This is a genomic window from Aeromonas sp. MaB10011B (genome assembly GCF_017939325.1).
Lineage (GTDB): Bacteria > Pseudomonadota > Gammaproteobacteria > Enterobacterales > Aeromonadaceae > Aeromonas > Aeromonas caviae.
Genome location: NZ_JAGKRK010000082.1, coordinates 1 through 55,548, shown reverse-complemented (window position 1 = coordinate 55,548; position 55,548 = coordinate 1). Strand labels below are relative to the sequence as shown.

Here is a 55,548-nt window from a genome sequence, read left to right as displayed (position 1 = left end):
CGGTGAACCAGCCTTCTACGTGACCGTCGATGGAGATACCGTTGTCATCCCAGAACGCGATCAGTTTGCCCAGTTGCAGGGTACCTGCCAGGGAGCACGCTTCGTGGGAGATACCTTCCATCAGGCAGCCGTCGCCCATAAAGGCATAGGTGTAGTGGTCAACGATGTCGTGGCCCGGCTGGTTGAACTGCTCAGCCATGGCTTTCTCGGCGATCGCCATACCCACGGCGTTGGTGATGCCCTGACCCAGCGGGCCGGTGGTGGTTTCAACGCCCGGCGCATAGCCGTACTCCGGGTGACCCGGGGTGCGAGAGTGCAGTTGGCGGAAGTTTTTCAGATCGTCGATGGAGAGGTCATAACCGGAGAGGTGCAGCAGGGAGTACAGCAGCATGGAGCCGTGGCCGTTGGAGAGGATGAAACGGTCGCGGTCGGCCCACTTGGGGTTGTTCGGGTTGTGTTTGAGGTGGCTGCGCCACAGCACTTCAGCGATATCCGCCATTCCCATGGGGGCGCCCGGGTGACCGGAGTTGGCTTTTTGAACGGCATCCATACTCAATGCACGAATGGCATTGGCAAGCTCTTTACGAGAAGGCATCTGTATCTCCTGCGATTGCTTCATTTGATGGCCAAGATTAAGGCGCGTTATTGTCCCAGCAGGGGGCGCGGCGTGCAAATATTATCTGGGCGAATAAAGTGGCTTTGGGAGCACAATCGCTTTTCTGGGCGGGGAAAACGATTCAATCCGCCCCCTGCCTTACCTCCATGGAGGTGGATCCCTTCCCCGTCCCGCCCCGGGCGGCTCCCCCCCAAATAGTGCTGGCAATCACCGGATGACCTATTTAAAATAGACGTCCAGATGTAGATACCTCTACAGTCATCCTGTCATTATCCGGTTATGGCCAAGGCGATAACCCTTACGAATCGAGAACCAAACATGGCAAAGCTGTTTACTTCCGAGTCGGTCTCCGAAGGCCATCCCGATAAAATCGCCGACCAGATCTCCGATGCGGTGCTGGACGCCATCCTGCAGCAGGACACCAAGGCGCGCGTCGCCTGCGAAACCCTGGTCAAGACCGGCATGGTGATGGTAGCCGGCGAAGTGACCACCTCTGCCTGGGTCGACATCGAACAGATCGTGCGCGACACCGTGCGCGAGATTGGTTACACCCACTCCGACATGGGCTTCGACGCCGACTCCTGCGCCGTGCTGAACGCCATCGGCAAACAGTCTCCGGACATCAACCAGGGCGTCGACCGTACCGACCCGCTGGAGCAAGGTGCCGGTGACCAGGGCCTGATGTTCGGCTACGCCACCAACGAAACCGACGTGCTGATGCCCGCGCCCATCACCTACTCCCACCTGCTGGTGAAGCGTCAGGCAGAAGTGCGCAAGAACGGCACCCTGCCGTGGCTGCGTCCGGACGCCAAGAGCCAGCTGACCTTCGCCTACGACGACGCAGGCAAGATCCTGGGTGTCGATGCCGTGGTGCTCTCCACCCAGCATTGCGACTCCATCAGCCACAGCGATCTGGTGGAAGCGGTGCGCGAAGAGATCATCAAGCCGGTGCTGCCGGCCGAGTGGATCAACAAGGACACCAAGTACTTCATCAACCCGACCGGTCGTTTCGTCATCGGCGGCCCCATGGGTGACTGCGGTCTGACCGGTCGCAAGATCATCGTCGACACCTACGGCGGCATGGCCCGTCACGGTGGTGGCGCCTTCTCCGGCAAGGATCCGTCCAAGGTGGACCGCTCCGCCGCCTACGCCGCCCGCTACGTGGCCAAGAACATCGTGGCCGCAGGCCTCGCGGATCGCTGTGAAGTGCAAGTCTCCTACGCCATCGGCGTGGCCGAGCCCACCTCCATCAGCGTCGAAACCTTCGGCACCGGCAAGGTGGCCGAAGCCCTGCTGGTCAAGCTGGTGCGCGAGTTCTTCGAGCTGCGCCCCTATGGTCTCATCGAGATGCTGGATCTGAAGCGCCCGATCTACCAGGCAACCGCCGCTTACGGCCACTTCGGCCGCGACGAGTTCCCCTGGGAGAAGACCGACAAGGCCGAGCTGCTGCGCGCTGCCGCTGGCCTGTAAGGCTCGAGGTTGTGATAAAAGGGGAGCCTGGCTCCCCTTTTGCTTTTGTGTCCGTCCCGAGGATCCCATGCCTGCCACTGCCACCCGGCTTGACCCCGCCCTCATCGAGACGCTGCTCGCGCGCGTCGAAGCCTGCTTTGTGCAGGCCGAAACGCACCTTGGCCGCACCTTTCCCCGCCCGCAAGTCCATTGCAACATGCGGGGCCGGGCGGCAGGGTCTGCTCGGCTGCAAACCTGGGAGCTGCGTTTCAATCCGGCGCTCTATCAGGCCAATCAGCAGGCGTTTCTCAGGGAAGTGGTGCCCCACGAGGTGGCGCACCTGCTGGTCTATGCGCTCTGGGGAGAGGGGCGCGGCAAGAGCCGGGTACTGCCCCACGGTCCCCAGTGGCAGTCGGTGATGCGGGAGCTGTTCGGTCTCGAACCCAGCACCACCCACAGCTTCGATCTGGGGGTGCTGGCCCAGCGCACCTTCGTGTATGCCTGCGCCTGCCAGCAGCATCCCCTCTCGGTGCGCCGCCACAACAAGGTGATGCGCGGCGAGGCCCGCTATCACTGCCGCCGCTGTCGCCAGCCCCTGGTGTGGCAGCGCGACACGACGGCGGATTGAGTCACCCCGTGTCGCGCTCCTGTGATAGGGTGCGCGCTTACTTCATTCAACTGTCTCATTGCCAAGGATATTCATGTTTCGCCCTCTGCTCTCCCTCTGCCTGGCCCTGCTGGTCAGCGCCCCGGCTCATGCCGACAACATCCAGACCTTTCGCGCCGCCAAGCAGGATCTGAACAAGCTCTACCAGAGCCACCCCGTCACCTTCTACTGCGGCTGCAACATCAAGTTCAGCGGCAAGAAGATGGCCCCCGACTGGGAGAGCTGCGGCTACCTGCCGCGCAAGCAGGCCGAGCGGGCCTCCCGCATCGAATGGGAGCACGTGGTGCCCGCCTGGGAGTTCGGCCACCAGCTCCAGTGCTGGCAGGACGGAGGTCGCAAGAATTGCGGCAAGAGCGACGAGTTCAACAGGATGGAGGGAGACATGCACAACCTCTTCCCCGCCATCGGCGAGGTGAACGGCGATCGGGCGAACTTCCGCTTCAGCGACTGGAACGGCAAACCGAACCAGTACGGCAAGTGCCAGATGCTGGTGGACTTCAAGGAGCGCCAGGTGCAGCCACCCAAGGGGCCGGTGCGTGGCCAGATCGCCCGCGCCTACCTCTACATGAGCCAGCAGTACGGACTGCGTCTGGCGGCCCAGCAGCGCAAGCTTTACGAAGCCTGGGACAGGCAGTATCCGGCTGATCGCTGGGAGTGCGAGCGCAACCGCCGTATCGGCAAGCTGCAGGGCAATACCAATCCCTTCATTGAAAAGCAGTGCCAATAACCCCATTTGACCAGGGAGGGGGAGCGTCCCCCTCATCCTGAATCCCTTCACTCTCTGTCTCGCGAGCCTTGCTCGCCGCCGTGCAGTAGGGTATTGAAGGGTTTCCAAGCAAGAGACTGACTATCAGCCATGCGCATTCCACGTATCTATGAACCGGCCAGCCTGCAGGTTGGCCAGACCCTCGTCCTGTCGGAAGACGGTGCCAATCACATCGGCCGCGTGCTGCGCATGCAGCCGGGCCAGCAGCTCGAGCTGTTCAACGGCGACGGCAACCAGTACCCCGCCACCATAGCCAACGTCGGCAAGAAGTCGGTGGAAGTGACCATCGACAGTTGCGAGACCCGCTCGGTGGAGTCCCCCCTTGCCATCCACCTGGGTCAGGTGATCAGCCGCGGCGACAAGATGGACTTCACCATCCAGAAATCCGTGGAGCTCGGCGTCACCTGCATCACGCCCCTCTTCTCCGAGCGCTGCGGCGTCAAGCTGCCCGCCGATCGGCTGGAGAAAAAGCGCGAGCAGTGGCAAAAAGTGGTGATCAGCGCCTGCGAGCAGTGCGGCCGCAATACCGTGCCCGAGGTGCGCATGCCGATGGAGCTGGACGCCTGGCTGGCGGAAGAGACTCAGGAGCTCAAGCTCAACCTGCACCCGCGCGCCCCTTACAGCATCAACACCCTGCCCATCCCCGAGCACGGCGTGCGCCTGCTGATCGGCCCGGAAGGGGGCTTGTCCAGCGACGAGATCGCCCGTACCGTGCAGGAAGATTTCAAGGAGATGCTGCTGGGGCCGCGGGTGCTGCGCACCGAAACCGCCGCCCTGACGGCGATTACTGCGCTTCAGTGCCGCTTTGGCGATCTGGCCTGACAGCCGACCCCACCCCGGCCCTCCCCTTCGCAGGGGAGGGAGCAACAGGCCCCTCCCCCTTGTGAAGGGGGAGGCAGGGAGGGGGTCATCACATCCAATCGAGCCATTAGGAAGGAAACTCGGATGACCATTAAACTCGGCATCGTGATGGACCCCATCTCGGCCATCAACATCAAGAAGGACTCCAGCTTCGCCATGCTCGAAGAGGCGCAAAAGCGCGGCTACGAGCTGTTCTATCTGGAGATGAAGGATCTCTACATGGAGGCCGGTCGCGCCTTCGGTACCATGCGCCCGCTCACCGTCAAATATGACTATGCCGACTGGTACACGCTGGGCGAGGTGGTGGATCAGCCGCTCTCCAGCCTGGACGTGATCCTGATGCGCAAGGATCCCCCCTTCGACACCGAGTTCATCTACGCCACCTACATGCTGGAGCGGGCCGAGGATGAGGGCTGCCTCATCGTCAACAAGCCCCAGAGCCTGCGCGACGCCAACGAGAAGCTCTACACCGCCTGGTTTGCCGAACACACCCCGACCACGCTCGTCACTCGCAGAGCCGACAAGCTGCGTGCCTTCCACGCCAAGCACAAGGACGTCATCCTCAAGCCGCTCGACGGCATGGGCGGCGCCTCCATCTTCCGCATGAAGGAGGATGACGCCAACGTCGGCGTCATCATCGAGACATTAACCTCTCACGGCAGCCAGTACTGCATGGCGCAGACCTATCTGCCCGCCATCAAGGATGGCGACAAGCGGGTGCTGGTGGTGGACGGTGAACCGGTTCCCTACTGCCTGGCCCGGATCCCGGCCCAAGGGGAGACCCGTGGCAACCTGGCGGCCGGCGGCCGTGGTGAGGCGCGCCCTTTGAGTGACGCGGACTGGGCCATCGCCCGCGCGGTAGGCCCGACCCTGAAAGAGAAGGGGCTCATCTTCGTCGGCCTCGACATCATCGGCGATCGCCTGACCGAGATTAACGTCACCAGCCCGACCTGCATCCGCGAGATTGAGGCGGCCTTCGACGTCTCCATTACCGGCATGCTGATGGACGCCATCGAGCGCCGACTGGGCCGCTGACCCCTTCCCCAGCGACCCGTTGCCGCGGCGAGAAAACACACACAAGGGGCCGTGAGGGCCCCTTTGACTGCCGCCCTCCTGCCGGCAAAAAGCGGTTTTGCCCGCCGCCATCAACTGCCATAATCACCCCAAATACCTTTGCACGCTTAGAGATACATACGCTCCATGCAAACACTGCAAAATCACTTTCTGCTCGCCATGCCGAGCCTCACGGACGCCTATTTCCAGCGCTCCCTGGTCTATCTGTGCGAACACAGCAGCGAAGGCGCCATGGGACTGGTGGTCAACATTCCGGTCGACATGTCCCTGGACGCCATGCTGACCAAGCTCAACCTCAATCCCCCCGCCACCGCCGAGATGAAACAGCCGGTGTTGCAGGGGGGCCCGGTGCACGGGGATCGCGGCTTCGTGCTGCACAGCTTCCGCCCGGGCTTCAACTCCACCCTGCAGGTGAGCGACGAGATGATGGTCACCACCTCCAAGGACATTCTGGAGACCCTGGGCACCGACGAGGCGCCGGACCACTGGCTGGTGGCGCTCGGTTACGCCGGCTGGAGTGCAGGTCAGCTCGAGCAGGAGCTGGTGGATGGCGCCTGGCTGGTGATCCCCCCCAATCCCAAGCTGGTCTTCGATACCCCCATCCACCTGCGCTGGCAGCAAGCCGCCGCGAGCATTGGGGTCAACCCCCTGCACCTCTCCAGCCAGGTGGGCCATAGCTGACACCCCGGACCTCCCCTCCGGGGGAGGCTGGGAGGGGTCTTCCCCCTTCATTTATCCATCCATTTCGAGGAGACCCCATGTCATCACGCAGCATCATGGGCTTTGACTACGGCACCAAGAGCATCGGTGTCGCCATCGGCCAGGAGCTCACGGGCAGCGCCCGCCCCCTTCGCTCCCTCAAGGCCAACGACGGCATCCCCAACTGGGACGAGATAGAGAAGCTGATCAAGGAGTGGCAACCGGATCTGCTGATCGTCGGTCTGCCCCTCAACATGGATGGCACGGACCAGGAGATCACGGTGCGGGCCCGCAAGTTCGGCAATCGCCTGCACGGTCGCTTCGGCAAGCCGGTGGAGTTCAAGGACGAGCGGCTCACCACCACGGATGCCCGCGCCCGCCTGTTTGAACGTGGCGGCTACAAGGCGCTGGACAAGGGGAGCGTGGACGGCGTCTCCGCCCAGCTCATCGTCGAAGCCTGGATGGAAGAGCAGTACGACTAAACCGGGGGGCCTCCTCCCCCTTGCTTCTCTTTCGCCGCCCCGCTCTCCATGGGCCCGCCCCAGGCAAAACGCGTCCTCCCCGCTGCGGCCAGGCCATAGAGCCGCCGGATCTCCCCCCGCAACCACATCACCTTGGCATCCTGATTGTGGCGCTTGTGCCACAGCAGGATGAAGGCGATCTCCAGCTGGGCATAGAGAGACTCTTCCAGCGGCAACGGCATGGGGATGAGGTCGGGGTGATGTCTGGCGGCATAGTCCGCGCAATATGAAGGCACCACGGCGATCAGCTCGTGGCTCTTTTGGGCGGCGATGTGCAGCGCCTGCTCGAAGCTCGCCACCATGATGGGCACCTGCCGCCTGTGGCCTTCGTCCTCCAGCAGATCATCCAGTGCCCAGCTGTCGCTGGCCTCCCACACCACGCTCACCTGGGGGCAGGCCAGAAAGCGGGTCAGCGACCACGTCTGCCCGAGCAAGGGGTGATCCTTGCGCAGGAACACCACGGGACGATCGCAGAACAGCACCTCATGATCGATGTAATAGGGCAGCCGGTTGACCCTGGCATGGGAGCGGCCGTGGGTCTCCCGGGCACAGAAGCCGAGATCCGCCTCCCCGTTGACGATGTCGTTGAGAGAGTGGTGATCCCAGCCCAGCATCCTGACCACGGAGTGGGGGTACTTCTGGTAGATGGTCGTGGGCAGCTCGCTCAGGAAGCTGATGCCGAAGGGGGACTTCATCACCAGACTGAAGCGGGCCCCCTCGGGGATCGCCTCGCTGTTGAGGGTGCTGATACTCTCGGTGAGCTGGAACCAGGTCTTGAGCTCCTCCGCCAGGGTCAGGGAGAGATTGGTCGGCTGCAAACCCTGGCGCACGCGCACGAAGAGGGGATCCCCGAACCAGTCCCGCAGCTTGCCAAGCGCCTTGCTCACCGCCGACGGGGTGACACACAGCTTCTTGGCCGCCCCCGCCACGCTGCGCTCCTGCATCAGGTGCCTGAAGACCACCAGCAGGTTCAAATCGAGTTCACCCAGATTGCGCATCGCGTCTCTCCTATCCCCGAGCCCGGACTCGCCGTACCGCACGCCATGGTAGCAGCACCTTGACCACCAGGTAACCGAGCAGCGCCAGCAGGAGTGCCAGGATCAGCATCCAGAGCGCAGGCATCCCCAGATGGCCCATCCCCCAGATGAAGAGCCCGGACAACCTTATCTGCATGATGCAGAGCAGGGCACTGGCCGATGCCACCTGATCCCCGCACACATCCAGCGCCTCCCCCATCGCCACCCCGAACCCGCAGGAAAACCCGATGCAGACCAGGGCACATCCCGCCATCAGCCAGGACAGGCCGCCTTCGGGCCCGCTGCTGCACAGCAGGGCGAGCAAAGCCAGCAGGTAGGCGAGATGGGAGAGCGCCAGCACCCTTGCCTTGCCGAACCAGCGCAGCAGCAAGGGGGTCAGGAAGGAAGCGGACATGCTCACCCCGGCCATCGCCATCATCAGCCGGGTGTACTGCTCGGGAGGCAGGCCGAACGTGGTCATCAGGACGAGGGGCGAGACGCTCACATAGACCAGGATGGCGGTCACGCTGGCGCTGGTCAGCAAGGCGCGCAGCATGAAGGGGGCCATGCCCAGCAGGGCCAGCGGCGATGCCCCCGCAGGCAGGCGGGCGGGGCGGGTCTCCTTGAGCAGTCGCAGGTTGACCAGGGCACTGATGGCGGCCACCAGCGCCATGCCCACGAAGATGCCGCGCCACTCGAAGTGCGACAGGATGAGATAACCGAGTACGGGAGCCAGCACCGGAATAACGCAGATCACGCCGTTGATGAGGGAGAGGGCCATCGCGAGGCGCGCCTGGCTCAGCACATCCCGCAGCACGGTGAAGGTCATGATGTAGAGCGCTCCAGCGCCCACCCCTTGCCAGAAACGCCCCAGATAAAACTGGGCGATGCCGGTCGCCTCCGCCGCCACCAGGGAGGCGACCACGAAGATGAGGGCGCCCCCCAGCACCACGGGGCGCCTGCCATGGCGATCCGCCAGCATGCCCCCCGGCAGCACGGTAGCCGCCATACCCAGCAGATAGATGGAAAAAGCGGTGTGGATCTGCGCCTCGCTCCCCTGCAAGGTTTGCGCAATGCGGGGGACGGCCACCAGATAGAGATCGATCCCGAGGGGATAGAGGATGATCATCAGAAAAGTACACAGCAGAAACATACCCATGAAGGCTCCATAGCAGCAGGTTTCACCATCACAGGTGCGCTGTCAGCGAGATTGACAACTCAATCCTGCAAAAGCAGAGGAAGATGCCGGGCACTATAGAGCGGGCGGCCAGCCGGGGCCTAGTGACGAGATGGCACTCGGTGGATGCCAATCCGGACATCTCCCGCAGGAGAGGTCCGGACTAGCATGCTCATCGACCCGCCCCCTGCCGGTCGCCCTTGAGGGGTCGGGTCCGAGGTAACGGGCACGCCGCGATGCGACGTGCCCTCAAGGCTCAGCGAAGGCGCACCATTACCTGGCCAGTTGCGTCAGGATGGCGTGGGCCGCCTTGATGCGCGCCTCGTTGGGGTAGTTGCGATTGGCCAGCATGACGACGCCGATCCCTTTGGCCGGCACGAAGGCCACATAGGCCCCGAAGCCATTGGTCGAGCCGGTCTTGTTGAAGAGCACAGGGTGCCCTGTTGCAGCGGGCGCGGGCGCCGCCGGGTTGGCATTGTAAATCATCGCCGGGGAGTTGCCCGCCAGCAGCGTCTGCTCGCTGACGGGATAGGCGTAACGCTCCCAGCCCAGTCCCTGGGTCATCTCCCCCACCGCATACTGGCCCTGGTGAGTCAGGTCGATGGCCTGCTGCATGGCCGCATTATCCACCCCGCTGATGTTCGCCTTCACAAAGCGCAGCAGATCCGCCGAGCTGGTCTTGATGCCGTAGGCCTCGTCCGCCAGCATGCCGGGAGTGACGCGGATGGGCTTGTCCTCCTTCGAGTAGCCGTAGGCGTAGTGCCCCATGGCCTGCTCGGGCACAGTGAGGTAGGTATGGTACAGGCCAAGCCCCGGCAGGATCGTCTGCTCCATCAGGCGATCGAACGGCTGCTTCATGCTGCTCGCCGCCAGATAGCCAAAGAGCCCGATGCTGGGGTTGGCGTACTGGCGATGGGAACCCGGCGAGTAGGCTGGGGTCCACTGGCGGTAGTAGGCCTGCATCTTCTCGAGCGAATCCACCTCCTCGGGGAATTGCAGCGGCAAGCCGCCCGCGCTGTAGGTAGCCAGCTCCCCCATGGTGATGTTGTCAAAGGCGGATCCCTTGAGCCAGGGGGCGAACAGACTCGCCTTGTCATCGAGCTCGAAGCCCCCCTGCACCACGGCGTAGGCCCCCAGCGTCGCGGTCAGGGTCTTGCTCACGGAGCCTATCTCGAACAGGGTCTGCTCGCTGACACCGACCGCGCGCTCCCGATCGGCCACACCGTAGTTGAAATAGTGGGCCTTGCCATCCTTGAGCACGGCCACCGCCATGCCCGGGATCCTGTGCTCCTTGAGCAGCGGCCGGATGCTGGCATCCACCACGGGGCGCAGGGGATCGGTCGCCGCCTTGTCACCGGCATGAGCCAGACCGGCCCACATCAGGGTGGCCAGAGCGCCCCACAGGATGGATTGTCGTTGTTGCATTGCATGTCTCCTGACTGTCATTAGCAAGGTATCGCCATGGCGGCGAGTGATGAGCCCAGCATAGTCCCGCGAGGTGTGCTGCCGATGAGGCTCTGTGAAGTCTGTGTGAAGCCACCCCCTCTTTTTACCCATGAAAAAGGGGAGCCATGGCTCCCCTTCAATCACCTTGCAACGCGGGCTTATTTCTTGCCCGGGTTGTCCCAGATCCCCTCTTCCAGCTGGCTGCGCAGCTCGGGGTATTTGTTGGCATCGAAGGTCGGCACGCGGCCCACCTTGAGCTGGTCGTTGTAGTCCTTGGCCAGCTTGATGGCGACGCCGGAGAGCAGCAGGATGGCCACCAGGTTGACGATGGCCATCAGCCCCATGGAGACATCCGCCAGGGCCCACACGGTCGGCAGTTCGCCCACGGATCCGAACATCACCATGCCCAGCACGAACATCCGGAACAGCATCAGGCCACCCTTGTGGTTGTGCTCGAGGAACACCAGGTTGGTCTCCGCATAGGAGTAGTTCGCCACGATGGAGGTGAAGGCGAAGAAGAAGATGGCCGCTGCGATGAAGATGTTGCCACCGCCGCCCACCTGGGAGGAGAGCGCGCGCTGGGTCAGCTCGACACCGGTCACGCCGGAACCCGGCTCGAACTGGCCGGACATCAGGATGATGGCAGCAGTACAGGTACAGATGACGATGGTATCGAGGAAGACACCCAGCATCTGCACATAACCCTGGGAGGCCGGGTGCGGCGGATAGGGGGTGGCAGTGGCGGCAGCGTTGGGGGCAGAGCCCATGCCCGCCTCGTTGGAGAAGAGGCCGCGCTTGATGCCGTTGATCATCGCCTGGGAGATGGCATAGCCCATGGCGCCGGAACCTGCCTGCTCGATGCCGAACGCAGACTTGATGATGAGGGCGAAGATACTCGGCAGCTCGCTGATGTTCATGAACACCACGAACAGCGCCATCAGGATATAGGCGATCGCCATAAAGGGCACCACCAGCTCGGCAAAGCGGGCGATCCCGCGAATGCCGCCGAAGATGATGAGACCGGAGAGCACCACCAGGGCCAGACCGCTCACCCAGTCAGGGATGCCGAAGGCGACGTTCATGGCCAAGCTGATGGAGTTGGCCTGCACCGCGTTGAACACCAGACCGAAGGCCAGCAGCAGGCAGAGGGAGAAGACCACCCCCATCCAGCGCATGCCGAGGCCGCGCTCCATGTAGTAGGCGGGGCCACCCCGGTAGTTGCCATCCTCATCCTTGACCTTGTAGAGCTGGGCCAGGGTGCTCTCCACGAAGGCGGTGGCCATGCCGATGAAGGCGATCAGCCACATCCAGAAGACGGCGCCAGGGCCACCCAGATAGATGGCGACGGCCACACCGGCCAGATTGCCCGTCCCGACACGGGCCGCCAGGCTGGTACACAGAGCCTGGAAGGAGGAGATGCCGGCGCTGTCGGATTTGCGACTGTTGCGCAGGACCGAGAACATGTGGCCGAAGTGGCGGATCTGGATAAAGCCCAGGCGGAAGGTAAAGAAGATACCGACCCCGATCAGCAGGTAAATGAGCACGGCTCCCCACATCAGGTCGTTAATCATTGCAATCAAGGTGTCCATAATTCTCTCGTTGTTATCACATCCATGGCCAGTCTGCGCTGACCGCTCTCTGTCAATTTCCGAACCAGCATTGCGCCGAAGGGGCGGAATCTAGCATAGCGAGGGAATTCAGAATAGTGACAGGGCTCACTGGGGAGACAAAAAACGAGCAATTTGATGCAAAAAAGCTTCATTTAGCACGCAATAAATCAACAAAAATTGATGTGCAACCCAGCCCCTCACAAATTAGAGCCAATAGAGAACCATTTTACAACTCATCCCATGGGGGTAAAAACCGCTGAGTGAAGCAAAACCAGGGAGACAAGCGTTTGCCTCTCATGCCTCATCGGCAAGGGGTTGTAACGCAAAACGTTTTACACGTAATTAAATTTCAAGTAGCTGACAGAACTATTTATGTGACCTCCCGCACAAATTCATGAATCCACCAAAATAATTGCGCTTTTCCATGTCGGAGCCAGCCGCCACACCATGAATAAAACTCGTTTATTATCAAACACTTTCACCCGACAGCCGGTACCGCTTTCACCACCTGGCTGATTCGCATACAAGCCCCCCTATTGCAGGATGCGCCACATCCGTATTAATTAGGCAGGCAATGACGATGGGGCCTGCCCATCGCCCCTTTCTGAGCCTGAGCCGCCGGGATCTTGTAATTTAATTTCAGAACTGCCGTCTCATGCCCGCCACCCTGGGATTGCTCCCTCATAAAGAGATGATATTTGCCATGGCCGATAAATTGACCCAGCTGAAAGCCCTGACCACAGTGGTTGCCGATACCGGCGACATCGAAGCCATCAAGCGCTACCAGCCCATCGATGCCACCACCAACCCCTCTCTGGTACTCAAGGCCTCCGAGATCCCCGAGTACGCAGCCCTGATCCAGGACGCCATTGCCTGGGCCAAATCCCAGAGCCAGGACAAGGCACAGCAAATCATCGACGCAGGCGACAAGCTGGCGGTCAACATCGGCCTCGAAGTGCTGAAAATCGTCCCGGGCCGCATCTCCACCGAAGTGGACGCCCGCCTCTCCTTCGACACCGACGCCAGCATCGCCAAGGCCCGCAAGCTGATCCGCCTCTACAACGAAGCCGGCATCAGCAATGATCGCATCCTGATCAAGCTGGCCTCCACCTGGGAAGGGATCCGTGCCGCCGAGGTGCTGGAGAAAGAGGGTATCCAGTGCAACCTGACCCTGCTGTTCTCCTTCGCCCAGGCTCGTGCCTGTGCCGAAGCCGGCGCCTTCCTCATCTCCCCCTTCGTGGGCCGCATCCTCGACTGGTACAAGGCCAAGAACGGCCGTGACTACACCGCTAGTGAAGATCCGGGCGTGGTCTCCGTCACCGCCATCTACAACTACTACAAGCAGCACGACTACCCGACCGTGGTCATGGGCGCGAGCTTCCGCAACACCGGCGAAATCCTGGAACTGGCCGGCTGCGACCGCCTGACCATTGGCCCCGCTTTGCTGGAAGAGCTGAGCAAGGCCGAAGGCACCGTGGTGCGCAAACTGGACTACACCGGCGAGCGCACAGCCAAACCGGCCCCGATGACTGAAGCCGAATTCCGCTGGGAGCTGAACCAGGACGCCATGGCCGTCGAGAAGCTGGGGGAAGGCATCCGCCTGTTCGCCATCGACCAGGGCAAGCTGGAAACCATGCTGGCAAGCCACCTGTAAGGCCGCTCGCCACACGGCTCTCACAGAGCGAAGTGGCGCTGCAAAAACCGGGCTCCCGAAAGGGCAGCCCGGTTTTTTTGTGCCTGTTTCCGGTTGTCACAACTTCGTCATAAAAACGTTTTATTTTCAAAGGCGTCGTGTTATACGGATGGTGAAAACCATAAAACCAAGGAGGGAGCCATGGACATGTTCAACTTCGATTTTGACGAGGTCGTTGAGCTGGGTTCACGTAGCCGCGGGACAACGGGAAAAAAACGCAAATGGCGTGAGATTGAGGCGCTTAAAGACAAGCACCGCCTGCAAAAGGAGCTGCAGGCCATCGACATCGCCTATGAAGGATCGGACGACCTGGAGCTCTGATACGCCCACGTCGCCCATGTTTCACTCCAGCGAGTGGAGCCATAAAAACAGCGCCCCGGATTGACCGGGGCGCTGTTTTTATGGGTGATCCTGTCAGGCTGCAGGCAGCGAGAGCTGTTTGGCCAGCGCCTGGAAGTGCTGGCTCACCTCCGCCCCGAATAGGGGATCATTGATGGCCCGGTTCTGCCAGAGCTGTTCGAGATGACGCCAGTCATCCTCGGTCAGGGAGTCGCGCAGATGGGGGAAGATGACCCCTTCCTCATAGTTCATGTGCGCCTCCTGCTGCTCGATGAACTGCTCCAGACAGGCCACGAACTGATCCAGCGGGATGACCGCATCCATCAGGATCATCTCCACCATCTCCTTGAGCTCGGTCCCTGCATCCAGCAGACGGGCGTGCTCCTCGTGCAGCCGGTTGGCCACTTCCCCCTCCACCACCCTGTATTTCAGGTAGTAGTCATAAATCATGTCTTCCTTCGGGTGGTGGTACTTGTCAGATACCTCGCGCAGATAATCCACCACATCCCGCAGCAGGAAGTAGCTGACCGGCTGCTCATTGCGAATGGCCGCCAGCTTTTGCTTGAGCAGCGTCAGCAACCGGGTGATGTTGAGGTGGTCCTTATGCAGACTGGATAACATGGGCACTCCTTGCACTGAAATGAGAAAACGTCTGTCTCGAGTATACGGTCATTTATTGCCTGAACTTTGCACTCAATCAAGTCGGATGCAGACAGCGGCTGCACCAGCCTCTCACCACAGGAGGCACAGGGGACACCATTTCCCCTGTGCATGCACGGCGTCAGGCCGCCGGATCGGCGCAGACCGAGAGCCAGTCGATGGGACTGCGTCCTTGCTGGACCAGCAGGCGATTGGCCTCGGAGAAGTGGCCGCAACCGATGAAACCGCGATGGGCAGAGAGCGGGCTGGGATGGGGGGCGCTCAGCACATGGTGGCGCGACCGGTCGATGAAGCGCCCTTTCTTCTGGGCATGAGCGCCCCACAGCAGGAAGACGACTCCCTGGCAATGGGCATTGATCCGCTCGATGACCCGATCGGTAAAGGTCTCCCACCCCAGGTGGGCGTGAGAGTGCGCCATGCCCGCCTGGACCGTCAGCACCGTATTGAGCAGCAGCACTCCCTGTCTGGCCCAGGATTCCAGGAATCCGTGATTGGGTGTGACAAAACCCGGCAGATCCCGCTGCATCTCCTTGTAGATGTTGACGAGGGACGGCGGCGTGCGCACTCCGGGCAAGACGGAGAAACAGAGGCCGTGCGCCTGGTCCGGGCCGTGATAGGGATCCTGCCCCAGAATCACCACCTTGACGTCATCCAGCTCGGTCAGTTTGAAGGCATTGAATACCTCGGTCGCCGGGGGATAGATCACCTTGCCCGCCTCCCGCTCAGCCCTGACGGTGGCCAGGGTGTCCATGAAATACGCCTGCTCTTTCTCCGAACCAATCACATCTTTCCAGGTCAGCACACCCGTCTCCTCTCGTTGCGAATCCACTCCTTCCATCCTGGCTGCCATGCCAGCCTCTCCCTCTCCCCACTCCCCGCCTTCTGTCCAGCTTGGCACCGCTATCTCCTCGGTCAATAGAGCAAGGGGCTCAGGATAGGGTCCTCGCCCCCAAGACGCAACCGCATGGAGGTCAGGCTCAGCCTTGCCAGCCTGGGAAGTGGCGGCGGCGTTCACGGGCAATGACCGGTGCTGCGTCGACACAGGAATAACAGGGCATCCTCGGACAGGCCTCATGGGCAGGCCGGTTTTCGCTGACACCAGAAATAAACCCTAAAGGTGTAGTTAAATTACTAGATATGAATAATAAAAAATGCATAATTCATATATCTTACAAAAACAGAAAAATGATCTGTTTTTGATTCAACTCAATGATTTAATCCCTTTCAATGCACGCAAAATGGGGCTTTATTGATTTGGATCAATTTTCGCAATATTACCGTCGTGGTATATATGGCCCCAACGAAGTAAAGGTGTAAGGCAAGGCCCCGTTAAATCATTCCTTCCAAGAGGTGGTTTAAAAACATCAGGGTAATGTGCTTACCGTTGAATCCGCTTTCCTATGAGGAGTCATACCATGATCAAGGGCATCCAAATCACCCAGTCCGCCAACGCCGCTCTGCTGAACTCTTTCTGGCTGCTGGACGAAGAGAAACAACAGGCTCGCTGCATCTGCGCCAAGGGCGACAGCTTTGCCGCCGATCAGGAAGTCAGCCTCTCCGACCTGGGTCAATTCGAATACCGTGAACTGCCGGTTCAGCAAGAGCCTGTGGTCGAAGGGGGTCAGCACCTGAACGTCAACGTACTGCGCCGCGAAACCCTGGAAGACGCCATCGCCAACCCGGAAAAATACCCGCAGCTCACCATCCGCGTCTCCGGTTACGCCGTGCGTTTCAACGCCCTGACCCCGGAGCAGCAGCGTGACGTGGTAACCCGCACCTTCACCCAGAGCCTGTAAGGCGCCCTGCGTAAAGAGATAAAAAAACGGCCCCCTCGGGCCGTTTTTTCATGGGTGATGATCGCCGCCGGAACCTGGGTCAGCTTCGCAGGTCCACCGGCCTTGCCACCACGGGTTTCGCCAGGGCGTCCTGCATGGTGGCCTCGTCGAGCTGATCGCAGTAACGGGCCACCACCAGGGTCGCCACCCCGTTGCCGATGAGGTTGGTCAGGGCGCGCGCCTCCGACATGAAGCGATCAATCCCGAGGATCAGCGCCAGCCCGGCCAGCGGCAGATGCCCTACCGCCGAGATGGTGGCTGCCAGCACGATGAAGCCACTCCCCGTGACTCCGGCCGCACCCTTGGAGGAGATAAGCAGCACCACCAGCAGGGTGAGCTGATGGAACAGGTCCAGCGGGGTGTTGGTTGCCTGGGCGATGAAGACGGCTGCCATGGTCAGATAGATGGAGGTGCCGTCCAGGTTGAATGAGTAACCGGTCGGGATCACCAGACCCACCACCGATTTCTTGCAGCCCAGCGCCTCCATTTTCACCAGCATACGCGGCAATACGGATTCCGACGAGGATGTTCCGAGCACGATCAACAGCTCTTCCCGGATATAGGCAATAAAGCGCACAATGCTGAAGCCATTGGCTTTGGCGATACTGCCGAGCACCAGAAAAATAAACAGCAGGCAGGTCAGATAGAAGCTAGCAATTAATTTCCCCAGCTGAACCAAAGAACCAATACCGTATTTCCCTATGGTGAATGCCATGGCACCAAATGCCCCGATCGGCGCCAGTTTCATGATCATGTTGATGATGCCGAAAATAACCTGAGAGAAACCATCGATGATATTGAAGATGGGTTTTCCCTTCTCCCCGATATGATGCAGGGCAAATCCGAACAGGACGGCAAACAGCAACACCTGGAGTATATTGCCGCCGGCAAAGGCACCGATGACGCTAGCCGGTATCACATCCAGCAGGAAGGGAATTATCCCCTGGGACTGGGCCTGATCCGCATAGACGGAGATGGCGCTGGCGTCGAGTGATGAGGGATCCACGTTCATACCGGCCCCCGGCTGCAGCACGTTGACCACGCACAGACCGATGATCAGGGCCAGGGTGCTCACCACTTCAAAATAGATCAGCGCAATGGCACCGGTTTTGCCCACCGCCTTCATGCTTTCCATGCCGGCAATGCCGGTGACCACGGTACAGAAAATGACGGAGGCGATGATCATCTTGATTAATTTAACGAAGCCATCACCAAGGGGTTTCATATCTGCGCCCAGACTCGGATAGACATGTCCCAGACATATTCCGATGGTGATTGCCAATATCACCTGAAAATAGAGGCTACTGACAATTTTCTTGTGCATGCTCAACGTCCTGTTAATAAGTGTGACTCCACTGACAGCAAATAACGCATGCAGCAGTCTGCGGCGAGAAATAGGGTTATCTCACCCGCTTCATACCTTTTTACCATCCTGACGATCGCTACTTTTGCATGTCATAAGAAGCAAATAAGAGACATCAATCACACAATATATTTAACATCATTAACACCACAGAAACATGGTCGCAATGGACGCCGAAGAGCACCAAATGAAAATGACGGAAATAAAAATGCCCCGCATGGCGGGGCATTTTTGATAGTAAAAATCGCGATCAGGCGGAGGTATCGAGGGGCTCGAAGCCCTTGACGAGATCGTCGATGGCCTTCATCTGCTTGAGGAAGCCTTCCAGCTTCTCCAGCGGCAGAGCGCTCGGGCCGTCGCAGCGGGCAATTTTCGGATCCGGGTGGGATTCGATAAAGAGACCGGCGAGGCCCACCGCCATGCCGGCACGGGCCAGCTCGGTCACCTGCTCGCGGCGACCGCCGGAGGCCGCTCCCAGGGGATCACGGCACTGCAGGGAGTGGGTGACGTCAAAGATGACCGGATAGCCACCGGTGCTCTTCTTCATGACGCCCAGACCCAGCATGTCCACCACCAGGTTGTCATAGCCGAAGTTGGCACCGCGCTCGCAGAGGATCAGGCGATCGTTGCCACACTCCTCGAACTTGTCGGTGATGTTCTTCATCTGGCTTGGGCTCAGGAATTGCGGCTTCTTGATGTTGATGACGTTGCCGGTGCGGGCCATGGCCTCCACCAGATCGGTCTGGCGCGCCAGGAAGGCGGGCAGCTGGATGACGTCGACCACCTCGGCGACCGGTTTGGCCTGATGGGGCTCATGCAGATCGGAGATCACCGGCATGCCGAAGGTCGCTTTCAGCTCCTGGAAGATCTTCATCCCCTCTTCCAGACCCGGGCCGCGATAGGAGTGGATGGAGGAGCGGTTGGCCTTGTCCCAGCTCGCCTTGAACACGAACGGGATGCCGAGCTTGCTGGTCACTTCCACGTACTTCTCGCACACCGCCATCGCCATGTCGCGGGATTCCAGCACGTTCATGCCGCCGAACAGCACGAAAGGTTTGTCGTTGGCGACGTCGATCTGGTTGACCTTGATATTCTTCTGTTCCATCTCAGGGATCCTTAATGGAGGGGTTTGGGACTGAGGTCCAGGGTGGCCAGCTGGGTTTTCAGCACATCGGCCACGGGATCATCAGGGCATTGTTCAATAAAGTATTCGAAATCGTCGGCGGCAAAGCGCGGGCAATCGAGTTGCTCATAGATGAAGCCCCGATCCCGCGTCTCCAGCGGATCGCCGGGCTTCATGCGCAGCAGCAGCTCGCTGCAGCGCAGCGCCTCCGTCATGCGCTCCTCGCGCAGCAGGGCGCCCTTGCTGACATTGAGCAAGCGCTCGATGATCTCCCACTGCCCCGATGGCTGCAGATGATCATCGCTCAGACTCGCCAGGTTCCCGAGGGCACCGCGCAGCAGCAGTTCGATGCGGTGCCGGCTCAGTTCATCACCGTTGAAGGGGTCCACATAGACCTCCCCGTCCAGACCGGCAAAACTCAGGAGGAAATGGCCGGGGAAGCAGATCCCCTCCACATCCAGCCCTATCTTGCGACCCAGCTGGATGAGGAGGATGCCGAGACTGACCGGGATCCCCTTGCGCCTTGCCAGCACCTGGTCCAGATCGCAGTTGGCGGACGAGAAGTAATCCTGCCAGTCGCCACGAAATCCCAGGGTCTGGTAGAAACCCTGCAACAGCTGACGGCGCACCTCGTCGCAGTCTCCCTCGGCAATCGTCTCGTCCAGCCAGGCATCGAGGCGGGCAAGCTCGGCCTCTCCCGTGCCGCCATGGCCCCGGATCTCGTCGCTCACCGACAGCGCCAGCTCGGCCAGATCGTGAGCCTCGAAGTCGGTCCACTCATCCACACGTATCATCGTCATCCTTCCTAGCCGAACAGGCTGGCCTGCTTTTGCACCGCAAGCTTGGCGATAAAGAAGATCCACCCCAGTGCGCCCAGGAAGGCAAACCAGCGGATGCCGTTGCTGCGGGCCAGGCGCAGCGCCATCATGGCCAGAAACGCCACCACCAGGATGGACGTCAGCTTCTCGGCCAGCCAGGGGATGGCGTTGTTGAGGGGGTTGAGACCCAGCACCATGCAGAGCAGCACACCGGAGAGCACCACCAGGCCGTTGAGCCAGCCGCTGATCTTGAGGGTGCGGGCGCCCCCTGCCAGCGCGGAGCCGGTCTGCAACCAGTAAAAGCGCAGGATAAACATCAGCACGGCCCCGGCAATCAGGGTGAGGTGCAGATGCTTGAGAACAACATACATAAGATTTCCTTGAACAGGGGCAGACCGGGCCCGCCCGTCATATCACTGAGCCAGGCGCCCCAGGGTCACCCGCTCGTTATCGCCGTAATCGCGCACAGTTTCCACCTGGACGTAGCCTTGTTGCAGCAGGAGTTGACGCACCGCCTCCCCCTGATCCCAGCCGTGTTCCAGCAACAGCCAGCCACCAGGCACCAGATGGGCGGGCGCCTGGGTGACGATGAGGCGGATATCCGCCAGCCCCTGCTCCTCCGCCACCAGGGCGGAGCGCGGCTCGAAACGCACGTCCCCCTCGTGAAGATGGGGGTCCGTCCCGTCGATATAGGGCGGGTTGGAGACGATCATCGCAAAGCGCGGTGCATCCGAGAGCGGCGCAAACCAGCTGCCGTCGCGCACTTCGATGGGCAACCCCAGGGCGGCGCTGTTGGTGCGGGCCAACGCGGCCGCGGCCGGCATCCTGTCCACAGCCCATACATCGGCATCCGGTCGCTCAGACTTGAGCGCAAGGGCGATGGCACCGGTGCCCGTGCCCAGATCCAGCAGGGCGCAGGGGCCGCCCGGCAGGCGGGCCAGCGCCTGTTCCACCAGCACCTCGGTATCGGGGCGCGGGATCAGGGTGGCCGGGCTCACTTTCAGCGGCAGCGACCAGAACTCCCGCTCACCAATGAGATGGGCAATGGGCTCACCATTGAGGCGACGGGCAAGCCAGCCCGCCAGGGTCGCCTGCTGGGCGGCATCGAGCTCGTGCTCCGGCCAGGTCATCAGATAGCTGCGCCGGCAATCCAGCAGATGACAGAGCAGGGCATCGGCGTCGGCACGGGGGGATTCCCCGGAGGCCAGGGTCGCCATGATATGGGCACGGGCCTGCTGGATCTGCATCAGTTGCTCTCGGCCAGGGAGGCGAGCTGATCCGCCTGATACTCCTGCACCAGGGGGGTGATCACGCAGTCCAGATCCCCTTCCAGGATGTCGCCCAGACGATAGAGGGTGAGGTTGATCCGGTGCTCGGAGAGACGCCCCTGGGGATAGTTGTAGGTGCGGATGCGCTCGGAGCGATCCCCGGAGCCCACCAGGTTGCGGCGGGTACTCTGCTCGGCGGCGCGGTGGCGTTCGTCCTCGGCCGCCTGCAGGCGGGCGGAGAGCACCGACATCGCCTTGGCGCGGTTCTTGTGCTGGGAGCGCTCGTCCTGGCACTCCACCACCAGCCCGGTGGGCAGGTGGGTGATGCGGATGGCGGAGTCGGTCTTGTTGACGTGCTGGCCGCCGGCACCGGAGGCGCGGAAGGTGTCGATTTTCAGCTCGGAGGGGTTGATCTCCACCTGCTCGGCTTCCGGCACTTCCGGCAGCACGGCCACGGTACAGGCGGAGGTGTGCACCCGGCCCTGGGATTCGGTCTCGGGGACTCGCTGCACCCGGTGGCCGCCGGACTCGAACTTGAGGCGGCCGTAGACGTGCTCACCATCCACCTTGGCGATCACCTCCTTGTAGCCACCGTGTTCGCCGTCATTGCAGCTGACGATGGAGACACGCCACCCCTGACGCTCGGCGTAGCGGGAGTACATGCGGAACAGATCCCCCGCGAAAATGGCCGCTTCGTCGCCACCGGCACCGGCGCGGATCTCCAGATAGCAGTTGTTGTCATCCTTGGGGTCGCGCGGCAACAGCATCACCTGAAGCGCCTGCTCCTGCTCCTCGAAGGTCGCCTTGGCGAGCGGCAGTTCCTCCTGCGCCATCTCCCGCAGCTCGGCATCCTCTTCCTCCAGCATCAGCCGGGTGGTCTCGAGGTTCTCTTCGGCCTGGCGGAAACGCTGGAAGGCGTGAACGATATCTTCCAGCTGGGCGTATTCCCGGGTCAGGGCGCGGTATCTGTCCTGATCCGAGGCGACCCCGGGCTCCCCGAGCAGGGCCTGTACTTCTTCATGGCGCTCGATGAGGCCTTCCAGCTTTCTGATCAATGAGGGGTTCATGACTCTTGGATTCTCGATGGAGGACGGGACGGCAAAGGGCCGTCCCAACACTATGATTCTTGTGACAATCCCAGCACCTGACGCAGTTGGGCCAGCTTGTGGCTGTCCCCCTGGGCGGCGGCCTGGCGCAGGGCCTGGGTCGGTGCGTGGATCAGCTTGTTGGTGAGGCGATGGGCCATGGCCTTGAGCGCCTGCTCGGCATTTTCACCCTGTTGCAGGGCCAGCAGGGCCCGCTGCAACTCTTCGTCGGCGACCTGCTGTGACTGATGGCGATAATCGCGAATGAGATCCACCGAGTGCTGGCTGCGATACCAACCCATGAACTCGTCGCGCTCTTCCTGCACGATGAGTTCCGCCTCGGCGGCCGCCCGCTTGCGGGTCTCCAGGTTCTGCTCGATGATGCCCTGCAGATCGTCCACCGTGTAGAGATAGGCATCGGAGAGCTCGTCCACCTCGGCTTCGATGTCGCGGGGCACGGCGATGTCCACCAGGAACATGGGCTTGAAGCGACGCGCCTTGAGCGCCCGCTCCACCATGCCCTTGCCGATGATGGGCAGGGGGCTTGCCGTGGAGCTGATGACGATGTCCGCCTCGTGCAGGTAGTCCGGGATCTCCTCCAGGGTCATTACCTGGGCACCGAACTCCTCTGCCAGCAACTGAGCCCGTTGCAGGGTGCGGTTCGCCACCATCATCCGGGTCACGCTCTGCTCGCGCAGGTGGCGGGCCACCAGTTCGATGGTTTCGCCGGCGCCCACCAGCAGCACCTTGGTCTGGGAGAGATCGGAGAAGATACGGCGGGCCAGGCTCACGGCGGCGAAGGCCACCGACACCGCGCTGGCGCCGATCTCGGTGTCAGTGCGCACCCGTTTGGCCACCGAGAAGGATTTCTGGAACAGGCGCTCCAGGGATCCTTTCACCGCATCCGCCTGCTGGGCGTGGGCGTAGGATTGCTTGATCTGCCCCAGGATCTGCGGCTCCCCGAGCACCAGGGAGTCGAGGCCACAGGCCACCCGCATCAGGTGTCGCACCGCTTCCTCGTCCTGGTGCCGGTAGATGGCGGAGAGCACCTCGCTCGCCTCCAGCGCGTGGAACCGCTGCAACCAGTTCAGCACCTGCTCCCCCTGCCCCTGCTCCAGGCTGCAATAGAGCTCGGTGCGGTTGCAGGTGGAGACGATCACCGCCTCGCTGACGCCAGGCTGCTCCACCAGCTCACGCAGGGCACGATCGATGCGGTCCGGGCCAAAGGCGACCCGCTCCCGCAAGGCGACACTGGCGGTGTTGTGGTTGATTCCGAGGGCAAGCAGACTCATGGGTGGGTGATGATCGTTTCATGCACAGGGTGTAGAGGCCGACAATTGTACGAGAAAGGGTAAGTCTTTAAAAGCAATACGGCCGCCCCTTATACTGTCGCAAACCTCATCTGCGGAGCTCCACCTTGTTGTTGCGTATCTTCTCCCTCGCCTGCCTGCTGGTGCTGGCGGGCTGTACCACCACCCAACCCCAGCGGGATCAGGTCAACTGGCAGCAGGAGCGCGCCCGCCTCGAACGCCTCACACACTGGCAGTTGTCGGGCAAGATGGCCATCATCACCGCCCGCCAGAAGGGCAGCGCCCGCCTCAACTGGCAGCAAAACGGCGATGACTATCGCCTCAACCTCACCAGCCTCATCGGCACCCATATTCTGGAACTCTCCCGCACCGGCGGCGAGGTGACTCTGCTCGACAACGACGGAAAACAGCACCAGAGCCAGGATGCCGAGCTCCTGGTCTATCAGCTCACCGGCTGGCACATTCCGGTGGCCGGGCTGCCTGAGTGGATCAAGGGATTGCCGGGGCAGGCCGAATTCGAGCTCAACCCCGATGCCAGCCTCGCCAGCGTGCGCGACGGCCAGTGGCAGATCGTCTACGGGGACTATCGGGATCAGGACGGCTATCGCCTGCCCCACCTGCTCACCATGACCGGGCAGGAGAGCCGTCTCAAGCTGCAGATCAACGAGTGGACCCTGGCACCATGATGCACGACCCGGCGCCGATCCGCTGGCCCGCCCCGGCCAAGCTGAACCTCTTCCTGCACGTCAACGGCCGCCGCCTCGATGGCTACCACGAACTGCAGACCCTCTTCATCTTCCTCAATCACGGCGACTGGCTCGAATTCGAGCCGATCCCCGGCAGCGACCAGCTCACCTTGAGCCCGGCCATTCCCAGCGTGCCCGATGAACAAAACCTTATCATCCGGGCTGCGCGACTGTTGCAGAACCGGTTGGCCAGTCCGCAGGGAGCCCATATCCGGCTGGAGAAGGTACTGCCCATGGGAGGCGGCATCGGGGGCGGCTCGTCGGACGCGGCCACCACCCTAGTGGCCTTGAACCACCTCTGGCAAGCCGGCTTGAGTGAAGACGAGCTGGCCGAGCTCGGCGTGCAGCTGGGCGCCGACGTGCCGGTGTTCGTGCGGGGTAAGGCCGCCTTCGCCGAGGGCGTGGGGGAGCGGTTGCAACAGATCGAGGTGCCGGATGCCTGGTACCTGGTACTCAAGCCCGATTGCCATGTGGCCACCGCCGCCGTGTTCCAGGATCCCGACCTGCCCCGCAACACCCCCAAGATGACCCTGGACAATCTGCTGGCAGGAGAGTGGAAAAACGATTGCGAACTGCTGGTGAAAAAGCGCCACCCCGAGGTTGCCAATGCGCTCGGCTGGTTGCTAGAATACGCGCCGTCAAGAATGACGGGCACTGGCGCCTGCGTCTTTGCTCGATTTGAAGACGAAATGGCTGCTCGGAAGGTGTTGGCAAGAGTGCCGGAAGGCTGGGATGGGTTTGTCGCCAAGGGCGAGAACATATCACCACTCTTCGTCACTTTGCAACAAGTGAGTGATTGGGGTATCGCCAAGCGGTAAGGCAGCGGGTTTTGATCTCGCCATTCCTAGGTTCGAATCCTAGTACCCCAGCCAACTCTCTCCTTGTTGAGGCCGCATCGGGAGGTGTTGACCTCGTCGATGTGTCTTGGGCCAATCTGACGCGATGGCGCTCAAGGTGGATTCCCGTCCACCCACCCTGCGGGTGATGAGACGCCATCCTCGACATCGCCCAGAGACCTTGTCCGTCATCTTGCTAAATCGTTTGCCCCCAAACGATACGGGTCTAAAATCAGACTCCCCACATACTGGATGCAACCCCGAGGTTTCAAACCGTGCCTGACATGAAGCTGTTTGCTGGTAACGCAACGCCGGAACTAGCCCAGAAGATCGCAGATCGCCTGTTTATCAAACTCGGCAATGCTGCCGTAGGTCGCTTTAGCGACGGCGAGATCAGCGTACAGATCAACGAGAATGTACGCGGTGGCGATATCTTCATCATTCAATCCACCTGTGCCCCGACCAACGACAATTTGATGGAATTGATCGTCATGGTGGATGCACTGCGTCGTGCTTCAGCTGGCCGTATCACTGCCGTTATCCCCTACTTTGGTTATGCCCGTCAGGACCGCCGCGTCCGCTCCGCCCGTGTGCCCATCACCGCCAAGGTCGTCGCCGACTTCCTCTCCAGCGTGGGTGTGGACCGTGTGCTGACCGTCGACCTGCATGCCGAGCAGATCCAGGGCTTCTTCGACGTCCCCGTCGACAACGTGTTCGGCAGCCCGGTGCTGCTGGAAGACATGAAGGCCAAGAACCTCGAATCCCCCGTGGTCGTGTCACCGGACATCGGCGGCGTGGTCCGTGCCCGTGCCATCGCCAAGCTGCTGGACGACACCGACATCGCCATCATCGACAAGCGTCGTCCCCGTCCGAACGTCTCCCAGGTCATGCACCTGATCGGCGACGTGGCCGGTCGTGACTGCGTCATCGTCGACGACATGATCGACACCGGCGGCACCCTGTGCAAAGCGGCCGAAGCGCTGAAAGAGCGTGGTGCCAAGCGCGTATTCGCCTATGCGACCCACCCTGTCTTCTCCGGCACCGCCGTTGAAAACATCAAGAATTCGGTCATCGACGAGCTGATCATCACCGACTCCATCCCGCTCACCCCGGAGATGAAGGCAGTCGGCAAGGTCAAGCAGCTGACCCTCTCCTCCGTGCTGGCCGAAGCGATTCGCCGCATCAGCAACGAAGAGTCCATCTCTGCCATGTTCGAGCATTGATAGACCCTGTTGTGACAAAAACCGCCGAATGGCGGTTTTTGTTTTTTGGGTGCCTGGCGCCAGCCGCCAGCCTCCACTCGGCAAGAGACGAAAACCTCGGACGAGCCACCCCACCCGAGCCCTTCTGTCCGGCTTTTCCCCGACCTTGCCGCACTTTGGTTGAGTGATCGCCACTCGGCGGCTAGAATATTGCGTCCCATTGCCCCGGGTCATCCGCCCATGGCAAGTAGCGAGTGAAGACATCAAGCGTGACAAGTCAAATCAAACTGATTGTCGGGCTGGGTAATCCCGGCCCCGAATATGCCAAGACCCGCCACAATGCGGGCGCCTGGTATGTGGAGCAACTGGCACGCTGGCACAATGTCAGCCTGCGCGAAGAGCCCAAGTTCTTCGGCCACACCGCCCGCTTCCTGGTGGACGGGCAGGATGTGCGGCTGCTCATCCCGAACACCTACATGAATCTCTCCGGCAAGGCCGTGGCGGCGCTCGCGCGCTTCTACCAGATCGCCCCGGAGGAGATCCTGGTGGCCCACGACGAGCTGGACCTGCCTCCCGGCATCGCCAAGTTCAAGCAAGGGGGCGGTCACGGCGGCCATAACGGCCTCAAGGACATCATCGCCAGGATGGGCAACAACAATAACTTCTTCCGGCTGCGCCTTGGCATCGGCCATCCGGGCGCCAAGGAGCTGGTCGCCGGCTTCGTGCTGACCAAGGCGCCCAGCAGTGAGCAGAGTCTGATCGAGGCCGCGCTGGACGAATCCCTGCGCGCCACCGACATCCTGTTCAAGCAGGACATGACGAAGGCCATGAATCGCCTGCACAGTTTCAAGGCCGAGAAAGTCTAGGCCTTCAGCCTGCATCGCCAGGCAGTTCAAGATGACCGGCCCCTGGCGAGATCCCTCGCCTCGGGGTCAAGCAACACGACACGGGCCGCCCGCGCGGCCCCTTGAAGCATCCATCACGTAAGGTAACAATCCATGGGTTTTAAATGCGGTATCGTGGGCCTGCCCAATGTAGGCAAATCCACCCTGTTCAATGCGCTGACCAAGGCCGGCATCGAAGCCGCCAACTTCCCGTTCTGCACCATTGAGCCGAACACGGGTGTGGTCCCCATGCCGGATCCCCGCCTCGACCAGCTGGCGGCCATCATCAATCCGCAGCGTGTCGTGCCGACCACCATGGAGTTCGTGGACATCGCCGGCCTGGTGGCCGGTGCCTCCAAGGGCGAAGGCCTTGGCAACCAGTTCCTGGCTAACATCCGTGAAACCGAAGCCATCGGTCACGTGGTGCGCTGCTTCGAGGACGAGAACATCGTCCACGTAGCGGGCAAGGTCTCCCCGGCCGACGACATCGAGGTGATCAACACCGAGCTGGCCCTCTCCGACCTGGATGCCTGCGAGCGCGCCATCAATCGCCAGTCCAAGCGTGCCAAGGGCGGCGACAAGGATGCCAAGCTGGAAGTGGAAGTGCTGGAGAAGATCAAGGTTGCCCTGGAAAACGGCCAGATGATCCGCGGCATGAAGCTGGACAAGGATGAGCTGGACGCCGTCAGCCACCTCAACTTCCTGACCCTCAAACCCACCATGTACATCGCCAACGTGGCGGAAGATGGCTTCGAGAACAATCCCTATCTGGATCAGGTCCGTGAGATAGCCGCCGCCGAGAACGCCGTTGTCGTGGTCGTCTGCTGCGCCATCGAGGCGGACATCGCCGAGCTGGACGACGAAGACCGCGCCGAGTTCATGGCGGATCTGGGCATCGAGGAGCCGGGCCTGAACCGGGTGATCCGCTCCGGATACGAGCTGCTCAAGTTGCAGACCTACTTCACCGCCGGTGTGAAAGAAGTGCGCGCCTGGACCATTCCCGTAGGTGCCACCGCCCCGCAGGCCGCGGGCAAGATCCACACCGACTTCGAAAAAGGCTTTATTCGCGCCCAGACCATCGCCTTCGACGACTTTATCACCTACAAGGGTGAGCAAGGCGCCAAGGAAGCAGGCAAGATGCGCGCGGAAGGGAAAGACTACATCGTCAAGGATGGCGATATCATGAACTTCCTGTTCAACGTGTAATTAAAATATTTACTTAAAAATCAAGTATTTATACAGCGTCAATGCAGAAAAAAATGAACTGAGTACACATTTGCGTACACACTGCGCAGTGCTAGGTTAAATCATTGCTCTCATAAAAAGACCCATCTGACAACACATGGGTCTTTCTTCATCTCTATGCTCCCCCTCCAAATGCCTTATCAATTTCTTCCATACTGCGAACCCAAAAGAACGCAACTCACACCAAATACGAAACACTATCGAAAAGAATCCAATTCAAACAGATCTCAAACCTACATCACCTCCATGAGTTAGCAGGCTGAATGTTTGCATTTCACAATTCCTGGAGGAGATATGGCTCACCTGATCGACACCATGGCCTACACTGGCCAAACCCCTTGGCATGGCCTTGGCAATGTCTTGCCCCCGCAACAATCTCTCGATATCTGGCTACAGGCAGCCGGGATGGATTGGACCATCGAGCAGAGCGACGTGATGTTTAACGTCGCCTCCGATGCACTGCATATCCGCCCCTACAGCGACAGCAAGGTGCTGTATCGCTCCGATACCCTCGCCCCCCTATCGGTGGTCTCAAGTCGCTACAACGTGGTACAGCCTCACGAGGTGCTGCATTTCTATCAAGATCTGGTAGAAGCCGGTGGCTTTGAGCTGGAAACAGCAGGCTCGCTTAAAGGCGGCCGCAAGCTGTGGGCTCTGGCTAAAACAGGTCAGGACCTAAAGCTCAAAGGCAATGACTTGGTAAAGTCCTATTTGCTGCTGGCGACCAGCTGCGACGGCACGCTCTGCACCACGGCGCAGTTCACCTCGCTGCGGGTAGTCTGCAACAACACCCTACAGATGGCACTGCGCGGCGCTACCGGTGCCATCAAGGTGCCCCACTCTACTCAGTTCGATGCAGCTGTCGTCAAAGAGTCGCTCGGGCTGGGGCTCTCTCATTGGGATGAATTTAAGGCGCAGACCAAGGCGCTGGCACAGCGGCCCGTGGCCCCCGAAGAGGCACTGCGCTTTTTCAGCGACCTGTTGGCGCAACCGCTGGATGAGGAGAACATCATCCTCACCAAGCCGGTACAACGGCTGCATGAGCTCTATCAGGGCGCAGGCATGGGCTCAGAACTTGTCAGCTCCCGCAATACCGCCTGGGGGCTGGTCAATGCGGTAACGGAATACGTGGATCACCACCGCCGTGCCCGCAGCCAAGATCACCGGCTCGACTCCGCCTGGTTTGGTCAGGGGGCCCAACTCAAATCCCAAGCCCTGAATCAGGCACTCACTCTGCTGCAGTAATTACGCTTCCCCATTCAAATCGCATAACGACCTCACCCGGACTGGCGCAAGCCAATCCGGGCGTAGCCATTTATGCCGTCAACAAGGAATAGTCATGAAAGCAAAAGCCAAATATGGCCAAGCCCTGCGGCTAGCCTCTACTACTCAATTAACCCGCGAGCAGTGGCTCGCTATCCGTAAACTCGGCATTGGTTCCTCCGATGCCGCCGTCGCAGTGGGGCTCTCCCCCTACAAATGCCCGCTCAGCCTCTGGCTGGAGAAGACCGGTCGCAAGGAGCCGGAGGATATCTCACACAAGGAAGCCGTGCTGTGGGGCATTGAGCTGGAGCCTGTGTTAGCGCAGGTCTATGCCAAACGCACCGGCTTTCGTGTGCGACGGGTCAATGCTGTGCTGCAACACCCCGAGCAACCCTTCATGCTCGCCAACCTCGATCGGGAGGTAGTCGGCCATCCCGATGGGCCGGGCATTCTGGAGATCAAGACCGCCAGCTATCACAGCGCCCCCCAGTGGGAGGAAGGTGTGCCGGTGGCTTATCAGTGTCAGGTACTGCATCAATTAGCGGTTACCGGCCATGCCTGGGCTGAGGTGGCAGTGCTGATCGGCGGCCAGGATTTTCGGATTTACCGCATCGAGCGTGACGAAGAGAAGATCCAGGATCTCACCGAGCGGGAAGCGCAGTTCTGGCAAATGGTGCAACAAGACCAGCAGCCCGAGCCTGACGGCTCCAGTGATGCTGCCAATGCTCTGAGCTGGCTCTTCCCCCGCGATGATGGCCAGACTGTGGATCTCTCCGATTCCCCCGAGTTCAATCAACTATTTGGGGATCTGTTGCGCTTGCGTCAGCAAAAGGAAGCCGTCGAGCTGCAGGAGTCACAACTCAAACAGCGGCTGCAAGCGACCTTAGGTGAAGCCACTGCCGGGCTGTTTGCCAACGGCAAGATCACTTGGAAGCGCAGCAAAGACCGGCTAGCACCGGATCTCGAAAAGCTCGGTCAGGATCATCCCGACCTGCTCACCCGTTACGTCAAACCGGTGCCCGGCGTGCGCCGTTTCACCATTCAACCCTTGAGGCAAACACCATGATCAAAGGACTGGCGATTACCCCGCCCGTGATCGGGCGGATCTGCATCGGCAAGCTGGTGCAAAAACAGGATAAGTGGGTACCGGAGAAAGACGACAGCTTCACCCTCACCACCCAGGTACAGCAAAAGGGGGGATGGTTGCTCCATCCCCTGCATCAACACTACTCATCGCAAAAGAGTGGCCAAGGTCAGGAGCAAACCAAGATCCGCGCCATTCCAGTGCGGGTGCTGTTCAACGACAGCGACTTGAATCTGCGGGCGGAATACAGCGCCTTTGACCGGCAAACCGGCAGGCCGCTCTGTGTCGGGAATGGGGAGGTGGCGAGACGTGTGGGGGCGCAAGGCATGGAGGAGGTCAGCTGCCCTGGACCAGAGCGCTGCGCCTTTGCAGGGCAACAGGGCTGCAAGCTGTACGGACGACTGAACCTGTTTGTGGAGGGGCAAGGGGATGAGCTGGGTAGCTTTATCTTCCGCACCACCGGCTACAACTCGGTACGCACCCTGGCGGCGCGACTGAAATACCTGGAGGCAGTGAGCGGGGGTCATACCCGCTATCTGCCGCTCACCCTGCGGTTGCGGGCCAAGAGCACTACCCAGTCCTACCGCACACCGGTCTACTACGTAGATTTGACCTTGCGGGAAGAGACCAACCTGACTGAAGCGGTCACGCTGGCACAGGAGGCGGCCCAGCGTGACCAGAAGGCGGGGCTCGCCATCGACCAGATGGAGCAAGCCGCTCGTGAGTTGCTGCGTAACGGCCAGTTTGAGGATATCGATGAAGAGGTGCCGATGTTGCTGGAGGAGTTCTATCCCGAAGCCAACACCGAAGAGACGACGAATGGCAACGCTAGTGTGGAGGCGACTGCCTCGCATAACGCACCACAAAGCCAAGCAACCAGAACGCCACAGAGACCACAACCAAGAAGGAGTCCACTCACCAACAAATTGGGGAAAGGGACCCCATCCCCTCCCCAGTGAATGGTGGATGATCAGCGGGAACGGGCCAACCGCTCCACCAACCGTTCTACCGTTTCCAGCAACAGGGTTCGGTCAGCATCATCGAGCCGGGCCAGTTGCTGGCTCAGCACAATGCCCTGCTCGGTCGGGCGGTTACTGGTCTCGCGCAGAAAGTCCGCCAGCTCACAACCAAACAGTTGAGCGAGCTCCGCCAGCCGCACCACGGTCGGCACCACAATCCCTCGCTCCATTCGAGAGACGGCCTCCATCCCGATATTGAGGTATTCAGCCACATGCTCTTGCGTGAATCCGGCTTGAGTACGCTTGTGGCTAATCGCCTTGCCAACGCTCTTGGCTAACAGCTCAAGGTTGATATCTGTCATGGTTCCTCCAGTCAACCCGTATGGTTGACCATGGACTCATTGACGATAAGGACTCAAAAAGGCGAGTATCAACTAATTTGGTTGTGATTGGCCGTAAATCGATGATCGCTACGCTGACCGACTCACCGACAACAAACATCAATCCTCGTTTGTGGCATCCCCTCCCATCTCGGGTAAAGCGCTTTTACGCGAGCGGTTAGGGCGACTGCCATTGTTACTATTACTCTGTTACATAAGGAAAAGTACATGGCTCGTTATCCCGTTATTGCCTCCCTCTTTTTTCTCGTCGTCACCATTTATTCACTCTGGACCTGTAGCTCCCCACAGCTCGGATTCTGGGGCCATATCTGGCACTTTGTCTTTGGCTCGCTGTTTACCTCACTTGGCCTGATGGGAGGGGAATTGTTCCGCCGCTTCACCCAACCAAACATGCTGTTTGCTGACGGCGCACAGGAGATGTTCAAGAAGAAGCTGTTTTGGAAAGTTGGCCCCCAGCTCATCGGGGGAGTGGTGGGCTACATCGCGGCAGGTGGCTTTTTACAAAATGTGTTGGGTTACTACGTTGGATAAGGAGAGTTAACCATGAACAAATGTTGGATCACGTTGACGGCCATCCTGCTATGCAACAACGCCCTAGCCTATGGCGAGGCCGGACGCTGGAGCAGCGGCTGGGGTCAGGGTACCAGTGAATACACGGCGGTGGTCAACGAGCAAAACAACCTCTATATCGCCTGCAATGACACCCGAAAGGTCAGCATGACGGCCACGGTACAGGGCAAGGAGTACGGCTCTTATGCTGGGCAGGCTTTCTCCATCATCGTCGATGGCAGCCAATACGATGCGCCCTATGAGACAGAATCCCGTGTCGGTGAGAACAATTTCTTCGACATGTGGGGCAAGCTACGCAAGGCCAAGTCGATCCGCATTTTAACGGCGGACGGCAAGCAGCTGGCACTGCCGACCCAAGAGGTAGCCGCTGTACTGCCCGCCACTAATACCCCCGAGTTTGACTGCTTGATGTGGGACCAATAGATCACATCCATTCCCATCCAAGAGGAGGCATTTGCCTTCTCTTTTTATTTCTGCAATTCACCCACCCGTGAAGGAGACGCACTATGCCCCCCTGCATTCCCCCTGAATGCGAGCCGTTCGATCACCCAGGCTTTTGGCACAAACTCTTGGCCTTTGCCAAACGTGCCGGTCGGCACTTTATCGAGACCAGCCTGTTGCTCTACTACACCAGCCAGAAGGATGACCTGCCGCTTTGGGCCAAACTGCTGATCTACAGTGCGCTGGCTTACTTTATCTCACCGATCGATGCGATCCCGGACGTGTTACCGATGGGGCTCACCGATGACATCGCGGTACTCAGTGCGGCGCTCGCCAGCATTACCGCCTTTATTGACGCCCAGATCCGTGCCCGTGTGGCCAAAAAAATGCGCGAGCTGTTCGGCCAAGATTAACCCCCACAAGGAGTACACCATGACCATTCCCTTTTTCCGGGACGGCTTTGCCCTGCCCGTAACACAAGCATTGCTGGTTCAGCTTAACCAGGAAGTCGCTAAAACCGAGCTCAATCTTGAGCGCTTAACCCAACTGACCTTCAACTTTCGCAATACCGGCTACAGCGCCGAGCAAGGCGGCGTGCACCCGGTCGAGATCCGCCTGATCCGCGGGCTCGATGGCTGGCTGTTCGATTACGTCACCGACTTCAGCTACCAAGGGCTCGCCCAGGATGCTGAGCTCTGCAAAGAGCTCGATTTCAACTTCCTCGATGGGGAACACACCATGTTGGGCTGGGGACCGCTGCGGCTGGCCGAAGCGCGGGAGTTGTTCGATATCTGGCAAAGCAACTTCATTGCCTACTGCCGGTTGGAATGCTTCAGCGTCACGGTCGCAGGGGATTAGGAGGTCACGATGAGCCAAGAATTAGCGCTCTCCCACTACTCACGTCAATGGTTGGGACAAATCGCCGCCAACGCCAAGCTAACCCCCACCCGCAGTGGCCAGCGCTGGCTGCTGCACCTGACACCGGATAGCCCACCAGCCAGCACAGTCACCTTACAAGTGCGCTGGTCTGGCGTGCAGTGGCAACTGCTCTCTCTCACCAATGCTGAGGACTGGCACACCATGAGCCAGCCGAGGGATGAGATCTGCATTGACCCCAAGCGCAGTTGTTTCTGGCGTTGCCAAGCAGGGCCAGTCTCACTCACCGATCAGCCTCGCGTGCTTGCAAGCTTCCTGACTGACCTGCAGCGCATCTGCATCCACCGCGGCTATCGGGTAGAGAGTGACCCCATTGAGCAACAGGAGAATAAGGATGATTAATACCATGATCGCTATCGAGCTGGAGGCTTGTCTTGAACACGATGGTCAGATTGAAGTGGTGCATGACCAAGGCCAGGTGGTGGACGGTTATGCCCTCTATCTGCGCTATGAAAACGAACGGGGCGATGCACTGGCGCAATGGCTGTGCGATCACCCGGATCGCCGCTGGCTAGCCCACTTAGGCAACCTGATCGCGACCAGTTACCACATTCCACTGCACGACTACACCCCGCACACCTTGGCGGCCTGAACGCCGCCAGCCAATCCTGTTGTTACATCCCATTGAGTAACCTATTAACCAAACACCTCGCCGACCCTGCCGCCTCCAACGCGGTGGGGCGATGGCGTATGGAGCCTAATCATGTTGCATCAAAAACTCACCGCCGGGGAGATCCCCGGCACCTACCGGGTGACTGACCTTGTCACCGACGATGACCTGCTCACCATCGCCCAAGCTGTTGCCCGGCAGAAACTGGCCAAGGGAGAAGCTATTACCGATAAACACTTGGCCCATCAAGCCCTGCAAGGACTGCTGCAAACACGAGATCGCGAAGTGTTTGCTGCACTGTTCCTTGATAACCAGCATCGGATCTTGGCCTATGAAGAGCTGTTCCTTGGCACCCTGTCCGCTGCAACCGTCTACCCCCGCGATGTGGTCAAGCGGGCACTGCACTACAATGCTGCCGCCCTGATATTGGTGCATAACCACCCGTCGGGATACCCGGAACCCAGCCGGGCAGATATCGAGATCACCCTGCGCCTACAGAATGCCCTGGCACTGGTGGATATCCGGATTTTGGATCATCTGGTCGTCGGTACAGAGGGTGTGGTGTCGCTGGCAGAGCGGGGAGAGCTGTAATCAACCTCAAGCCATCCATGCGTATTCCGGTGAAGTTGAACAGTGATTCCGGAATCTGTGAACACCATTTCCGGAAAGTATGCGGACAGGGATTCTTCGAGCAGAAGCTGAGCTTTGAGGGGAGGCATCTTTTCGACTCACTGAACAAGCCAGCAGCCAAGCGCAGCGCGGCAGTTGTGGATCCAAGACGTTGGAACAGGACGGTTCATCTGAGGAAGGTGCGAATAAGTCACCAAGTACAAAAATACGCCTTTGTAAGCATTTGAATTAAATCGACTAAAATTTTCAGTTTTGTTGTGGAGGGTACTTGTTCTCACCTTCCCTGACATCAGAGTACGTGCACTGAGGTGTCCGGAATCGGTGTACACGCAAGCCGGAATCAGCGTTCATTTTAAACCGGAATAGGTGTTCATTTTCGACCGGAATATGCACTTAGGTACTTTAGGTCGTTCAGATGAACAGCGCGCCAATATGCAGGCCGTGTTTAACAATGATAAAACGCTGGGTTATCTGGATTTTGTCGCGTGCTGGTTCTGGAAGGGGGCACAGTATATTCAAGGCTCACGGGCTGAGCTGGCACTGGTGTCGACTAACTCTGTTTGCCAGGGTGAGCAGGTGGCCACTCTTTGGCCACGAATATTTAACCTTGGCCTGAGTATTCACCTTGCCTATCCAACGTTCCCTTGGGCTAAGCTGACGCTATGATTTTATTTAACATGATTTCTCCAGTGTAGTTAATGGTTGGTGAAAGAATGAACATGCATAACACCTGAATTAAGCCGCGCCGCGAAGCGGCGTCGGCTTGAATGAATTGTTAGACCGCGGCCTTCGCAACAATGGTCGCACTACAGGCTGTGCTCTACGGCGACACTTTTGACAATCTGTTTCGCACAAAGCCGAGCTTCTTCAAGGGTGGAGTAATCGCTAGTTGCGTTCTTGGCGAAGATGAACTGCAACTGCCATAGTGTGTTGGACTGTTCGTCAAGGACGGCAAGAAATTCAGCACCTAGTACGCCGCCCCAGCGCTGTGCACTAAAAGAAGTTAGCCTAGCGGGAAGGCCGGACACATCAACCGGAACAGTCTCTGTTTGCGGATTCGTGATGCCTTCTAAGCCAGAAACTCGCGATATCGCTCCCGCCGCAGCGCCATCTACGCTTGCTTGCAGTTCGGCCGGATAGGTTGCAACCACTAGCCGCACCTCTCCCAGGCCGCAGGAAGGCTGGCTGTTGTAAACGGAGAGATCTATGGGAGTGGTCGGGTTTTCCGCCGACAACCCGGACATCATCACCTGTGCCTCGGCCTCGTTTGCAGTAAATGAAAACGGGTAGTTGAGGCTTAGACTACCCACCTTCTGCAAAGGCATCTGCGCAGGTGTGAGCTCTTGCGAGGCCTTGCTGCCTGATGGCACGGCTGGGTTCGAGTTGCTGGCGAGCCCAACTGCTAAGCCCACACCAACAACAACGCCGAGTACGGCAGATAGTACCAGTGCAAAAAACGTGCCGATTCTAGGCTGTAGCCAGTAGTACGCGCCAAATGTGGCCAGACCGGCCACCACACCCAGCGTCTTGAAAACAACAAGAGCCACTATTGTTGTGACAATCCAACCGAACGAACTTGGCGCTCGCGCGGTGTGCTTCGCTGCCACGGCAGTCCCTTCACTACTCATTGTGAATCCCCCTGTTCTGTCCAAAATGCGCTTGATCTTATCTCTGCCCGCGGTGTCAGTGGCTACCTCCCCGAGCGGTCTAACGCCTGAATTAAGCCGCGCCACGAAGTGGCGTCGGCTTGAATGAATTGTTAGGCCCCCGGCAATTGATGCCAGCGGCCTGCCCAGCCTCGCGCATTCATTTTCCGTATCAAGCTGTGGCGCGCAGTCGGTGGCGAGCCTCCTCGACCCGTCTCACTGTCTCGGTAGGCGAGCTAAAAACAACGTTTGCTGGAATGCGCAAGACCGTGTAGCCCTCAGCGCGAATTACCTCGTCGCGTGCGGCGTCCCTGGCCTTGGCTTCGGGGCTGCCGTGCCAGGTTTCCCCATCGATTTCGACCACGAGTTTCTCGTCGACTAGAAAGTCTCCCCGGAATTGACTCCATGCAGAGCCCCGTCCGATGTGCAGTCTGCCAAGCCCGATCTGGGTACGCAACTTGACACCTTTACCAGCGATGCAACCTGGTCCCGTCGTCATCTTGTACGCTGAGACCATGGTATCGAAGAATGCTTCTTCCGCAGGAGACTCGCAAGTGAAGCGCATGTCTTCAACGGTAACCGGTTCGTTGAGGCGGGCGGCGATTTCCGCCTCCTGCCTCTTTCGTTCCGGCTCATCTCGAATGTCGCTGTAGACCGACCAGGCAATTAGACCGCCCACCACGAGCAGTGGCCAGAAGAAAAAACCAATGACTATCAATACAGCGGCCAAAAGGCCGCGCTGGGAATAAGTCATAAAATCACTCTTGAATCTTTAGAAAAGTCTCACCTATAACTTCAGCGCCGGTAAGCGGGTAAAATAAACCGGAACTCCAATGGTCGCAATGGGTCGAAACAGGACCATATCCACAGGCCGTCTTCGACTTTCGGTCAGTGGAAGATTGCCTCGAAAAGAATTCTGCTATGGCCTAACGCCTGAATTAAGCCGCGCCGCGAAGCGGCGTCGGCTTGAATGAATTGTTAGCAGCTAGGATGCCGAGCCTTTATACGAATAAATCGCATTTTCTTTGCTACTAGCCTCAACTGTTTTGACAAGTCTATAGCTTGACTTTTCCAGCCTCTTGCGTTTCCAAGCATTCCCATAGGCGCCAAAAATTATTCGGATTAATAAGGCGACCAGAGCTATAACGCCTCCGATAATCTGTGTTGTCTCAGCATAGCTGCCAGACTCATGTCTTTGTATTTGCTCGGCGATGGACATGAGCATCTGTAGGAATAGTTCGACCGGTAGCAAAATTAGTCCTATCAGCCATAACTGCATGCAAAGTGCCCATATGGAGCCAAAGAAAAAAGCCGGCCATGACCAGCCGTTCTTTACGGCCTTACAGGCTCCGTTGCTTTTTTCGTATACGTTGAACGATCTCACTCAGGCTTCTCCAAGGTTGTGCTGCTAACGCCGCTGTTCAGGGGCGCAATTGCCGTGGCGCAGCTTTTGCGCTCTTTGCAAAAGATGTGACACGGCAATTGCGTCCCGTTGGAACGCCTTGTTAGCGGCTTGCATCACTCCGCTCCATCAGAGAAAAGAAATCTTACGCTGTACTTCCTTAAGGCAAGACTAGGCACCATTCTGGCAGCTGCTTTTGCTCGGGAGTCAAAGTCAGCGGCTACTAGAATACCTCTGACCGCTGCACCATCTTGCTCTGCCACAATATCTCCCATGTAACTCAATATTTGAGCCACCGCTCGCTGTCCGGCAACTCCAGTTTTCAGTTCAATTACAACAGTTGCTCCTGATTGATCGCGAGCTGTGATGTCTATAAAACCTGATTCTACCGACCGTTCGGCTCCCTCATCGATGATAGTAAGCCCAGGCTCCAGTTGATCAATTCTCAATCGAAGAGCTGCCTGCATATCCCGCTCAAGTCCAATCCGTTGAGTGGCTTCTTCGTCGGGCAATGCTGCACGTGCGATTGTTCCAGGTTCTTCAATTACATCTGCAGGTGCCAACAAGGGATCATTTCGGAATAGACGATATCTCCTTACGGCATCACGGTACGATGCCAAATTCGAATACAGATCGCCATTGATGGGAATATTCGTCGGATTCGGTCGACCAACTTGCCGGTCATTTGCAGAGTAGCGCAATGCCGCAACAACACTTTCAAGCCTATCGGTCTCGTAATGCGTATCAAGGTCGCCAAAATACTCTTCGACTCTTCCTGCCCGATGTAGTTGGGCAGTGACTGTCCCTGCTTGATACTGCTGGTTTTCGAGCCACTGCTTGTATTGGTCCGTTCTCATGATGCTTACTCTGGGTTGTGCTCCTAGCCGCTAACGCTTCGCCTCAGCGGCGCGCGCCTTTGGCGCGTCCGCTGGAGGCGTTTGTTATGTGTTTTACTGCAAAGTTTAAAACAACCCTTACTTGGCGCGATAAGGTAGGTTTGGTAATTAACCAGTTGGCTATTGCTGGTGATATTTTGTAATAGGTCTTCACAAAGGCTCTGCCCACGACACTATTTAATAACGTATCATCTCGATATTTCCGCAGCTGTCTTACTTGGTAACACGACGGATCGCCATAAACAGCAGTCGCAATGAAACAATCACTATTGCTGAATGTTTTTACTGTTGCAGCACAATAGGGGCAAACCGACCTTTCTGGTCTGCCTTGATAAGTAATCATTCTAGGGACAATTTTTTTACCACAACTTGGGCAATTGATTCTGTCATCAGAAGGCCGAGTATTTTGCGCGGGCGCTTTAGAAGTAATTGTGACATTGACTGCTCTTAGTCCTTTATTTCCAGGCTTTGACTCAAACTGAACCGAATCACCATTTGATGGCAACGATGCGCCATTGATACTCTGAACATTAAAGTAATGATCTTCTCCGCCTTCAGACGTAATGAAGCCATAACCCTTCTCTGAGCTAAACCATTTTACAGTGCCTTGCACAACATCTCCTTTTTTTATTCCACATAACGCCTGGCACAGCGGATCGCAAACCTGGCGCGGCTTTTGGTACAAAAGGCGTGACAGGTTTGCGAATCCGTTGCTGCCACTTGTTAACCCTTTTGCCAGATTTGGTAACTATAATTTATGTTAGAGGCGAAGTCTTGGGTAAAAACTGGCCTAAAATTGCTGGGGATTTCAGGAAAGTAAACATCACCTTCCGGCTCGATGTCTATTGTAGATATATGTAGTGTATCTACTTGATCGATCAGGCTTTTGTATATCTCCCCACCACCTGAAACAATGACATGATCCGTTATTTTCTTTAGGTTGGTTAAAGCATCTTTAATTGATGGAAAGATCAATACGTTCTCATTGTCAGATGTAAAACTTGAACGTGTTACGACCGCATACTTTCGGTTGGGTAATGCTCCCATTGATTCAAAAGTCTTGCGTCCAACCAACAGCCATTGGTTATAGGTAATAGCTTTAAACAGGAGCTGTTCACCTTTGGCACTCCATGGAATATCAGGGCCATTCCCGATAACTCCATTCTTCGATATAGCTACCATTAGTGATAGTTTCACAATTCTTCCTCAGAGGTTAACGCCAAGCTAAGCGGTGCCCTGTCAAGGGCATCCGGTGGACAGCCGTCAGGCCGGGAACGAACTTAAGCGCCTTGTTAAGCGCTGACTTACAGGCCACGCTCAATAGCCTGTTTTATGATCGGTGCTACGGTTTCCGGAGTGATACCACGATCTTGGCAATACTTGGTTTGCAACCATGCGGATAGCTGCTTTTGACCTTTGCTGGCATTGCAGCCGCAGCAACACAAGGCAATATTTTCTCTCGTAATGATGCTGGCATCGTTAATGATGTGCTCCCAGCTCGCCGCAGACTTCCGTAGCACTTTCACAGAGGTAAATTCTTTGCGGCAATAGACACACTCCGTGTCTCGCTCTCGAACTTCTTTTTCCAGCCAGTCCGGTATGTTCCAGTTATTTGCCATTACTCAAAAGTACCTTTACCGCTTAACAATTTATTGTACGGAATCTATCCGTGATTTTGGGGTGGATCGGGTCGTCATAGTCTGGTGTGAGACTATGTACCGGAAGCTTGAAAATCCCGGATAAAGCCCGCTTTGGCAATGTTTTTGTACCGCATAGATTATGCAAAAATGCGGAAAGTTTCTTCATAGTCAGCAATGGGACTTGCTCGTGTATATACTGTTTATATATACATGTGGAGGTGACTCATGCGCAAGCCTCATTCGCCGTTTTTGGCAAGCATCTATGGGCAGATGTTGATGCTGCGTTACGCGATGGCAACCGTTGAAGCCTATCTGCACTGGATCAAGGCATTTATCCGTTTTTCCCGGATGAAGCATCCGGTCGAGCTGGGGAAGGTGCGAATAAGTCATATGGCACGAGAGCATTTAATGGTAACCCATTGATATTAAATGACTAAAATTTTCATTTTTTGTTCGTGGGATACTTGTTCGCACTTTCCCTAGTGTTTTGACCAGGTCGAGATAACGAATGAACAAAAACAAAGTAATCCGCTCAACAGATGAGCCGCGTCAATCTGGTTTTGCCGGCACCATACCACAAACTTACCTAACTACTTTTCCCTAATACCCCCACCGGTTAAACGCCAGCGGCATCTTGTTGAGCTTCTCGCGATGCTCGCGCCAGTTGGGCAGATGGGTATCCATCAGTGTGATAAATCGCTGGTTATGTTTGCGTTCTAACAGATGCACCAGTTCATGAACCACAATAAATTCCAGGCATTCAGGGGGCTTCTTGACTAGTTCGAGGTTAATCCAGATGCGGGCCGTATCTGTTTTGCAGCTCCCCCACATGGTCTTCATCCGTTTGATACCGACAAACGAAGGGGTGACGTTGAGCAAGGCCTGCCACTTGGCCATCAATATCGGCAGCCGCTGGCGTAGCAATTGGCGATACCAGCCCAGTAGCAAGGCTTCTCGCTTCGCGGCGTCATAATGAGCGGGAACCCGCATCCGGATCCACCCCCCTTGTAGCTTGACGCTGTGCGCTCCCTCAACCGGGATCACCTCCAATCGATAGCCCCGTCCCCAAAGGTAGTGCGTCTCGCCGCTGCACATCTGGCGCTCGCTCTGACGTGGCTGCGCCTGAAAGTGGGCCTGTTGCTGCCGGATCCACGGCAAGCGTCTGACCACGGCCATTCTGATGGCCGTCTGTGACAGCGACGCCGGGGCCGAGACGCGCACGCGACCATCAGGGGGCAGCACATTGATGTGCAGGTTCTTGATCCCCTTATGCTGCAACTCCAGCGTGAGCTCACCAATGGTGATCAGGGGCATCAGTGGTACTCCTGCTGCGCTTTCACCAGCTCCATCACCTCGGCAACGGTCACATCGTATCCCTTGGTTTCTTCGGCAATGGCAAACGCGATCTCCCGCTCCTTGAAGCGATCGCCATACCAATCGGCCTTCTTGGTATAACGCACGGCGGTATCAATCCTGGCCACCAGCAGCTCATCCTTGCCCAGATTGTCATAGAGTGCCCGTTTGGCTGCCGTGTCTATGCTCTCTGGGTAGGCGCTCTGGCTATGGCTCTGTGGATATTTCACCTGCTTGGCCAGCTCGCGGACCTTTTCCAGATACTCCTGATAGGAGATGGCCTGCTGGCGGCGCAGATCGATCAGCTCATCGAGCAGCACCGACATCCTCTCGTAGTATTTGGGGTTGACCGGGTTCTCATCGACGATGGTCCGGCGCACGTTGTTTTCAATCGCCTCGGCCATCGACTCCTGATTGTCGCGCATCTCCTTGGGCAACCCATCCAGCGCCTCGGGGCCGCGCTGGATAATGAGCTCCAGCAGCCCCAGCTCCTCAAAGTCCATCAGCGTCTCGCTGGGGTCGGCATCCACCCACAGATCCAGCATCTGGCGCATGCCCGGCTCGAACTGCTTCATATCCACCAGATCACCACTGGCCAGCTTGATCTCATCCCGGACCTTGGCGAAGTGTTCGACCTCCTGCTTAATCGAGGCGGCCTGCGAGGCGCTGTAACCCGCCTCCTCCAGCTCACCGGCCAGATTGGTAAAGGCGCGGATCAACTTGGCCACCAACTGATAGAGGGTCAGCCGCAATGCCTCTTTCTCGCTCAACGTCTCTTCATCGGCTCCCGGCTCACAACAGAAATAATGCTGATAATCGAGTTGCGACTTGGGCGCCTTCACCGGCTCACACAAGGCACGGACGGCTTCCAGAGCGTTATCCAGATCCTCTTTGGCCTGGGCCAGTCGATCCTTGAGCAGCCCGGCCACATCCTCTTTGTCATAACCCGCGAAGGCCTCGGCCGTATAGTCGTTGACCGTCTTCTCCAGCGACTTGAACAGGTCTTTGTAATCGATGATGTAGCCGTACTCCTTGTCGTCACCATCCAGCCGATTCACCCGACAGATGGCTTGGAACAGGTTGTGATCAGCCATCTTCTTGTCGATATAGAGGTAGGTGGCAGAGGGGGCATCAAAACCGGTCAGCAGCTTATCCACGACAATGAGCAGCCGCATCTGGCCCGGCTCTTTGATAAAACGCTGCTTGACCAGTTTTTCAAACTCTTCGACCCGCTTAGCCGCCTCATCCTCCGGCTGCTCGAAATAGTCGGCCAGCATCTTGCGATAGATGTTGTACTTGGCCAGCTTCTCCGTCAGCCCCTCGCCCGTCTCCTCGCCCTTGATCTCGCTGGCATTGGGTTGGTAACTGGTGACGATGGCGCACTTGCCAGCAAAACCGGCCTGGCTGAACATCTCGTAACTTTTGCACGCTTGATAGACGCTGGCGCAGACCAGCATGGCATTGCCACGACCATCGGCCAGCCGGGGCTTGCGCTCGAAGTCGAGCAGAATATCGGCCACTATCTGCTCCAGCCGCGAACGACTGGAGAGCAGCTTCTGCATTGAGGCCCACTTCTGTTTAAGCTGCTGCTTGCCCAGCCGCGAGAGATCCTTGGTCTTGGTATCGAACCACTCATCCACTTTTTTCTGGGATTTGACCCGCTGATCGATATCCCGCGCCTCGTAGCGCAGATCCAGCACCACGCCATCACTCACCGCCTCGTTGAACTTGTAGGTGTGAATGTAAGGGCCGAATATTTCGATGGATTTTTTCTTGTCCAACTTCATCAGCGGCGTGCCGGTAAAACCGATAAACAGCGCCTCCGGCAACAGGCTCTTCATAGCCCCATGCAACTTGCCAGACTGGGTGCGGTGACACTCATCGACAAACACAAACAGCTGCCCCTTGGGGCTGAAGTCCGAGGGCAAACTGCGGCGCATATCAGCAATAAAGTCATCCGAGCTGCCATCATCTTCGTCATCCGACTCGCCTTCAGGCGTGCGACCGAACTTGTGTACCAGCGAGCAGATAAGCCAAGGGTTATGGGCATGCAGACGGGTCACCAGATCGGCACCGCTTTTGGTGCGCAGGATCTCCTCTTCCACCCCACTGAATACCTTCTCGATCTGCTCATCGAGTTCAGTGCGGTCGGTGATGATAAGCACACGGCTGTCGGTCACATTTTCGCGGATCCACTTGGCCAGCCAGACCATGGTCAGGCTCTTGCCGCTGCCTTGGGTGTGCCAGATGATGCCGCCATCCCGGCGGCGGATATAAGCCTTGGCGGCACGGATGCCGAAATACTGGTTATGGCGGCAGGTTTTCTTGGTGCCCGCATCAAACACGATAAAGTCGTGGATCAGCTCCAGAAAGCGCGCCTTACTGCACAACTGCGTCAGATGCTGGTCCAGCAGATTGGCACCCGGCAGATCGACATGGTCGGAATGGATTGGATCGGCTGGCTCTTTCCACTCCAGATAGTATTTCTCGTGGGTTTCGATAGTGCCGTAGCGCACCCCTTGGGTGTCGTTGCCCGCCATCACCAACTGCATGGTGGTGAAGAAGTTACGGATAAAATCCTTCTTCTGGTTATCCAGGTTCTGGTGGATACCTTCAGAGACAGAGACAGTGGATCGCTTGAGTTCAATGACGCCAAGGGCAATGCCGTTGACATAGAGCACCAGATCCGGCCGTTTCTTATGCTCGCCTTTGACCGTCACCTCTTCGGCTATGGCAAAGTCGTTGGCCTGCGGATTGGCCCAGTCGATCAACCAGACAGTCTGGTTCTGCTCGCCTGCCCCGACTTTTTCTTTCACGCCATAACGAAGCAGGCGATAGACCTCCTTGTTGGCATCATAGAGGAGGCGCCCTTCGCCCAGGCTCGCCGCCCGATCCAGTTGCCTGAGAACCTTAGGGATCAGCGCCGCGTCCACTCCACGCCCCACCAGCCAAGCGGTCAGCAGCTCCGGCTCGACATTGCGGTTGTTCTCCCGTGTATGCCAATCCCCCAGATAGCGATAGCCCAGCTCCGCTTGAAATAACTTGATGACGCGGTTCTGGGTTGCCCGCTCCCGTTGGCCGACTGAAATCATGCTCTCTATCCCTGTTATTCTCTCAAGCCGCCGCGACAACCGCGCAGCCGCTGCTATTCGTTATACCCACTTCGTTACACCAATCCCTGCTGCAAACGGGTCAAGGCGATCTGCAGACTGCGATCATCAAACAGCCGCGCCTTGCGCTCACCCCACGGGGTTCCCGCTGGCCAGCGATGCAACCCCTCTCGCAGCGCGCTCAGCGTCGGCGCACAGCCCTCTTCGGCTATCAACCAATCGACCGTGGCCAATAACTCCATGCCATAGGGCGACTCAAAACCATCGATTAACGCGGTCGTCTGCTCCAGTATCGGTAAAAATGCTTTGGCCTCGGTCTGGAGATAAACGGCAAGCTCTTGTTTTTTCGCCTCATTAAACCAGATGACATCAAACGGCTTGCTATCCGGGATGCGCTTGTCGGACTGCAGATAACTGCCGTCCATCGCATTGAGCAGATGGGTCAGATTGTTGGCATAAGGGCCATAACGATGGGCCTTAAACTGCAACTGCAACGGATCCCCCAGCGGGTTGCGGCCAATGACCCGCGCCAGAAACCAGGCTAGTTTCTGGATCTCCAGCAAGCTGCACTCCATCCCTAAAAACCAGTAGCGACGTACCAGTTCAGCAATCAGGGCCCGAGCCGGAGTCAGCTCCGCCACCCCGCCGCGCTTGGCCACATTTTGGTATTGGCGACTGGGCTCATAGAGCAGGATATCGATATCCAGATCGCCCAGTGCCGTTTCGATCGCCTGTTTGACCTCAGGCCAAGGCAGACCACCGTTGCCAGCCCCCAGCGGCGGAATGGCAATCGAAGAGACCTGCTGCGCCTGTAACCAGGCCCGCAGATCCTGCAAACCCTCCTGGATCCACGCCATCTGTGCCGGATTGCGCCAGTGCTGCTTGGTCGGAAAGTTGACGATCCAGCGCGGCCCCAGCAGCTCACCCGTCTGGGTAATAAACATCTTGCCGGTGACGACATCACCCTGTTTGCACGCCTCGGCATAGGCGCGCATATTGGCCGGGAACCGCTCCTTGAACATCAAGGCGATCCCCTTGCCCATGACACCGACGGTGTTGACGGTATTCACCAGCGCTTCCACCGGAGCATCCAGCAGATTGCCTGTTGTATATCGAATCATCTGAAATACCACCCATCACGGACATAGACGGGGCGCGCGACCCCCACACGATTCATGCATTGTTCCACGCGGTTCTTTATCTCTTCGTTGTAACACACCACACCCAGCAACGCCTCGATGGGGCAATGTTGATGGAGCAAGGCCTCGGCCTGATAGCGTTCCAGCTTGCTCAAATCGTCCGCATCACGCTTGAAATCACGGCACTGCAACAGTGGCCAGTCAATCCGCCCCAGATCGCCAAGATCGGCATAGAAATTGGCCCACTGGTAATAGGCATGGCTATCGGTAAACACAAACGGTAGCCCCAGTTCAGCCATGCGATGCAGGCTGGAAACCAGGATCAGGATTTCATCATTGTCACGCCAGGGAACACCGCGCCCTGAGTGAATATTGCTGAGCATGGGCGAATGACCCCATCCGCATACAAAAATCGGGTGGCCGCTGTGCACGCCATCAAACAACTCACAATAAAAGTATCTCTTTATTTTCAGATAGATAAACATCTATCGCGCCAATTAACAACCACCCCAGTCAAACAACGGTCAAGCAACGCTCAAGCAAATCTGCGGCCGGGTGGGCTCGGTGGCCAGACTCGCGGCAGAGGCTAACTCTTATACACAACTCCCATCCCTTTAATGAGATATCTAGGGAAGCTGAGGCTCCCTCCCCTTTTTTCAAGGGGAGGGTTGGGGTGGGGTTTGCTTTTTAGCTTGTGAAACATCAAAAGCCACCCCCTCCCAACCTCCCCCTTTGCAGGGGGAGGAGCTGTTCGAAGCTTTTCGGCATTTATCTCACCAATCGACCAGAGAGGTGTATAAGAGACAGCGGCAGAGGTGGTCATCTGGTTGGGCTGCACTCATGCCCCCGTCTATGCCCCCACCGCCAGCGGCAGGCGAATTTTGCCGGTCAGCAGTTGCTGCATCATGCCTTGCTTCAGGGCGCGGGCCTTCTCCAGCTTTTGGGTTAACGCCTGCAGCTCGTTATCCATATCGGATAAAATAGTGGCGATGGCGGTTTGTTCTTCAATCGATGGGAAAATGGATTTTGTTGACTCCATTTTCTCCTTTGTGACATGCAACATTGTGCCGCCACTCGAAGAACTATTCTTTAACCTCTCAGTCATATCACCCAGCAAATAGAACAAGAATGCTTTATTATTGCCACTCTTACATTCAATTTTCCAAATGTGATAATGATAAATAGCCTTGCTTCCTTTCCATATTACGGGTCCAAATGTTGCCGACCACATAAATAGAAGGTCTCCAAAATCGCAATACTGCCTTTCTGGAAGTTGCAAATTTGAATAATAATATTCATCTCCCCTCCCAGTCAGATTTTGCAATCTAATGACGGGTACTCCGGACGATTCCCATTCGTGTAAAGCGTAAGCTCGACCATTAATAAATTGGCTCGCATCTCCAAGTGACACAACCTCCCAATCCTCCGGGATTTCTCCCAGTTCGCTGGGTTTATAGCCTTTGGGGGTGCCATCGGGGCGCAGGGCGAAGGCGGGTAGGCGGGTGCGGCCGGTCAGCAGTTGCTGCATGGTGGCGCTCTTGATGGCCTGCTTCTTGGCGATCAGCTGCTCCAGCGCATCGATCAGCGCATCGCTATCCGACAGCACATTGGCAATGGCGGTTTGTTCTTGTAACGTTGGCAAAGCAGTCTTAATCATTCTGACAGCATCAAGGTTCATTCCTGCTTTTGCCCCTTGATCAGTTGAACCTTTGAATAATTTTTGTATTTGATGAGATGATAAATAATAGGCTATAAACTTCGAATTAATCTTGGCATGATTAAAACGAATCAATGCAATATGTTGGTTAATAAAGGCAGGCTTATCTAAAGATGAATCTATATAGGAGCAAATCCCTATATCTGCTGTGATTGAAACAAGAACATCTCCTTCTTCGAGAGATGTACGTTTTCCTTCTGATGAAGCAGCATCAATCATTACATAACAAATATCTTTCAAGTCTAAATATATAGACTCTCTAGACATGTTCGTGATCCTGACGAAAACATCACCATGCTTTGAGTAAAATTTAGCCCACCCTCTGGAACCACTTGTAATATATGGTTCAAGGTCACCAAGCCGATAAAAACTCCAATCCTCGGGAATAACCCCCACCTCGGTCTGCTTATAGCCCGCCGGGATCGCCTTGCCTGCTGTCTCCTGCATCATCTGCTCTGCCATTATGCCCACTCCAACCCCATGCTCTTCAAATGGGCGGCCACCTTGGCCTCCAGAGCGGCGACCTGCTGGGTCAGTTGTGGCAGGGTGGCGCTGTAGCGCCCCTCCAACTCTTTGACGCGGTTGGCCAGTTGCTGGGTGATGCGCTCAATCTCCGCCTCGATGGCCGCTTGCAAGCTGGCGCGCCACTTATCCTCCACCAGCAGTTGCTTGATCTCACTCTCTGTCAGCTTGGGGTAACGGGCAACCACCGTCCGATCCAGCGCCTCTTGTGCTTCTTTTACCGCCTTTTTAGCACTGCTTTCGGCTTCGAACAGCTTGATGGCGGTTTTTAGCGCCGATTTTTCATCGGCATCGCTGGCCTGCTTGAGCCGCGCCTTCAGGCTGGCGGCGTTGATCTTGCCTGCGTCGTTGGCGGCGTCACTCAGCAGCCCCTCCTCGCCGCCCTGCTCTTCCAGATAGCTTTCCAAGGCTTGGCTTGCCTCATCCGCGGCGGCCTGCAGGGCGTCGATGTCAGCCTGCTCATCGCTAAAGAAGCGGGCCACCAGCAAGGCTGGCGGCAGCAGCTCGGCCTTGTATTTGCTCTTGCCCAGCACCAGATCCGGCGTCTCTTTAAGCTTTTCGCCCTTGTCGACTTTAAGCTCGCGCAGCACCTTGCCCGCCGCCCAGCCATCCTGGCAGAGCACATAGACATCGTCCTGCATCACGGCGTGCCAGTAGTCCAGCAGCAGCTGGTAGATATCGTAGTTATCCAGCAGCGGCAGCGGCGCATAGGCGGCGAGCAGCGATTCGCTGATCTCCTCAATCAATGCCTTGGGCGATTCGCCCGGCTTTATCTCCGGCAGGTGGCACTCGGTAAACCAGCGCGAGAAGGGTTCGAGTGAAGCAGATGCAAAACGGACAAACTCGGGGTGCGCCAGTATGGTGCCCTTGACCTTGGCGGCATCCACCAACCCATGGCTATAACCGGCATGGGCCGGAGCAAACAGATCGGCCCGCAGGGTCGGGAACACCTGCCAGTAAGCGCCCAGGGCGTCGATATCCCGATTGGGAATGCCGCCTTTAAGGTGGGCGGCCAGATCGTGCAGATCTTCGGCCTCGCTGGCATCGATATAGCGCGGAATATTCAGGTTGTAGTCGTTGGCGGCGATCTCGGAGAGCGGCACGGCGCGGCTGTAACGGGGAATTACCTGCTCACGGGTAAAGGTATCGACGATCTTGTGGATGTCCTGCTCGCGCAGCCGGTTCTTGTTGCCATCTTTGATAAAGCCTTTACTGGCATCGATCATAAACAGGCTCTGACTGGTATAGCCGTTGGCCTGGATGGCGCGCTGGTGCGCCGTCTCCTTGTCGATGACGATGATGCAGGCCGGAATGCCGGTGCCGTAGAAGAGGTTGGCAGGCAGGCCGATAATGCCCTTGATAAAGCCTTGTTTGAGCAGATTCTCGCGGATGCGCGCCTCGGCATTGCCGCGAAACAGCACGCCGTGGGGCAGGATCACCGCCCCCTTGCCACGGCTGTTGAGGCTCTTGATGATGTGCAGCAAGAAGGCGTAATCGCCATTTTTCTCCGGCGGTATGCCCCAGACAAAGCGGCCAAACTCATCGTGCTCGGCATCCAGACCGCTGGTCCAGTTCTTGTTGGAAAACGGCGGGTTGGCCACGGCAAAGTCGAAGCTCTTGAGCTGGTTGTTGCCCTCCTTCCACTGGGGCGCGGCCAGGGTATTGCCCTTCCAGATCTTGGCGGTCGGATTGTCGTGCAGGATCATGTTCATGCGCGCCAGGGCGCTGGTGGCGTTATCCATCTCCTGACCGTAGATGGTGAGCCCCTTGGGGCCAGCCTCGTCACTGGCCTTGAGCAGCAAAGAGCCGGAGCCACAGGTGGGGTCGTAGACGGTGGCATTTTGCGGTGTCTGGCGGCTGATGCCGATCACCTTGGCTAGAATGCGCGACACCTCGGCCGGGGTATAGAACTGCCCCTTGGACTTACCCGACTCGGTGGCAAAGTGGCGCATCAGGTATTCGTAGGCATCACCTAGCAGATCATCACCCTCGGTGCGGTTGGCGGAGAGATCCAGCCCCTCAAAGATGCCGATCAGCTTGGTCAGGCGGTCGATCATCTCCTTGCCCTTGCCCAGCTTGTCTTCATCATTGAAATCGGCGATGTCGATCACGCCCTTGAGATCATTGGCTTCGGCCAGCGCCGAGATGGTGAGGTTGATCGCCTCGCCGATATTCTTGTCGCCCTTGCGCGCCACCATGTCGTCAAAGCTGGCCCCTTGCGGCACCTCAATCATGGCGTAGGGGTTGCCCTTGGCCTTGTCGGAAACGTACTTCACAAACAGCAGGGTCAGCACATAGTCCTTGTACTGGGAGGCGTCCATGCCACCGCGCAGTTCATCGCAACTGGCCCACAGGGAGGAGTAGAGTTCGTTTTTCTTGATAGCCATGGAAAGGGTTCCAATAAGAGTCAGTTTGCGCCAAGGGCGCATGGAAAACGAAAAGAGGCGATTGTTTGCACCCATACGGGTGAGCACGCCAGAGATTGCCAACGAGTTTACCCACTTGACCCCGTGGCAACCATGGTGGATATCACATCAGTGACGGATAGGCAGATCGTTTGCTGCAAAAGCCATCATTTGCCTTCCAGCAAGGCCGGCGGTGTGCTCTCGCCACGGCATTTGAGTTGCCCCAGCGCGTTGGTTCGACAGACGGTGCCATCAGATGCACGCAACTGACCAAGTGCATCTTCACGCCATGTCACCCGTTCACCGGTTTTGGCATTGCTGCCGCGAATATTGCCCAGCGCGTCTTGCCGATAGGTAGTGCCATCGCTCCTCTTAAGATTGCCGAGCGCGTCCTTACGCCAGGTCGTTCCGGTTCCCGAGTCTTTGATGTTGCCAAGCGCATCCTCACGTAAGGTGCCCTGCTTGCCATCGTCACATTGATAGCGGGTATGGCCCAATGCATCTTTTCGATAGGTGCAGTCGGCTGCAAACACGACTTGCGGCGTTAGGCTCAGCAGCAGTGCGGCCAGCGACCACTGGCGTGTCGCTAACCAAAAGCCGGGTTGGTGACTCATTGCATCTCTCCTCTGACGTGAACTCGATTGACTATACCGGGCCAGCCGCTCAGCCTCGATACTGAGGTTTTTAACATGTCGTGTTTTCAGGCGGATGCGTGATGGCAAGACGTCCACTGAGGCGCGTTCAGTCCAGCTTGAGATAATTAACCTCGTTTGTATTTACCCACTTGCTCAAGAAAGTAGCTGCCCAGCTCACCCTTATGCTGGCTTGCTTCGCTTTCTGCGCTGGCCAAGTGACCGTTGCGCTCTTTCCATACGGCATATGCGGCAGCCTTCTCGACCTCGACCCGTTCTTGCTGCTCTTTCGGTAGGGCACACAGATTGTGACTCATACTGACCTCTTTGTTATTTGTTGGCGCCATGGTACGCCATCAGTGGCATGCGGGACTTGCGCTGGTTCAAAGGTGGCGCGCTATAATGCCTGTATATAAACACAGGCGTTATTACCATGAAGCTGTTAACCCCAGACCCATCACCCGCCGAGGTGACCATCCCGCTGTTCTTGCACCGCGCCTCTTGCGGCTTTCCCAGCCCAGCCAGCGACTATCTGGAAGGGAAGTTGGACCTTAACACCCACTGCGTGTCGCACCCTGCAGCAACCTTCTATCTGCGTGCCGAGGGGGAGAGCATGACCGGGGTCGGCATCTTTCCCGGTGACTTGCTGGTGGTCGATAAGAGCCTCACCCCTCGCCATGGTGATGTGGTGATTGCACTACTCGATGGCGGCTTCACGGTAAAGACCTTGCAGCTCAAGCCGAGGTTGCGGCTGCTGCCAGCCAATCCGGCGTTCGCGCCTATCGACCCTTGTATGAGTCTCTCCCTGGAGTTGTTCGGAGTGGTCACCCATGTGATTGGCAATCTGAGACAGCGTGATGGCTATAGCGCTCGTTGATGTAAACAACTTCTACGCCAGCTGTGAGCGGCTGTTTCGCCCTGAGCTGCGTGGCCGCCCGATCGTTGTGCTCTCCAACAACGATGGATGCGTGGTGTCGCGCAGCCCCGAAGCCAAGGCGATGGGTATCAAGATGGCCGGGCCCTACTTCAAGATCCGCGAGCAGTTCGAGGCGCATGGCGGTGTGGCATTCAGCTCCAACTACGCGCTCTATGGCGATATGTCTGGCAGGGTGATGAGCACGTTGGAGACCATGGCCCCCGAGCTGGAGGTCTACTCCATCGATGAAGCGTTCATGGCGTTGTCGGAGTCGTTTGCCGGGGACCTGACAGCCTATGGGCAACAGATCCGGCAGCGAGTGTGGCAGTGGACCGGCCTAACGGTAGGGGTTGGGATCGGCCCCACCAAGACCCTCGCCAAGCTGGCCAATTATGCAGCCAAGAAGTGGCCTGCCACGGGCGGCGTCGTGGACTTGCGTGACGAGCTGCGCCGTGCCCGGCTGATGGCTATCACCCCGGTGGATGAGGTGTGGGGCATAGGACGGCGCTTGGGCGCTAAGTTGGTGGCACAAGGCATCAACACCGTGGCTGACCTGGTGGCTAGCGATGCCAAAGGGTTACGCGCCCAATACGGCGTGGTGGTCGAGCGGATCGTACAGGAGCTGCGTGGCCTGCCTTGCGCAGAGCTGACCGTTGAACCGGCGGCGAAGCTGCAGATCCTCTCGAGCCGTTCCTTTGGTGAGCGCGTGACTGACCGTGGAGAAATGGCCCAAGCGTTGTCAGGCTTTATGGCTCGCGCAGCCGAGAAGCTGCGGGCCGAGGGGATGTGTTGCCAGCGGGTGCACCTGTTCGTGCGAACCAGCCCCTTTGACGAACGAGCGCCTTACTACAGTGAGCAGGCTGGCGTCCGGCTGGTCTGCCCTAGCGATGATACCCGGTTGCTGCTGCAGCAAGTGAACGTGCTGCTACCGCAGATTTGGCGCGACGGTTACCGTTATCAGAAGGGGGGCGTCATGCTGAGTGAGTTCACCCCCAAGGGGCAACAACAGGCAGATCTCTTTGCCCCGTCCTCCGCTCAATCAGATGCGCTGATGGCAGTGATGGACCAGATCAAAGCCAAGGGATTGGGGCGCGTAGGCTTTGCCAGCCAAGGCACTGGGTCGCCTGAGTGGATGATACGACAAGAGCACTTGAGCCCCTGCTACACCACCCGCTGGGAGGACCTGCCGGTGGCGAGGTAGTCCTGAGTCTGTTAGTTGCGGGGCTAGATGGTTGACGCGTCAGGATCCAATACCTCCCAATGTCCGCTCTTACGCGGCCCAACAAAGCGCAATCGCCCGTCTTTGACAAGCACGGCCACAGCTCTCTCCACTGTACTGGTCGACTTGCCAATCCGCTCTGCAACTTGCTTGAGCGTTATGGTCGGCTCAGCCGCCAGTTCCGCCAAGATGGCCTGGGGTGTTTTGACCCGCTTTTCTACCTGCGTTTCCACCCTCATTTCTACCCGCATTTTCTTCTGATGAGGTGATACTGCTGCTGGTTGAACCGCAATCGCCTGGGCCAGCGCATCGCGCAGCGCTTCCAATAAAAAGAGGATGAACTCGGTACAATCACTGCGACTGTCAGCCTGACTTAGCTGCTGATAGTAGTGATCTTGCCGAGCGTTGATCACCGTCTCCACTGGTAAGAAAGCCATTACAGGCTGCCAGCGACTCAAAATCACCGCCTGCCATAAACGCCCCATCCGACCATTTCCATCCGCAAATGGATGAATAAACTCCAACTCATAATGCAAGGCACAGGAAGCGATCAGCGGATGAGCCTCGGTCTCAGCCAGCCAGGTCAATAGGTGTTCCATCAGACGAGGGACCTGGTTAGCAGGGGGAGCCATATGCACCAACTGCTCGCCTCGATAGATACCTACACCACCGCTACGCCAGTAACCCGCATCATCACAGAGTCCACGCATCAGGAGTCCATGAGCACCAAGTAAATCATCAGCTGAAGCTGGATCCCAATCAGGCATTGCTTCATAGGCCGCAAACGCATTACGGACTTCTTGGATTTCCCGTGGAAGCCCGAGTACCGTCTTCCCCTCAATCACTGCCGTCACCTGCTCAACACTCAGGGTATTGTGCTCAATCGCCAAGGAGGCTTGGATAGTACGGATCCTGTTCTCCCGACGCAGCATCGGCACCTGGGAGCTCTGAGCAAACCGCCACTGCCCCACCAACTCGGCGATCTCCGCCACTCGACTCAACATGGCATGGGTCAAGGTGAAGGGAGGGGAATAGGCTGCCATGAATTACTCCGCGAATTCAACTTCGAAGTGCGACACTCGCCTATGCCGCCTGACGGTACTCTTCGAATACCTTGACAGGCTGCCTGAATCCGAGACATTTCCGAGGTCGTAGGTTGAGCCACTGCTCCGCTCTCCTGACATCCTCGTCCGTGACCTCTCTCAGGTCTGTTCCCTTTGGGATAAACTGCCTCAACAGCCCATTGCTGTTCTCGTTCAGACCGCGCTCCCACGAAGAGTAAGGGTGCGCAAAGTAAGTCTCGGCACCCAGCGCTTCCTCTATCGCCTTGTGTTCGGCAAACTCGCCGCCGTTGTCAAAGGTGATGGTATGCACCTGCTCGATGTAGGGCGTTAACATCTCGATTATCGCATCCCGCACCACCCCAGCCTGTTTGCTCGCGACCCGCTTGACCAGATAGAGCCGGCTCTTGCGCTCCACCAGGGTGACCAGTGCACCTGTGCCTTGCTTGCCCAGCACCGTGTCCGCCTCCCAATCACCGAGCCGCTCCCGGCTATCGACGATAGCCGGCCGTTCATCAATAGAGCGGGCTTCCTTGATGGGAGAACGCAGGCTGCTCGCCCCCTTGCGGTAGCGCTTGTGGCCCTGGCGCAGATGGCGGTACAACTGGCCACCCCGGGCTTTGTCGGCGGCCACATGGCGGTATATCCACTCGTGACTCACCATGAGGCCTATCTGCTTGCCCACCG

The 55,548-nt window shown here is 58.2% G+C and carries 60 protein-coding genes and 1 tRNA gene (1 of these 61 only partly in view); 30 read left to right on the top strand and 31 right to left on the bottom strand.

The genetic code is table 11. The annotated features are described in order from the left end of the window. Positions 1–595, bottom strand: the 5' portion of a protein-coding gene (tkt, locus tag J9893_RS19490) for a transketolase (RefSeq protein ID WP_113977779.1). 1,397 nt of this gene lie to the left of the window's left edge; only the first 595 of its 1,992 coding nucleotides appear in the window; it begins with the start codon at positions 593–595; the stop codon falls past the left edge of the window. A gap of 339 nt (positions 596–934) precedes the next feature. Here tkt and metK point away from each other — a divergent pair, with 339 nt between their 5' ends. From metK to ruvX, 7 genes are all read left to right on the top strand, one after another. Further along, positions 935–2,086 carry a methionine adenosyltransferase gene (gene metK / locus J9893_RS19485; protein ID WP_010673869.1) on the top strand — a complete coding sequence of 384 codons (1,152 nt, stop codon included), beginning with the start codon at positions 935–937 and terminating at the stop codon, positions 2,084–2,086. A gap of 67 nt (positions 2,087–2,153) precedes the next feature. After that, positions 2,154–2,693, top strand: coding sequence for a SprT family zinc-dependent metalloprotease (locus tag J9893_RS19480; protein WP_210601742.1), 540 nt, complete (start codon positions 2,154–2,156; stop codon positions 2,691–2,693). A gap of 73 nt (positions 2,694–2,766) precedes the next feature. Continuing rightward, on the top strand, positions 2,767–3,459 hold the full coding sequence (locus J9893_RS19475) for an endonuclease (RefSeq protein WP_039040144.1): 693 nt from the start codon (positions 2,767–2,769) through the stop codon (positions 3,457–3,459). A gap of 129 nt (positions 3,460–3,588) precedes the next feature. After that, positions 3,589–4,320 carry a 16S rRNA (uracil(1498)-N(3))-methyltransferase gene (gene rsmE, locus J9893_RS19470; RefSeq protein ID WP_128273791.1) on the top strand — a complete coding sequence of 244 codons (732 nt, stop codon included), beginning with the start codon at positions 3,589–3,591 and terminating at the stop codon, positions 4,318–4,320. Between the two features lie 123 nt (positions 4,321–4,443). Next, a complete protein-coding gene (gene gshB / locus J9893_RS19465; RefSeq protein ID WP_069651516.1) occupies positions 4,444–5,394 on the top strand; it encodes a glutathione synthase in 951 nt (316 codons plus the stop codon). A gap of 165 nt (positions 5,395–5,559) precedes the next feature. After that, positions 5,560–6,114 carry a YqgE/AlgH family protein gene (locus J9893_RS19460; RefSeq protein WP_010673864.1) on the top strand — a complete coding sequence of 185 codons (555 nt, stop codon included), beginning with the start codon at positions 5,560–5,562 and terminating at the stop codon, positions 6,112–6,114. A gap of 77 nt (positions 6,115–6,191) precedes the next feature. Continuing rightward, a complete protein-coding gene (gene ruvX, locus J9893_RS19455; protein WP_010673863.1) occupies positions 6,192–6,614 on the top strand; it encodes a Holliday junction resolvase RuvX in 423 nt (140 codons plus the stop codon). On the opposite strand, the gene yidZ is transcribed toward ruvX, so the two are convergent. The 4 genes from yidZ to J9893_RS19435 all read right to left on the bottom strand — a co-directional run bounded on the left by yidZ (position 6,611) and on the right by J9893_RS19435 (position 11,881). Further along, complete coding sequence (gene yidZ / locus J9893_RS19450; RefSeq protein ID WP_143237220.1) at positions 6,611–7,651, bottom strand: HTH-type transcriptional regulator YidZ; 1,041 nt, start codon at positions 7,649–7,651, stop codon at positions 6,611–6,613. The two genes, ruvX and yidZ, sit on opposite strands and share 4 nt — an antisense overlap. 10 nt (positions 7,652–7,661) lie before the next feature. Beyond that, positions 7,662–8,828, bottom strand: a complete 1,167-nt coding sequence (locus J9893_RS19445) for an MdtL family multidrug efflux MFS transporter (RefSeq protein ID WP_210601741.1) — start codon at positions 8,826–8,828, stop codon at positions 7,662–7,664. A gap of 291 nt (positions 8,829–9,119) precedes the next feature. Continuing rightward, positions 9,120–10,271: a CMY-1/MOX family class C beta-lactamase gene (gene blaMOX, locus J9893_RS19440; protein WP_143237218.1), complete on the bottom strand. Its 1,152-nt coding sequence runs from the start codon at positions 10,269–10,271 to the stop codon at positions 9,120–9,122. Between the two features lie 179 nt (positions 10,272–10,450). Then, positions 10,451–11,881, bottom strand: coding sequence for a sodium:alanine symporter family protein (locus tag J9893_RS19435; protein ID WP_041212589.1), 1,431 nt, complete (start codon positions 11,879–11,881; stop codon positions 10,451–10,453). 724 nt (positions 11,882–12,605) lie between these two features. Between J9893_RS19435 and tal the strand changes: the two genes are divergently transcribed. Both tal and J9893_RS19425 read left to right on the top strand, forming a co-directional pair. Further along, complete coding sequence (tal, locus tag J9893_RS19430) at positions 12,606–13,556, top strand: transaldolase (protein WP_010673859.1); 951 nt, start codon at positions 12,606–12,608, stop codon at positions 13,554–13,556. Positions 13,557–13,736: 180 nt separating this feature from the next. Further along, complete coding sequence (locus J9893_RS19425) at positions 13,737–13,916, top strand: DUF3545 family protein (protein ID WP_010673858.1); 180 nt, start codon at positions 13,737–13,739, stop codon at positions 13,914–13,916. Positions 13,917–14,009: 93 nt separating this feature from the next. Here J9893_RS19425 and J9893_RS19420 read toward each other — a convergent pair whose 3' ends face one another. Both J9893_RS19420 and ung read right to left on the bottom strand, forming a co-directional pair. Further along, entirely contained in the window at positions 14,010–14,555 is a 546-nt protein-coding gene (locus J9893_RS19420; protein ID WP_010673857.1) for a hemerythrin domain-containing protein, read from the bottom strand. A gap of 160 nt (positions 14,556–14,715) precedes the next feature. After that, positions 14,716–15,396 carry a uracil-DNA glycosylase gene (ung, locus tag J9893_RS19415; protein WP_010673856.1) on the bottom strand — a complete coding sequence of 227 codons (681 nt, stop codon included), beginning with the start codon at positions 15,394–15,396 and terminating at the stop codon, positions 14,716–14,718. Positions 15,397–16,009: 613 nt separating this feature from the next. On the opposite strand from ung, the gene grcA reads away from it, so the two are divergent. Continuing rightward, positions 16,010–16,390 (top strand): autonomous glycyl radical cofactor GrcA, encoded by a 381-nt coding sequence (gene grcA, locus J9893_RS19410; protein WP_010673855.1) that lies wholly within the window; start codon positions 16,010–16,012, stop codon positions 16,388–16,390. Between the two features lie 79 nt (positions 16,391–16,469). Here the strand turns inward: grcA and J9893_RS19405 are convergent, their stop codons facing one another. The 7 genes from J9893_RS19405 to hemA all read right to left on the bottom strand — a co-directional run bounded on the left by J9893_RS19405 (position 16,470) and on the right by hemA (position 23,378). Then, on the bottom strand, positions 16,470–17,753 hold the full coding sequence (locus J9893_RS19405) for a dicarboxylate/amino acid:cation symporter (protein WP_210601740.1): 1,284 nt from the start codon (positions 17,751–17,753) through the stop codon (positions 16,470–16,472). Between the two features lie 289 nt (positions 17,754–18,042). After that, the gene (gene kdsA / locus J9893_RS19400; RefSeq protein WP_039039605.1) at positions 18,043–18,897 is read right to left on the bottom strand and encodes a 3-deoxy-8-phosphooctulonate synthase; all 855 of its coding nucleotides are present in this window, start codon (positions 18,895–18,897) and stop codon (positions 18,043–18,045) included. A gap of 11 nt (positions 18,898–18,908) precedes the next feature. Then, positions 18,909–19,709: a tetratricopeptide repeat protein gene (locus tag J9893_RS19395; RefSeq protein ID WP_041212584.1), complete on the bottom strand. Its 801-nt coding sequence runs from the start codon at positions 19,707–19,709 to the stop codon at positions 18,909–18,911. Positions 19,710–19,720: 11 nt separating this feature from the next. Beyond that, positions 19,721–20,104 carry a SirB2 family protein gene (locus J9893_RS19390; RefSeq protein WP_039039603.1) on the bottom strand — a complete coding sequence of 128 codons (384 nt, stop codon included), beginning with the start codon at positions 20,102–20,104 and terminating at the stop codon, positions 19,721–19,723. 42 nt (positions 20,105–20,146) lie between these two features. Continuing rightward, positions 20,147–20,980 carry a peptide chain release factor N(5)-glutamine methyltransferase gene (gene prmC, locus J9893_RS19385; protein WP_039039602.1) on the bottom strand — a complete coding sequence of 278 codons (834 nt, stop codon included), beginning with the start codon at positions 20,978–20,980 and terminating at the stop codon, positions 20,147–20,149. Beyond that, positions 20,980–22,068, bottom strand: a complete 1,089-nt coding sequence (gene prfA / locus J9893_RS19380; RefSeq protein WP_048207166.1) for a peptide chain release factor 1 — start codon at positions 22,066–22,068, stop codon at positions 20,980–20,982. The genes prmC and prfA overlap by 1 nt, the downstream gene beginning before the upstream one ends. 50 nt (positions 22,069–22,118) lie before the next feature. Next, the gene (hemA, locus tag J9893_RS19375; protein WP_041212583.1) at positions 22,119–23,378 is read right to left on the bottom strand and encodes a glutamyl-tRNA reductase; all 1,260 of its coding nucleotides are present in this window, start codon (positions 23,376–23,378) and stop codon (positions 22,119–22,121) included. A gap of 125 nt (positions 23,379–23,503) precedes the next feature. On the opposite strand from hemA, the gene lolB reads away from it, so the two are divergent. From lolB to J9893_RS19330, 9 genes are all read left to right on the top strand, one after another. Beyond that, positions 23,504–24,082, top strand: coding sequence for a lipoprotein insertase outer membrane protein LolB (gene lolB / locus J9893_RS19370; RefSeq protein ID WP_039039599.1), 579 nt, complete (start codon positions 23,504–23,506; stop codon positions 24,080–24,082). Beyond that, a complete protein-coding gene (ispE, locus tag J9893_RS19365) occupies positions 24,082–24,960 on the top strand; it encodes a 4-(cytidine 5'-diphospho)-2-C-methyl-D-erythritol kinase (protein ID WP_210601787.1) in 879 nt (292 codons plus the stop codon). The genes lolB and ispE overlap by 1 nt, the downstream gene beginning before the upstream one ends. Continuing rightward, positions 24,940–25,014, top strand: a tRNA-Gln gene (locus J9893_RS19360). The genes ispE and J9893_RS19360 overlap by 21 nt, the downstream gene beginning before the upstream one ends. A gap of 239 nt (positions 25,015–25,253) precedes the next feature. Continuing rightward, complete coding sequence (locus J9893_RS19355; RefSeq protein ID WP_010673845.1) at positions 25,254–26,201, top strand: ribose-phosphate pyrophosphokinase; 948 nt, start codon at positions 25,254–25,256, stop codon at positions 26,199–26,201. Between the two features lie 248 nt (positions 26,202–26,449). Next, on the top strand, positions 26,450–27,046 hold the full coding sequence (gene pth, locus J9893_RS19350) for an aminoacyl-tRNA hydrolase (RefSeq protein WP_041215615.1): 597 nt from the start codon (positions 26,450–26,452) through the stop codon (positions 27,044–27,046). A gap of 132 nt (positions 27,047–27,178) precedes the next feature. Continuing rightward, positions 27,179–28,270, top strand: coding sequence for a redox-regulated ATPase YchF (ychF, locus tag J9893_RS19345; protein WP_010673843.1), 1,092 nt, complete (start codon positions 27,179–27,181; stop codon positions 28,268–28,270). Positions 28,271–28,603: 333 nt separating this feature from the next. Then, positions 28,604–29,554, top strand: a complete 951-nt coding sequence (locus J9893_RS19340) for a DUF932 domain-containing protein (protein WP_210601739.1) — start codon at positions 28,604–28,606, stop codon at positions 29,552–29,554. Positions 29,555–29,648: 94 nt separating this feature from the next. After that, positions 29,649–30,638, top strand: a complete 990-nt coding sequence (locus J9893_RS19335; RefSeq protein ID WP_210601738.1) for a lambda-exonuclease family protein — start codon at positions 29,649–29,651, stop codon at positions 30,636–30,638. Beyond that, positions 30,635–31,615 (top strand): hypothetical protein, encoded by a 981-nt coding sequence (locus tag J9893_RS19330; RefSeq protein ID WP_210601737.1) that lies wholly within the window; start codon positions 30,635–30,637, stop codon positions 31,613–31,615. Before J9893_RS19335 ends, J9893_RS19330 begins: the two co-directional genes overlap by 4 nt. An 11-nt stretch (positions 31,616–31,626) precedes the next feature. Here J9893_RS19330 and J9893_RS19325 read toward each other — a convergent pair whose 3' ends face one another. Beyond that, positions 31,627–31,977: a helix-turn-helix transcriptional regulator gene (locus J9893_RS19325; RefSeq protein WP_210601736.1), complete on the bottom strand. Its 351-nt coding sequence runs from the start codon at positions 31,975–31,977 to the stop codon at positions 31,627–31,629. A gap of 246 nt (positions 31,978–32,223) precedes the next feature. On the opposite strand from J9893_RS19325, the gene J9893_RS19320 reads away from it, so the two are divergent. The 8 genes from J9893_RS19320 to J9893_RS19285 all read left to right on the top strand — a co-directional run bounded on the left by J9893_RS19320 (position 32,224) and on the right by J9893_RS19285 (position 35,869). Continuing rightward, the gene (locus tag J9893_RS19320) at positions 32,224–32,547 is read left to right on the top strand and encodes a hypothetical protein (protein WP_210601735.1); all 324 of its coding nucleotides are present in this window, start codon (positions 32,224–32,226) and stop codon (positions 32,545–32,547) included. Between the two features lie 12 nt (positions 32,548–32,559). Further along, on the top strand, positions 32,560–33,009 hold the full coding sequence (locus tag J9893_RS19315) for a hypothetical protein (protein ID WP_024945018.1): 450 nt from the start codon (positions 32,560–32,562) through the stop codon (positions 33,007–33,009). Positions 33,010–33,092: 83 nt separating this feature from the next. After that, the gene (locus tag J9893_RS19310) at positions 33,093–33,440 is read left to right on the top strand and encodes a YkvA family protein (protein WP_210601734.1); all 348 of its coding nucleotides are present in this window, start codon (positions 33,093–33,095) and stop codon (positions 33,438–33,440) included. Positions 33,441–33,459: 19 nt separating this feature from the next. After that, positions 33,460–33,885 (top strand): DUF2787 domain-containing protein, encoded by a 426-nt coding sequence (locus J9893_RS19305; RefSeq protein WP_201922840.1) that lies wholly within the window; start codon positions 33,460–33,462, stop codon positions 33,883–33,885. 9 nt (positions 33,886–33,894) lie between these two features. Next, positions 33,895–34,305: a hypothetical protein gene (locus tag J9893_RS19300; protein ID WP_210601733.1), complete on the top strand. Its 411-nt coding sequence runs from the start codon at positions 33,895–33,897 to the stop codon at positions 34,303–34,305. Next, entirely contained in the window at positions 34,298–34,555 is a 258-nt protein-coding gene (locus J9893_RS19295; protein ID WP_128297182.1) for a hypothetical protein, read from the top strand. The genes J9893_RS19300 and J9893_RS19295 overlap by 8 nt, the downstream gene beginning before the upstream one ends. Before the next feature lie 111 nt (positions 34,556–34,666). Next, positions 34,667–35,164, top strand: coding sequence for a DNA repair protein RadC (radC, locus tag J9893_RS19290; protein ID WP_024941038.1), 498 nt, complete (start codon positions 34,667–34,669; stop codon positions 35,162–35,164). A 405-nt stretch (positions 35,165–35,569) separates the two neighbouring features. After that, positions 35,570–35,869, top strand: coding sequence for a DNA methyltransferase (locus J9893_RS19285; RefSeq protein WP_210601732.1), 300 nt, complete (start codon positions 35,570–35,572; stop codon positions 35,867–35,869). 140 nt (positions 35,870–36,009) lie between these two features. On the opposite strand, the gene J9893_RS19280 is transcribed toward J9893_RS19285, so the two are convergent. From J9893_RS19280 to J9893_RS19250, 6 genes are all read right to left on the bottom strand, one after another. After that, entirely contained in the window at positions 36,010–36,831 is an 822-nt protein-coding gene (locus J9893_RS19280) for a hypothetical protein (protein WP_210601731.1), read from the bottom strand. A 190-nt stretch (positions 36,832–37,021) separates the two neighbouring features. Further along, complete coding sequence (locus J9893_RS19275; RefSeq protein WP_043133634.1) at positions 37,022–37,603, bottom strand: DUF559 domain-containing protein; 582 nt, start codon at positions 37,601–37,603, stop codon at positions 37,022–37,024. A gap of 764 nt (positions 37,604–38,367) precedes the next feature. Continuing rightward, positions 38,368–39,108: an endonuclease NucS domain-containing protein gene (locus tag J9893_RS19265; RefSeq protein ID WP_210601729.1), complete on the bottom strand. Its 741-nt coding sequence runs from the start codon at positions 39,106–39,108 to the stop codon at positions 38,368–38,370. A 43-nt stretch (positions 39,109–39,151) separates the two neighbouring features. Next, entirely contained in the window at positions 39,152–39,760 is a 609-nt protein-coding gene (locus J9893_RS19260) for a CFI-box-CTERM domain-containing protein (protein ID WP_210601728.1), read from the bottom strand. A 110-nt stretch (positions 39,761–39,870) separates the two neighbouring features. After that, a complete protein-coding gene (gene dfrA1 / locus J9893_RS19255; RefSeq protein ID WP_000777554.1) occupies positions 39,871–40,344 on the bottom strand; it encodes a trimethoprim-resistant dihydrofolate reductase DfrA1 in 474 nt (157 codons plus the stop codon). Positions 40,345–40,451: 107 nt separating this feature from the next. Then, entirely contained in the window at positions 40,452–40,766 is a 315-nt protein-coding gene (locus tag J9893_RS19250; protein ID WP_100690256.1) for an HNH endonuclease, read from the bottom strand. Positions 40,767–41,012: 246 nt separating this feature from the next. On the opposite strand from J9893_RS19250, the gene J9893_RS19245 reads away from it, so the two are divergent. Next, on the top strand, positions 41,013–41,210 hold the full coding sequence (locus J9893_RS19245) for a phage integrase N-terminal SAM-like domain-containing protein (protein ID WP_210601727.1): 198 nt from the start codon (positions 41,013–41,015) through the stop codon (positions 41,208–41,210). A 177-nt stretch (positions 41,211–41,387) separates the two neighbouring features. Here the strand turns inward: J9893_RS19245 and J9893_RS19240 are convergent, their stop codons facing one another. From J9893_RS19240 to J9893_RS19205, 8 genes are all read right to left on the bottom strand, one after another. Further along, entirely contained in the window at positions 41,388–42,101 is a 714-nt protein-coding gene (locus J9893_RS19240; protein WP_182954681.1) for a SprT family zinc-dependent metalloprotease, read from the bottom strand. Beyond that, positions 42,101–45,232 carry an HsdR family type I site-specific deoxyribonuclease gene (locus J9893_RS19235; protein WP_210601726.1) on the bottom strand — a complete coding sequence of 1,044 codons (3,132 nt, stop codon included), beginning with the start codon at positions 45,230–45,232 and terminating at the stop codon, positions 42,101–42,103. Before J9893_RS19235 ends, J9893_RS19240 begins: the two co-directional genes overlap by 1 nt. Positions 45,233–45,306: 74 nt before the next feature. Then, positions 45,307–46,371, bottom strand: a complete 1,065-nt coding sequence (locus J9893_RS19230; protein ID WP_024941051.1) for a macro domain-containing protein — start codon at positions 46,369–46,371, stop codon at positions 45,307–45,309. After that, complete coding sequence (locus tag J9893_RS19225; protein ID WP_232489832.1) at positions 46,368–46,874, bottom strand: DUF4433 domain-containing protein; 507 nt, start codon at positions 46,872–46,874, stop codon at positions 46,368–46,370. The genes J9893_RS19230 and J9893_RS19225 overlap by 4 nt, the downstream gene beginning before the upstream one ends. Positions 46,875–47,239: 365 nt before the next feature. After that, positions 47,240–48,568 carry a restriction endonuclease subunit S gene (locus J9893_RS19220; RefSeq protein WP_024941052.1) on the bottom strand — a complete coding sequence of 443 codons (1,329 nt, stop codon included), beginning with the start codon at positions 48,566–48,568 and terminating at the stop codon, positions 47,240–47,242. Next, positions 48,568–51,015 (bottom strand): type I restriction-modification system subunit M, encoded by a 2,448-nt coding sequence (locus J9893_RS19215; protein ID WP_210601725.1) that lies wholly within the window; start codon positions 51,013–51,015, stop codon positions 48,568–48,570. The genes J9893_RS19220 and J9893_RS19215 overlap by 1 nt, the downstream gene beginning before the upstream one ends. A 185-nt stretch (positions 51,016–51,200) precedes the next feature. Then, positions 51,201–51,647: a hypothetical protein gene (locus J9893_RS19210; protein ID WP_043852095.1), complete on the bottom strand. Its 447-nt coding sequence runs from the start codon at positions 51,645–51,647 to the stop codon at positions 51,201–51,203. A gap of 146 nt (positions 51,648–51,793) precedes the next feature. Then, complete coding sequence (locus J9893_RS19205) at positions 51,794–51,982, bottom strand: DUF3283 family protein (RefSeq protein ID WP_021138010.1); 189 nt, start codon at positions 51,980–51,982, stop codon at positions 51,794–51,796. 116 nt (positions 51,983–52,098) lie between these two features. On the opposite strand from J9893_RS19205, the gene umuD reads away from it, so the two are divergent. Then, positions 52,099–52,542: a translesion error-prone DNA polymerase V autoproteolytic subunit gene (umuD, locus tag J9893_RS19200; protein ID WP_024941056.1), complete on the top strand. Its 444-nt coding sequence runs from the start codon at positions 52,099–52,101 to the stop codon at positions 52,540–52,542. Next, entirely contained in the window at positions 52,523–53,782 is a 1,260-nt protein-coding gene (gene umuC, locus J9893_RS19195) for a translesion error-prone DNA polymerase V subunit UmuC (RefSeq protein ID WP_210601724.1), read from the top strand. The genes umuD and umuC overlap by 20 nt, the downstream gene beginning before the upstream one ends. A 23-nt stretch (positions 53,783–53,805) precedes the next feature. On the opposite strand, the gene J9893_RS19190 is transcribed toward umuC, so the two are convergent. Further along, positions 53,806–54,843 carry a Fic family protein gene (locus J9893_RS19190; RefSeq protein ID WP_210601723.1) on the bottom strand — a complete coding sequence of 346 codons (1,038 nt, stop codon included), beginning with the start codon at positions 54,841–54,843 and terminating at the stop codon, positions 53,806–53,808. A gap of 40 nt (positions 54,844–54,883) precedes the next feature. Continuing rightward, positions 54,884–55,548: IS30-like element ISAs2 family transposase (locus J9893_RS19185; RefSeq protein WP_151296858.1), on the bottom strand; the 665-nt coding region annotated here is incomplete at its 5' end.

What these genes read in the sequence shown, in the direction of transcription:
- J9893_RS19225 (WP_232489832.1), bottom strand. Translation starts at nt 46,874, where the DNA reads ATGTTTATCTATCTGAAAATAAAGAGATACTTTTATTGTGAGTTGTTT.
- prfA (WP_048207166.1), bottom strand. Translation starts at nt 22,068, where the DNA reads ATGAACCCCTCATTGATCAGAAAGCTGGAAGGCCTCATCGAGCGCCAT.
- rsmE (WP_128273791.1), top strand. Translation starts at nt 3,589, where the DNA reads ATGCGCATTCCACGTATCTATGAACCGGCCAGCCTGCAGGTTGGCCAG.
- hemA (WP_041212583.1), bottom strand. Translation starts at nt 23,378, where the DNA reads ATGAGTCTGCTTGCCCTCGGAATCAACCACAACACCGCCAGTGTCGCC.
- J9893_RS19210 (WP_043852095.1), bottom strand. Translation starts at nt 51,647, where the DNA reads ATGAGTCACCAACCCGGCTTTTGGTTAGCGACACGCCAGTGGTCGCTG.
- J9893_RS19330 (WP_210601737.1), top strand. Translation starts at nt 30,635, where the DNA reads ATGATCAAAGGACTGGCGATTACCCCGCCCGTGATCGGGCGGATCTGC.
- J9893_RS19250 (WP_100690256.1), bottom strand. Translation starts at nt 40,766, where the DNA reads ATGGCAAATAACTGGAACATACCGGACTGGCTGGAAAAAGAAGTTCGA.
- radC (WP_024941038.1), top strand. Translation starts at nt 34,667, where the DNA reads ATGTTGCATCAAAAACTCACCGCCGGGGAGATCCCCGGCACCTACCGG.
- J9893_RS19235 (WP_210601726.1), bottom strand. Translation starts at nt 45,232, where the DNA reads ATGATTTCAGTCGGCCAACGGGAGCGGGCAACCCAGAACCGCGTCATC.
- J9893_RS19220 (WP_024941052.1), bottom strand. Translation starts at nt 48,568, where the DNA reads ATGGCAGAGCAGATGATGCAGGAGACAGCAGGCAAGGCGATCCCGGCG.
- ispE (WP_210601787.1), top strand. Translation starts at nt 24,082, where the DNA reads ATGCACGACCCGGCGCCGATCCGCTGGCCCGCCCCGGCCAAGCTGAAC.
- J9893_RS19475 (WP_039040144.1), top strand. Translation starts at nt 2,767, where the DNA reads ATGTTTCGCCCTCTGCTCTCCCTCTGCCTGGCCCTGCTGGTCAGCGCC.
- J9893_RS19300 (WP_210601733.1), top strand. Translation starts at nt 33,895, where the DNA reads ATGAGCCAAGAATTAGCGCTCTCCCACTACTCACGTCAATGGTTGGGA.
- J9893_RS19425 (WP_010673858.1), top strand. Translation starts at nt 13,737, where the DNA reads ATGGACATGTTCAACTTCGATTTTGACGAGGTCGTTGAGCTGGGTTCA.
- J9893_RS19335 (WP_210601738.1), top strand. Translation starts at nt 29,649, where the DNA reads ATGAAAGCAAAAGCCAAATATGGCCAAGCCCTGCGGCTAGCCTCTACT.
- J9893_RS19265 (WP_210601729.1), bottom strand. Translation starts at nt 39,108, where the DNA reads ATGAGAACGGACCAATACAAGCAGTGGCTCGAAAACCAGCAGTATCAA.
- J9893_RS19215 (WP_210601725.1), bottom strand. Translation starts at nt 51,015, where the DNA reads ATGGCTATCAAGAAAAACGAACTCTACTCCTCCCTGTGGGCCAGTTGC.
- J9893_RS19325 (WP_210601736.1), bottom strand. Translation starts at nt 31,977, where the DNA reads ATGACAGATATCAACCTTGAGCTGTTAGCCAAGAGCGTTGGCAAGGCG.
- metK (WP_010673869.1), top strand. Translation starts at nt 935, where the DNA reads ATGGCAAAGCTGTTTACTTCCGAGTCGGTCTCCGAAGGCCATCCCGAT.
- J9893_RS19340 (WP_210601739.1), top strand. Translation starts at nt 28,604, where the DNA reads ATGGCTCACCTGATCGACACCATGGCCTACACTGGCCAAACCCCTTGG.
- J9893_RS19480 (WP_210601742.1), top strand. Translation starts at nt 2,154, where the DNA reads ATGCCTGCCACTGCCACCCGGCTTGACCCCGCCCTCATCGAGACGCTG.
- blaMOX (WP_143237218.1), bottom strand. Translation starts at nt 10,271, where the DNA reads ATGCAACAACGACAATCCATCCTGTGGGGCGCTCTGGCCACCCTGATG.
- J9893_RS19245 (WP_210601727.1), top strand. Translation starts at nt 41,013, where the DNA reads ATGCGCAAGCCTCATTCGCCGTTTTTGGCAAGCATCTATGGGCAGATG.
- J9893_RS19445 (WP_210601741.1), bottom strand. Translation starts at nt 8,828, where the DNA reads ATGGGTATGTTTCTGCTGTGTACTTTTCTGATGATCATCCTCTATCCC.
- J9893_RS19310 (WP_210601734.1), top strand. Translation starts at nt 33,093, where the DNA reads ATGCCCCCCTGCATTCCCCCTGAATGCGAGCCGTTCGATCACCCAGGC.
- umuC (WP_210601724.1), top strand. Translation starts at nt 52,523, where the DNA reads ATGGCTATAGCGCTCGTTGATGTAAACAACTTCTACGCCAGCTGTGAG.
- kdsA (WP_039039605.1), bottom strand. Translation starts at nt 18,897, where the DNA reads ATGGAACAGAAGAATATCAAGGTCAACCAGATCGACGTCGCCAACGAC.
- prmC (WP_039039602.1), bottom strand. Translation starts at nt 20,980, where the DNA reads ATGCAGATCCAGCAGGCCCGTGCCCATATCATGGCGACCCTGGCCTCC.
- J9893_RS19435 (WP_041212589.1), bottom strand. Translation starts at nt 11,881, where the DNA reads ATGGACACCTTGATTGCAATGATTAACGACCTGATGTGGGGAGCCGTG.
- yidZ (WP_143237220.1), bottom strand. Translation starts at nt 7,651, where the DNA reads ATGCGCAATCTGGGTGAACTCGATTTGAACCTGCTGGTGGTCTTCAGG.
- J9893_RS19275 (WP_043133634.1), bottom strand. Translation starts at nt 37,603, where the DNA reads ATGACTTATTCCCAGCGCGGCCTTTTGGCCGCTGTATTGATAGTCATT.
- J9893_RS19240 (WP_182954681.1), bottom strand. Translation starts at nt 42,101, where the DNA reads ATGCCCCTGATCACCATTGGTGAGCTCACGCTGGAGTTGCAGCATAAG.
- gshB (WP_069651516.1), top strand. Translation starts at nt 4,444, where the DNA reads ATGACCATTAAACTCGGCATCGTGATGGACCCCATCTCGGCCATCAAC.
- J9893_RS19390 (WP_039039603.1), bottom strand. Translation starts at nt 20,104, where the DNA reads ATGTATGTTGTTCTCAAGCATCTGCACCTCACCCTGATTGCCGGGGCC.
- J9893_RS19205 (WP_021138010.1), bottom strand. Translation starts at nt 51,982, where the DNA reads ATGAGTCACAATCTGTGTGCCCTACCGAAAGAGCAGCAAGAACGGGTC.
- J9893_RS19230 (WP_024941051.1), bottom strand. Translation starts at nt 46,371, where the DNA reads ATGATTCGATATACAACAGGCAATCTGCTGGATGCTCCGGTGGAAGCG.
- umuD (WP_024941056.1), top strand. Translation starts at nt 52,099, where the DNA reads ATGAAGCTGTTAACCCCAGACCCATCACCCGCCGAGGTGACCATCCCG.
- J9893_RS19190 (WP_210601723.1), bottom strand. Translation starts at nt 54,843, where the DNA reads ATGGCAGCCTATTCCCCTCCCTTCACCTTGACCCATGCCATGTTGAGT.
- tal (WP_010673859.1), top strand. Translation starts at nt 12,606, where the DNA reads ATGGCCGATAAATTGACCCAGCTGAAAGCCCTGACCACAGTGGTTGCC.
- J9893_RS19420 (WP_010673857.1), bottom strand. Translation starts at nt 14,555, where the DNA reads ATGTTATCCAGTCTGCATAAGGACCACCTCAACATCACCCGGTTGCTG.
- J9893_RS19295 (WP_128297182.1), top strand. Translation starts at nt 34,298, where the DNA reads ATGATTAATACCATGATCGCTATCGAGCTGGAGGCTTGTCTTGAACAC.
- J9893_RS19280 (WP_210601731.1), bottom strand. Translation starts at nt 36,831, where the DNA reads ATGAGTAGTGAAGGGACTGCCGTGGCAGCGAAGCACACCGCGCGAGCG.
- ruvX (WP_010673863.1), top strand. Translation starts at nt 6,192, where the DNA reads ATGTCATCACGCAGCATCATGGGCTTTGACTACGGCACCAAGAGCATC.
- J9893_RS19405 (WP_210601740.1), bottom strand. Translation starts at nt 17,753, where the DNA reads ATGCACAAGAAAATTGTCAGTAGCCTCTATTTTCAGGTGATATTGGCA.
- J9893_RS19305 (WP_201922840.1), top strand. Translation starts at nt 33,460, where the DNA reads ATGACCATTCCCTTTTTCCGGGACGGCTTTGCCCTGCCCGTAACACAA.
- J9893_RS19460 (WP_010673864.1), top strand. Translation starts at nt 5,560, where the DNA reads ATGCAAACACTGCAAAATCACTTTCTGCTCGCCATGCCGAGCCTCACG.
- J9893_RS19320 (WP_210601735.1), top strand. Translation starts at nt 32,224, where the DNA reads ATGGCTCGTTATCCCGTTATTGCCTCCCTCTTTTTTCTCGTCGTCACC.
- J9893_RS19315 (WP_024945018.1), top strand. Translation starts at nt 32,560, where the DNA reads ATGAACAAATGTTGGATCACGTTGACGGCCATCCTGCTATGCAACAAC.
- ychF (WP_010673843.1), top strand. Translation starts at nt 27,179, where the DNA reads ATGGGTTTTAAATGCGGTATCGTGGGCCTGCCCAATGTAGGCAAATCC.
- J9893_RS19395 (WP_041212584.1), bottom strand. Translation starts at nt 19,709, where the DNA reads ATGATACGTGTGGATGAGTGGACCGACTTCGAGGCTCACGATCTGGCC.
- grcA (WP_010673855.1), top strand. Translation starts at nt 16,010, where the DNA reads ATGATCAAGGGCATCCAAATCACCCAGTCCGCCAACGCCGCTCTGCTG.